50 protein-coding genes (1 of these 50 only partly in view) are annotated in these 56,532 nt (G+C 70.6%); 24 read left to right on the forward strand and 26 right to left on the reverse strand.

The features are described from left to right. Positions 1-6,828: hypothetical protein (locus tag FV226_RS04000; RefSeq protein WP_147761902.1), on the reverse strand; the 6,828-nt coding region annotated here is incomplete at its 3' end. A 363-nt stretch (positions 6,829-7,191) separates the two neighbouring features. Between FV226_RS04000 and FV226_RS04005 the strand changes: the two genes are divergently transcribed. Then, on the forward strand, positions 7,192-7,503 hold the full coding sequence (locus tag FV226_RS04005; protein WP_147761903.1) for an Hpt domain-containing protein: 312 nt from the start codon (positions 7,192-7,194) through the stop codon (positions 7,501-7,503). Between the two features lie 225 nt (positions 7,504-7,728). Then, a complete protein-coding gene (locus FV226_RS04010) occupies positions 7,729-8,049 on the forward strand; it encodes a 2Fe-2S iron-sulfur cluster-binding protein (RefSeq protein ID WP_147753564.1) in 321 nt (106 codons plus the stop codon). 116 nt (positions 8,050-8,165) lie between these two features. Here FV226_RS04010 and FV226_RS04015 read toward each other — a convergent pair whose 3' ends face one another. Beyond that, positions 8,166-9,341 (reverse strand): VWA domain-containing protein, encoded by a 1,176-nt coding sequence (locus FV226_RS04015; protein ID WP_147761904.1) that lies wholly within the window; start codon positions 9,339-9,341, stop codon positions 8,166-8,168. 234 nt (positions 9,342-9,575) lie between these two features. Here FV226_RS04015 and FV226_RS04020 point away from each other — a divergent pair, with 234 nt between their 5' ends. Further along, positions 9,576-9,992, forward strand: a complete 417-nt coding sequence (locus FV226_RS04020) for a hypothetical protein (RefSeq protein WP_147761905.1) — start codon at positions 9,576-9,578, stop codon at positions 9,990-9,992. A gap of 42 nt (positions 9,993-10,034) precedes the next feature. Here FV226_RS04020 and FV226_RS04025 read toward each other — a convergent pair whose 3' ends face one another. Then, positions 10,035-11,879, reverse strand: coding sequence for a cation:proton antiporter (locus tag FV226_RS04025; protein WP_147761906.1), 1,845 nt, complete (start codon positions 11,877-11,879; stop codon positions 10,035-10,037). Between the two features lie 284 nt (positions 11,880-12,163). On the opposite strand from FV226_RS04025, the gene FV226_RS04030 reads away from it, so the two are divergent. From FV226_RS04030 to FV226_RS04075, 10 genes are all read left to right on the forward strand, one after another. Next, positions 12,164-13,399, forward strand: a complete 1,236-nt coding sequence (locus FV226_RS04030) for an ATPase (RefSeq protein WP_147753560.1) — start codon at positions 12,164-12,166, stop codon at positions 13,397-13,399. Then, positions 13,396-14,046 (forward strand): hypothetical protein, encoded by a 651-nt coding sequence (locus FV226_RS04035; protein WP_147753559.1) that lies wholly within the window; start codon positions 13,396-13,398, stop codon positions 14,044-14,046. The genes FV226_RS04030 and FV226_RS04035 overlap by 4 nt, the downstream gene beginning before the upstream one ends. Before the next feature lie 120 nt (positions 14,047-14,166). Beyond that, on the forward strand, positions 14,167-16,908 hold the full coding sequence (locus FV226_RS04040) for a hybrid sensor histidine kinase/response regulator (RefSeq protein WP_147761907.1): 2,742 nt from the start codon (positions 14,167-14,169) through the stop codon (positions 16,906-16,908). An 89-nt stretch (positions 16,909-16,997) separates the two neighbouring features. After that, positions 16,998-17,480 carry a chemotaxis protein CheW gene (locus FV226_RS04045; protein WP_147754660.1) on the forward strand — a complete coding sequence of 161 codons (483 nt, stop codon included), beginning with the start codon at positions 16,998-17,000 and terminating at the stop codon, positions 17,478-17,480. Positions 17,481-17,517: 37 nt separating this feature from the next. Then, positions 17,518-17,919, forward strand: coding sequence for a response regulator (locus tag FV226_RS04050; RefSeq protein WP_147754661.1), 402 nt, complete (start codon positions 17,518-17,520; stop codon positions 17,917-17,919). A gap of 91 nt (positions 17,920-18,010) precedes the next feature. Next, positions 18,011-19,189: a chemotaxis response regulator protein-glutamate methylesterase gene (locus FV226_RS04055; RefSeq protein ID WP_147761908.1), complete on the forward strand. Its 1,179-nt coding sequence runs from the start codon at positions 18,011-18,013 to the stop codon at positions 19,187-19,189. Continuing rightward, positions 19,186-20,061 (forward strand): protein-glutamate O-methyltransferase CheR, encoded by an 876-nt coding sequence (locus FV226_RS04060; RefSeq protein ID WP_147761909.1) that lies wholly within the window; start codon positions 19,186-19,188, stop codon positions 20,059-20,061. The genes FV226_RS04055 and FV226_RS04060 overlap by 4 nt, the downstream gene beginning before the upstream one ends. Positions 20,062-20,222: 161 nt before the next feature. Next, complete coding sequence (locus tag FV226_RS04065) at positions 20,223-20,843, forward strand: hypothetical protein (RefSeq protein ID WP_147761910.1); 621 nt, start codon at positions 20,223-20,225, stop codon at positions 20,841-20,843. A gap of 146 nt (positions 20,844-20,989) precedes the next feature. Continuing rightward, positions 20,990-21,991, forward strand: coding sequence for an asparaginase (locus FV226_RS04070; RefSeq protein ID WP_147761911.1), 1,002 nt, complete (start codon positions 20,990-20,992; stop codon positions 21,989-21,991). Between the two features lie 100 nt (positions 21,992-22,091). Beyond that, entirely contained in the window at positions 22,092-22,985 is an 894-nt protein-coding gene (locus tag FV226_RS04075) for a 3'(2'),5'-bisphosphate nucleotidase CysQ (protein ID WP_238272713.1), read from the forward strand. Here the strand turns inward: FV226_RS04075 and FV226_RS04080 are convergent. Beyond that, the gene (locus FV226_RS04080) at positions 22,963-23,415 is read right to left on the reverse strand and encodes a YHS domain-containing (seleno)protein (protein ID WP_246685637.1); all 453 of its coding nucleotides are present in this window, start codon (positions 23,413-23,415) and stop codon (positions 22,963-22,965) included. The two genes, FV226_RS04075 and FV226_RS04080, sit on opposite strands and share 23 nt — an antisense overlap. Positions 23,416-23,612: 197 nt before the next feature. Between FV226_RS04080 and FV226_RS04085 the strand changes: the two genes are divergently transcribed. The 5 genes from FV226_RS04085 (at position 23,613) to lysA (ending at position 27,458) form a co-directional block, all read left to right on the forward strand. Then, positions 23,613-24,269 (forward strand): EipA family protein, encoded by a 657-nt coding sequence (locus tag FV226_RS04085; RefSeq protein ID WP_147752617.1) that lies wholly within the window; start codon positions 23,613-23,615, stop codon positions 24,267-24,269. Positions 24,270-24,470: 201 nt separating this feature from the next. Next, positions 24,471-25,166, forward strand: coding sequence for a hypothetical protein (locus FV226_RS04090; RefSeq protein ID WP_246691488.1), 696 nt, complete (start codon positions 24,471-24,473; stop codon positions 25,164-25,166). 130 nt (positions 25,167-25,296) lie between these two features. Next, positions 25,297-25,563 carry a 3',5'-cyclic-nucleotide phosphodiesterase gene (locus tag FV226_RS04095; protein WP_147752616.1) on the forward strand — a complete coding sequence of 89 codons (267 nt, stop codon included), beginning with the start codon at positions 25,297-25,299 and terminating at the stop codon, positions 25,561-25,563. Positions 25,564-25,698: 135 nt separating this feature from the next. Next, positions 25,699-26,058: a lipoprotein gene (locus FV226_RS04100; RefSeq protein WP_147761913.1), complete on the forward strand. Its 360-nt coding sequence runs from the start codon at positions 25,699-25,701 to the stop codon at positions 26,056-26,058. Positions 26,059-26,189: 131 nt separating this feature from the next. After that, positions 26,190-27,458, forward strand: a complete 1,269-nt coding sequence (gene lysA / locus FV226_RS04105) for a diaminopimelate decarboxylase (RefSeq protein ID WP_147761914.1) — start codon at positions 26,190-26,192, stop codon at positions 27,456-27,458. Positions 27,459-27,473: 15 nt separating this feature from the next. Here lysA and FV226_RS04110 read toward each other — a convergent pair whose 3' ends face one another. Together FV226_RS04110 and FV226_RS04115 are read right to left on the reverse strand one after the other, a co-directional pair. Further along, positions 27,474-28,946, reverse strand: a complete 1,473-nt coding sequence (locus FV226_RS04110) for a SulP family inorganic anion transporter (protein ID WP_147761915.1) — start codon at positions 28,944-28,946, stop codon at positions 27,474-27,476. A 222-nt stretch (positions 28,947-29,168) separates the two neighbouring features. Then, positions 29,169-30,212 carry a low specificity L-threonine aldolase gene (locus FV226_RS04115; protein WP_147761916.1) on the reverse strand — a complete coding sequence of 348 codons (1,044 nt, stop codon included), beginning with the start codon at positions 30,210-30,212 and terminating at the stop codon, positions 29,169-29,171. A 342-nt stretch (positions 30,213-30,554) separates the two neighbouring features. Here FV226_RS04115 and rpsU point away from each other — a divergent pair, with 342 nt between their 5' ends. Next, a complete protein-coding gene (gene rpsU / locus FV226_RS04120) occupies positions 30,555-30,875 on the forward strand; it encodes a 30S ribosomal protein S21 (protein WP_147752611.1) in 321 nt (106 codons plus the stop codon). A gap of 152 nt (positions 30,876-31,027) precedes the next feature. Here the strand turns inward: rpsU and FV226_RS04125 are convergent, their stop codons facing one another. Continuing rightward, positions 31,028-31,420, reverse strand: a complete 393-nt coding sequence (locus FV226_RS04125) for a response regulator (RefSeq protein WP_147761917.1) — start codon at positions 31,418-31,420, stop codon at positions 31,028-31,030. A gap of 335 nt (positions 31,421-31,755) precedes the next feature. On the opposite strand from FV226_RS04125, the gene FV226_RS04130 reads away from it, so the two are divergent. Both FV226_RS04130 and FV226_RS04135 read left to right on the forward strand, forming a co-directional pair. Continuing rightward, complete coding sequence (locus FV226_RS04130) at positions 31,756-32,547, forward strand: class II glutamine amidotransferase (RefSeq protein WP_147752609.1); 792 nt, start codon at positions 31,756-31,758, stop codon at positions 32,545-32,547. A gap of 115 nt (positions 32,548-32,662) precedes the next feature. Beyond that, positions 32,663-34,096 carry an NAD-dependent succinate-semialdehyde dehydrogenase gene (locus FV226_RS04135; protein WP_147761918.1) on the forward strand — a complete coding sequence of 478 codons (1,434 nt, stop codon included), beginning with the start codon at positions 32,663-32,665 and terminating at the stop codon, positions 34,094-34,096. Positions 34,097-34,165: 69 nt separating this feature from the next. On the opposite strand, the gene FV226_RS04140 is transcribed toward FV226_RS04135, so the two are convergent. From FV226_RS04140 to dapB, 12 genes are all read right to left on the reverse strand, one after another. After that, entirely contained in the window at positions 34,166-34,387 is a 222-nt protein-coding gene (locus FV226_RS04140; protein WP_147761919.1) for a SlyX family protein, read from the reverse strand. Then, positions 34,384-35,130 carry a rhodanese-like domain-containing protein gene (locus FV226_RS04145; protein ID WP_147761920.1) on the reverse strand — a complete coding sequence of 249 codons (747 nt, stop codon included), beginning with the start codon at positions 35,128-35,130 and terminating at the stop codon, positions 34,384-34,386. The genes FV226_RS04140 and FV226_RS04145 overlap by 4 nt, the downstream gene beginning before the upstream one ends. A gap of 928 nt (positions 35,131-36,058) precedes the next feature. Further along, positions 36,059-39,127, reverse strand: coding sequence for a DNA polymerase I (polA, locus tag FV226_RS04150; protein WP_147761921.1), 3,069 nt, complete (start codon positions 39,125-39,127; stop codon positions 36,059-36,061). Positions 39,128-39,164: 37 nt separating this feature from the next. Beyond that, positions 39,165-39,530, reverse strand: a complete 366-nt coding sequence (locus FV226_RS04155) for a HepT-like ribonuclease domain-containing protein (RefSeq protein WP_147761922.1) — start codon at positions 39,528-39,530, stop codon at positions 39,165-39,167. Beyond that, on the reverse strand, positions 39,511-39,807 hold the full coding sequence (locus FV226_RS04160) for a nucleotidyltransferase domain-containing protein (RefSeq protein ID WP_147761923.1): 297 nt from the start codon (positions 39,805-39,807) through the stop codon (positions 39,511-39,513). The genes FV226_RS04155 and FV226_RS04160 overlap by 20 nt, the downstream gene beginning before the upstream one ends. Before the next feature lie 41 nt (positions 39,808-39,848). After that, on the reverse strand, positions 39,849-41,003 hold the full coding sequence (locus FV226_RS04165; RefSeq protein WP_147761924.1) for a YihY/virulence factor BrkB family protein: 1,155 nt from the start codon (positions 41,001-41,003) through the stop codon (positions 39,849-39,851). A 109-nt stretch (positions 41,004-41,112) separates the two neighbouring features. Further along, the gene (locus FV226_RS04170) at positions 41,113-42,072 is read right to left on the reverse strand and encodes a hypothetical protein (protein WP_147761925.1); all 960 of its coding nucleotides are present in this window, start codon (positions 42,070-42,072) and stop codon (positions 41,113-41,115) included. 98 nt (positions 42,073-42,170) lie between these two features. Continuing rightward, on the reverse strand, positions 42,171-42,590 hold the full coding sequence (locus FV226_RS04175; RefSeq protein WP_147761926.1) for a DUF2809 domain-containing protein: 420 nt from the start codon (positions 42,588-42,590) through the stop codon (positions 42,171-42,173). After that, entirely contained in the window at positions 42,584-43,510 is a 927-nt protein-coding gene (locus FV226_RS04180; RefSeq protein ID WP_187278701.1) for a DUF817 domain-containing protein, read from the reverse strand. The genes FV226_RS04175 and FV226_RS04180 overlap by 7 nt, the downstream gene beginning before the upstream one ends. After that, entirely contained in the window at positions 43,507-44,157 is a 651-nt protein-coding gene (locus FV226_RS04185) for an alpha-ketoglutarate-dependent dioxygenase AlkB (RefSeq protein WP_147761928.1), read from the reverse strand. The genes FV226_RS04180 and FV226_RS04185 overlap by 4 nt, the downstream gene beginning before the upstream one ends. 10 nt (positions 44,158-44,167) lie before the next feature. After that, on the reverse strand, positions 44,168-44,803 hold the full coding sequence (locus tag FV226_RS04190; protein ID WP_147751674.1) for a 2,3-bisphosphoglycerate-dependent phosphoglycerate mutase: 636 nt from the start codon (positions 44,801-44,803) through the stop codon (positions 44,168-44,170). Between the two features lie 120 nt (positions 44,804-44,923). After that, a complete protein-coding gene (gene dapB / locus FV226_RS04195) occupies positions 44,924-45,721 on the reverse strand; it encodes a 4-hydroxy-tetrahydrodipicolinate reductase (protein WP_147761929.1) in 798 nt (265 codons plus the stop codon). A 182-nt stretch (positions 45,722-45,903) separates the two neighbouring features. On the opposite strand from dapB, the gene ybaL reads away from it, so the two are divergent. After that, the gene (gene ybaL, locus FV226_RS04200) at positions 45,904-47,754 is read left to right on the forward strand and encodes a YbaL family putative K(+) efflux transporter (protein WP_147761930.1); all 1,851 of its coding nucleotides are present in this window, start codon (positions 45,904-45,906) and stop codon (positions 47,752-47,754) included. A gap of 120 nt (positions 47,755-47,874) precedes the next feature. Here the strand turns inward: ybaL and FV226_RS04205 are convergent, their stop codons facing one another. Both FV226_RS04205 and FV226_RS04210 read right to left on the reverse strand, forming a co-directional pair. Then, entirely contained in the window at positions 47,875-48,324 is a 450-nt protein-coding gene (locus tag FV226_RS04205; protein ID WP_147761931.1) for a GNAT family N-acetyltransferase, read from the reverse strand. Next, complete coding sequence (locus tag FV226_RS04210; RefSeq protein WP_147761932.1) at positions 48,321-48,725, reverse strand: rhodanese-like domain-containing protein; 405 nt, start codon at positions 48,723-48,725, stop codon at positions 48,321-48,323. The genes FV226_RS04205 and FV226_RS04210 overlap by 4 nt, the downstream gene beginning before the upstream one ends. On the opposite strand from FV226_RS04210, the gene ftrA reads away from it, so the two are divergent. Continuing rightward, entirely contained in the window at positions 48,724-49,836 is a 1,113-nt protein-coding gene (gene ftrA / locus FV226_RS04215; RefSeq protein WP_147761933.1) for a transcriptional regulator FtrA, read from the forward strand. The genes FV226_RS04210 and ftrA overlap by 2 nt on opposite strands. A 57-nt stretch (positions 49,837-49,893) precedes the next feature. On the opposite strand, the gene FV226_RS04220 is transcribed toward ftrA, so the two are convergent. The 4 genes from FV226_RS04220 to FV226_RS04235 all read right to left on the reverse strand — a co-directional run bounded on the left by FV226_RS04220 (position 49,894) and on the right by FV226_RS04235 (position 53,811). Beyond that, entirely contained in the window at positions 49,894-51,366 is a 1,473-nt protein-coding gene (locus FV226_RS04220; protein WP_147761934.1) for a UdgX family uracil-DNA binding protein, read from the reverse strand. Then, on the reverse strand, positions 51,366-52,577 hold the full coding sequence (locus FV226_RS04225; RefSeq protein ID WP_147761935.1) for a putative DNA modification/repair radical SAM protein: 1,212 nt from the start codon (positions 52,575-52,577) through the stop codon (positions 51,366-51,368). The genes FV226_RS04220 and FV226_RS04225 overlap by 1 nt, the downstream gene beginning before the upstream one ends. A gap of 115 nt (positions 52,578-52,692) precedes the next feature. Continuing rightward, complete coding sequence (locus tag FV226_RS04230) at positions 52,693-53,124, reverse strand: OsmC family protein (RefSeq protein WP_147751666.1); 432 nt, start codon at positions 53,122-53,124, stop codon at positions 52,693-52,695. A 96-nt stretch (positions 53,125-53,220) separates the two neighbouring features. Continuing rightward, positions 53,221-53,811 (reverse strand): RecX family transcriptional regulator, encoded by a 591-nt coding sequence (locus FV226_RS04235; protein ID WP_246691489.1) that lies wholly within the window; start codon positions 53,809-53,811, stop codon positions 53,221-53,223. Between the two features lie 107 nt (positions 53,812-53,918). Here FV226_RS04235 and FV226_RS04240 point away from each other — a divergent pair, with 107 nt between their 5' ends. After that, on the forward strand, positions 53,919-55,325 hold the full coding sequence (locus FV226_RS04240) for a TAXI family TRAP transporter solute-binding subunit (RefSeq protein WP_187273603.1): 1,407 nt from the start codon (positions 53,919-53,921) through the stop codon (positions 55,323-55,325). Positions 55,326-55,338: 13 nt separating this feature from the next. On the opposite strand, the gene FV226_RS04245 is transcribed toward FV226_RS04240, so the two are convergent. Further along, a protein-coding gene (locus FV226_RS04245; protein ID WP_147761938.1) for a PAS domain-containing protein crosses the window boundary here: on the reverse strand, positions 55,339-56,532 show its 3' end. 1,587 nt of this gene lie beyond the right edge of the window; the window shows 1,194 of its 2,781 coding nt (coding positions 1,588-2,781); its start codon lies beyond the right edge, outside the window — the gene reads right to left on this strand; it ends in the stop codon at positions 55,339-55,341.

Consider the following 56,532-nt stretch of genomic DNA (forward strand, 5'->3'; position numbering starts at 1 on the left):
GCCGGATGCGGGCCGGACGGGGGTGGCGGGGCGGGTGGCTGCGGTCTCGGTCCGGGCCGGCGTCGCCGGCCGCGGGGCGGCGGTCGTCGGCGCGGGTTGTGCGGGGGCGGCCGTCACGGTCGCCTTGGTTGGCGCCGTCGCGGCGGGCGCGGGCTGCGCCGGGGCGGTGCGGGCGGCAGGCGCCGAACGCGCGCCCGCTTCCGCCGTCCGCCGCTGCTCGTTCGCCTGCGGCTGGACCACGTCGACCGCGCGGTTGGAGCGGGCGACGAGGGCCGAGAGCTCGTTCAGCGCCTTGATCTGGTCCGAGACCACCCGGCGCATCTCGCCGGCGGCGTCCTGGGTCTCCTGCGGCAATTCCAGCACGCCGCGGGCGAGGTCGGCGCGGGTGGCGTCGAGCTCGGTCCGGATCGCCCCGGCCATCTCGCGCATGCCGGCGACCGACTCGCCGAAGCGGGCCTGCGCCTCCGCGAAGACGGTGCGCATCTCGGCCGAGGCGGCGGCGATGGCGACGCGGACGGCCTCGGTGGTCTTCTCGCCCTCCGTGCCGGCATCGGTCCGCAGGCCTTCGAAGGCCCCGGCGACGCGGGTGCCGGCGGCCTCGGCCGACTGGGTCAGGCTCTCGCCGACGGCGCGCGCCCGCTCCTCGGCGGCGCGTAGTGCGCGCTCGATGCCCTCGGCGAAGGCCGCGGTCCGGCTCTCCAGCGCGACCGAGCGCTCCTGCAGGCCGGCCAGAGCCGTCTCGACCGCTTCCCCGCGGCCCGACAGGCTGGCGGCGAGCCGGTTCTCGACGCCTTCGAGCGAGCCGGCCGCGCGGCCGAGTTCGGAGACGTGGGTGCGCGACTGCTCGGCGAGCGCACGGCTGCGCCCGTCGAGGGCTTCGGCGAGGTTCGTGGCCTCGCGCACGGCACCCTCGGCGACGCCGCGCAGGGCCTCGACCTGAGCCGAGACGCCTTCGCTCGCCGTCCCGGTCTGCGTCGCCACGTCCTGCAGCGCCGACTGGATCTGGTGGACGCGCTCGGCGAGCTCGCCCTCGACCGCGCCGAGGTTGGCGTTGGCGCCGACCAGCAGATCCTTGAGCGCGGCGTTCGCCCCCTCGATCCGGGCGACCACGCCGCCGAGGTCGCGCCGCAGGCGCTCGTTGACCTCCGACAGGCCGGCGATGGAGCGGGCGGCCCCGTTCTCGACCGCGGCGCGCAACGCCTCGGCGGATTCCCGCGACTGGGCGGTGAGCGCCTCGGTGCGCTCGCGCAGCGCCTCGATCAGCGGCTGCCCGGTCTCGGCCAACGCCCGCTCGATCGCTGTGCCGCGCTCGGCCAGGGCGCCGGAGAGCTGCAGCACCGGCCCGTCGATGACCGCGCGCAGGCGCTCGATATGGCCCTTCATCGTGTCCGTGACCGAGCGGCCGGTGCCGTCGACGCGCTCGACCAGGGCTTCGCCGCCCTCCTCGATGCCGCGCACGATCGTCTCGGCGCTCTGCGCCAGGCGGCGCGCCAGGGCTTCGCCACGCGCGTCGACCAGGCTGCCGAGCGCGACGGCGCGGCGCTCGAAGCCTGCGGACAGGGCCTCGGTCCGCTCGTCGAGCAGGGCCGCCATCGCGGCGTTGCGTTCGTCGAGGGTGGTGCCCAGCATCGCGCTGTGGCCGTCGGTGAGCGCCGCGTGGTCGCGGGCGCGCTGGTCGAGGGCCGCCACCAGGGAAGCCATGCGCTCCTCGACGAGGCCGGCGAAGGCGTCGTGGCGGTCGTCGAACGCCGTGGCGATCGCATCGCCGCGCGAGGCCACCAGGGTGGCGAAGGTCTTCATCCGGCTGTCGATGCGCTGGGTGAAGGCCTCGCTGCGGCCGTCGACGCTCACGGTCAGGGCCGTGCCCTGCGCCTCGACGGTCTTGGCGAAGGCCTCGGTCCGGGTCTGCAGCAGGTCGGCGAGGTCGGCCATGCGGGCGTCGAACGCCGCGGTGATCGCCCGGGTGCGGGCCTCGACGTCGCCGCCGAGCGCCGTGGTGCGGTTCTCCAACAGGTGCTCGATCGTGCCGGTCGCCTCGTCGAGCAGGGCGCGCAGGCCCTCCATGCGAGCCGCGACCGTGCGGGAGAAATGCTCGGCGCGATCTTCGACGGCGTTGCCGAGGGCGTGGCCGCTCTCGTCGAACAGGGTGCGCAGGGTCTGCGTACGGGTATCCACGGTCTCGGCGAGCTGCCGGCCACGGCTCTCGACCATCCCGTCGAGGGCTTCGTGGGCCTCGGAGAAGGCGTCGCGCAGGGCGGCCGTGCGGTCGTCCAGCGTCTGGGTGAGCTGTTGCTGGCGCGCCTCGACGAGCTGCACCAAAGCGGCCGGCGCCTCGTCCAACACCGCGCGCAGGGCGACGACGCCGGCGTCGACGGTGGTGGCGAGCTGCCTGCCGCGGTTCTCGACCAGCCCGTCGAGGGCCGCGTGGGCCTCCGAGAAGACGTCGCGCAGGGCGGCCGTGCGGTCGTCCAGCGTCTGCGTGAGCTGTTGCTGGCGCGCCTCGACGAGCTGCACCAGCGCAGCCGGCGCTTCGTCGAACACCGCGCGCAGGGCTGCGACGCGGGCGTCGACGGCGGTGGCGAGGTCGTCGCCGCGGCCTTCGACCACGGCGTCGAGGGCGGTGTGCGCCTGCTCGAACAGGGCGCGCAGCATTTGTGCCCGCGCGTCCACCGTCTTGGCGAACTGCGTGCCCCGGCCGTCGACGAGGTTCGCCAGCGCATCCAGGCGCTCGTCGAACAGGCTGCCCATCGCCTGGGTGCGGTCGTCCAGCGTGGTGGTGGCGTGGCCGAGCGTCGCCGCGATGGTCTCGACCAGCTCGCGGCCGCGGTTGTCGAGGGCGTCGTGGAGCGGTCCCATGCGGCCGTCGAGGCTCGACGACAGGGTGGTGGCGTGCTCATCGAGCAGGACGCGGATCTGGTTGGTGCGGGCGTCGAGCAGGTCGTGGACGGTGCGCACGCCCTCGTCGAGCAGGCCGCTGATGTCCGAGGTGCGGGACGCCAGCGTGCGCCCGAGTCGGCCCTCGCCGTCGCCGAGCATGCGCTCCGCGTCCGCGATGGTCTGCTGGAGCTTCGCCAGCACGCTCTCGCCGCGCTGATCGATGACCTCGCCGAGCGAGGTGCCGCCGCGGTCGAACAGGCGGGCCAGCTCGGTGATGCGACCGCCGATGGCGCCGAACACCATGCGGCCCTTCTCGTCGAGCTCGCTCGACATCGCGGCGGTGCGCTCGTCGATGAGGTGGCCGAGCAGGTCCGAGCGCTCGGCGAAGGCGCGCCGCACCGCTTCGGTCTGGGTGGCCAGCGCCGCGTCGGCGCTGGTGGCGCGCTCCTCGATCAGCGCGACGAGTTCCTGGACACGCCCGGCGAGGGCGGCGTCGATGCCGCCGGTCCGCTCCTCGATGGCGCGGGTGAGGTCGGCGACGCGCGCGGCCATCGCGGCGTCGATCCCGCTGGTGCGGCTCTCGATGGTCGCGACGAGGTCGCGGGTGCGGCCGCCGAGTTCTTCGTCGATCGCGCGGGTGCGACTTTCGATCAGGCGGATCGCCTCGAAGGCCTGGGCACCGAAGCGCTCGTCGACCAGGCGGCTGCGCTCCTCCAGCGCCGCGCCGATCGCTTCCAGGCGGCCGAGCACGCCGGTGTCGAAGCGTCCGGCCCCCTCGTCGAGGCGGCGCGCCATCTCCTCGCTGCGCTCGGCGAGGGCGTCGCTGAGGGCGGCGGCACGGGACGCGATGTCCTGGCCCAGGCCCGCGGCACGGCCGTCCAGCGCCTCGACGAGGTCGCGGCTGCCCTCGGCCATGATCCGCGCCATTTCGCCGGTGCGGCCGATCAGGGCCTCGTTCAGCGCCGTCGCGCGGGTGCCGAGATGGCCGTCGATGTGGCTCACGAGGTTGGCGAAGGTCTCGCCGATCTCGGCCGAACGCTTGGCGGAGCGGTCTTCCAAGGCGCCGAGATGCGTCTCGACCGCGTCCCGCGCGTCGCGGGTGCGCTCGACGATGGTCTCGGCGAAGGCCTGGCCCCGGACGGAGATGAGCCGGTCCATCTCGGCGAGGCTGCCGCCCATGGTCTCGCCCAGCGTGGAGGTGTCGCGGGAGATCTTGTCGGCGAGGATGTCGCCGCGGGCGATGATTTCGTGGAGGGCGGCGAGGCGGTTGCCGATCGTCTCGTCGATCGCCTTCACCCGCACGTCGGCGGTCTCGCCGAAGCTGGCGCCGCTCTGGTGCAGGGCGTCGGCGACGCGCGCGCCCTGGGTCGCCACGGCGAGCACGATGTCGCGCCCGGTTCCGGCGATCCGCGCCTGGGTCTCCTCGGCATGGCTGGCGAGCAGGTCGGTGACGCCGCGGCCGTGTTCGCCGAAGGCCGCCTCGATCGTGCGCATCCGGGCCGACAGCTCCTCGGCGACCTGCTCAGCCGCGCGGGCGATGGCGCCGGTGGTCTCGTTCGAACGGGTCGAGAACTCGGCGTTGAGCGTGCCCATCGCAGTGCGCAGGGCTTCGATCGCCGCCTCGGCGCGTCCGCCGAGCAGGCCGCCGGCCTCCTCGGAGGCGGCGTCGATCCGGCCGAGCAGGCCGTTCATGTGGGTCTCGACGGCCCCCGTCACCTCGCCCGAGGTGGCGCGCAGGGCGTCCATCGCGGCGGAGACGCGGGCGGCCATCTCTGCGGTCTGGGCGGCGGTTGCCCCGTGCGCGGTCGAGGCGGCGAGAGTGATCGCCTCCGCGGCTTCGGCGCTGCGGGCAGCGAGGTCGGCGGCGGTGTCGGCGAGGCGCCGCTCGAAGATCTGCACGGCCTCGACGGTGCGGGCTTCCAACTCGCCGGTCGCGCCGGCGGCGGAGCGACGCATCGCCTGCGCCGCCTCGGCTCCGGTGGCGCCGATCGAGACCGTGGTCTCCTCGGCCGAGCGGCGGAAGCTGTCGACGGCCTCGGCGGTGCGCGCCACGATCTCGGCCGACAGGGTCGCGATGGTCTCGCGCAGGGAGCCCGTCGCACCCGAGGCGCCGTGGGCGAAGGTGTCGCCGAGGCTGGCGAAGGCGGCCTCCAGGCTTGAGGCCGCCTCCTGCGAGCGCAAAGCCACGAGGCTGCCGGCGCGCTCGCCGGCCGCATCGAGGCGGGTCTCGAGGGCGCCGCCGTGGAGGGTGATGGTCTCGTGCAGGCGCCCGGCGATCGCCTCGATGCGGTCGGCGACGACACCGCCGCCGGCGGTGACGGTCTCCGCGATGCGCTCGGCGGTGCCGACGAGGTCGTCGCGAACGGTCGTCGCGCGGGTGGTGAAGGTCTCGATCACTCCGGCGGCGGCGAGCGCGAGCCCGGCCTGGGCGTCGCGGCCGCGGGCCTCGATCGACGCGGCGACGCCGTCGCCGGCGGTCTCGATCTCGGTGCGGAGGGCTGCGCCGCGTCCGGCGATGTCGTCGGACAGGGCGGTGCCGGTCGCCGCGAAATGCGCGCGCAGGGCGTCGCCGGTCTCGGCGAAGCGGGCGGTGATCTCGCCGCCGGTCTGGGTGAAGCGCTCGGCCAACGCGTCGCCGCGGCTGAGGAAGGTGGTCTCCAGGCTTCCCGCCGAGCGCTCGAAGCTTTCGCGCACGGTGGCGCCCTGGCGGTCGAGGGCGTCGATCACGCCGGCGCCGGTCTCGGCGAGCGAACGCGCGACCTGGCTGGCGTTCTCGGCCAGCCGCTCGGTGAGCGCGCCGCCGGTGCTCTCGAACACGCGGGTCACGTCGGCCGCCCGGGTCTCGAACGAACGGGTCAGCGTCTCGCCGACCTCGGCGATCGAGCCGCGCACGCCCTCGCTGGTGGCGGCGAGCCGCGCGATCAGCTCGTCGCCGCGCCCCGACATCACGCCGACCACGCGGTCGCCCGCCTCGCCCAGCGACGCCGTGATCGCGTCGCCGCGCGCGTCCAGCGCCCCGGTGACGCGCTCGCCGGCTCCGGTCATCGCCGTGACGATGCGCTCGGCCGCGCCCTCCAGCTCCTGCGTCAGGCTCTGGTGCGAGCCGGTGATCGCGCCGCGCACGCGCTCGGCGTTGGCGACGATGCTTTCGCGCTGCGCGACCAGCTCGTCGACGAGCGAGCGGATCCGGATCTCGTTGTCGGAGTAGGCCCGCTCCAGGGTCGCGATCTCGCCGCGCACCAGGGTCTCGAGCTCGCCGGCCCGGGCGAGCGCCCGCTCGACGCCGTCGCCGACGGCGGCGACTTCGCGGCGCACGGTCTGCGACATCGTCAGCACGGCGTCGGTGGAGAAGCTTTCGGGCTCGGCCAGGCGGATCGCGACCTCGCCGACGGCGCGCGCCACGAGGCGCATCTCCTGCGCGCGCACGGCCAGCATGCCGGTGATCAGGAACAGCACCACCGGCCCGACGAGCGCGGCCGCGCCGACGGTCGCCTGCAGCGCGGTGAGGCCCGTGAGGAACCCGCGCAGGTCGCCGCCGGACTGGTTCCAGGCGAGCAGCGCGAGGCCGTTCACCCAGACGAAGGCCGCGAGCGCGGCGAGGATATAGGGGGTGCGGGCCGGGCGGACCCGGAGCGTCTGCTGCAGGATGCCGATGTTGCGGCGGTCGTCGTTGGCCACGAGGGAGCGGTCGGGCGGCAGCAGGCCGCCCTCGCGGTGGGCGCGCTCGCGGCCGGGCGGCGGCACGTCGGAGGCGAGCGGCGGATCGAGGTCGAGGCGGGGCGGGCTCAGGCGGCCGGCCTGCTCCTGCAGCGGGTCGCCGTCGCCGACGTCGGGCAGGCGCGGCTCCGCGCGGGCCTCGGCCTCGGGCGTCAGGACCTCGAGGTTCAGCGCCTGCTCGATCGCAGAGAGCGCCGCCTCGGCCGGGTCCTTCAGCTTCTTCTCGGTGGCCATGCAACGCCTCGTTACGCGATCCCGCGACCGCCGGCGAAAGCCGGAGGCGGAGACACAACTACCCGTTTACCAAGTCAATTTAGACCCCGTCGCCCCCTCGGGATACCCGACCGGCGCGTCGGCGCCGGAAATCCTTAACGGAATGGTTACCAAGGCGGGGCGGCCCATGCGGACGGGCCGCCAACCCATGATGCCGCAAGGACGATCCGGTGGCGACCGCTTTGCCGCCTGCCCTGTGGACAGCAGGGACGCGGGCAAACCAGACAGGCAAGCGCGAAAGGCAAGAGGGATCGGTAGAAGGGGAGGTACAGGTCGATGGGCAGGTAATAGGGCATGGGGATGGGCAGGTAGAAGGCGTCGAGCATGGAGACCATCGATCGCGCGCATCTCGCCGCGCAGACCTTCGGCGACGCCGACCTCGCGGCCGAGCTTCTCGGCCTGTTCGCCGACCAGTGCCGGCGCATCCTGCCGCGCTTGGCCGACCCCGCGCTGCCGGCCCAGGACCGCGCCGACCTCGCCCACACCCTCAAGGGCTCCGCGGCCTCCGTCGGCGCCAGCCACGTCCGCGACCTCAGCTCGGCTGCCGAGACGGCGTTGCGCGGGGGCGGCGACGGTGCCGCGGCGGTGGCCGACCTGGAACCGGTCGTCGCCGCATGCCTCGCCGAGATCGGTTGAGCGGCCGACCTCTGCGGCAAAAGCGGTCGCGCGCGTGCGGTGCGGGAACACCCTGCAGGTTTTCGCGTAGGCCGCAGCAACAAACCGCCCGCGTGGGCTTGCGCCGGCGTGCCCGGACGTCGCCGTGCTTGCAATCCGCGTCATGCCCCGTAAGCAGGCTCGGCGCTCGCCGGACACCTGCCCGCCCGACACTTGCCCGCCCGATCCACGAGCCCGGAGTCACGGATGCCCAAGATCACCTACGTCGATCATGCCGGAACGGCGAGGACCGTCGAGGGCAGCGTCGGCGCCACCGTCATGGAGACGGCGCTGCGCAACAACGTGCCGGGGATCGATGCGGAGTGCGGCGGCGCCTGCGCCTGCGCCACCTGCCACGTCTACGTGGCCGACGACTGGGCCGCGGCGGTGGGTCCGGCCGAGGACATGGAGCAGGACATGCTCGACTTCGCCTCGGACGTGAAGGCGACCTCGCGGCTCTCCTGCCAGATCCGCATCAAGCCTGAGTTCGACGGCCTCACGGTGACGACGCCGGCCCGCCAGGGATAGAGCGTTTTCCGTCATCCCTGGATCACGGAAAACGCTCCATCTCATTGCGGGGTCGCATTGTCTTCACGCGAGCCGGAAACCACCTCGCTTGAAAATGCTCTCGGCGGTCTGGGCGGTCATCGCAGCAGCGCCCGCATCGCGCCGTCGAGGCCTTCAAGGGTCAACGGGAACATGCGGTTGGAGAACAGCCGCCGCATCATCCCGATCGACTGCGTGTAGCCCCATTGCGGCGTCGGCACCGGATTGAGCCACACCGCCTTCGGGAAATGCGCGAGCACCCGCTCGACCCAGGCCGCGCCGGGCTCCTCGTTCCAGTGCTCCACCGAGCCGCCGGGCGCCGCGATCTCGTAGGGGCTCATCGAGGCGTCGCCGACGAACACCACGCGGTAGTCCGACGGATAGGTTCGGATCACGTCGAGGAGCGGCGTCGCCTCGTCGTGGCGGCGGCGGTTCTCGGTCCATACCGCCTCGTAGGGGCAGTTGTGGAAGTAGAAGTGCGCAAAATGCTTGAATTCCGAGCGCGCCGCCGAGAATAGCTCCTCGACCTGCTCCACGTGCCAATCCATCGAGCCTCCGACGTCGAGGAAGAGCAGAACCTTTACTGCATTACGCCGTTCCGGCCGCAGGCGCACGTCGATGTAGCCTTGGCGCGCGCTCTCGCGGATCGTGCCGTCGAGGTCGAGTTCCTCGGCCGCGCCTGTGCGCGCGAAGCGGCGGAGGCGCCGCAGCGCCAGCCGCATGGTGCGGGTGCCGAGCTCGACGGTGTCGTCGAGGTCCTTGAATTCGCGCTTGTCCCAGACCTTCACCGCGCGGAAGTTGCGGTTGCCGTCCTGGCCGATGCGGATGCCTTCCGGGTTGTAGCCGTAGGCGCCGAAGGGCGAGGTGCCGCCAGTGCCGATCCACTTCGAGCCGCCCTGGTGGCGCTCCTTCTGCTCGGCAAGGCGCTGCTTCAGGGTCTCGAACAGCTTGTCCCAGCCGAGCGCCTTCATTTCCGCCTTCTCGGCGTCGGTGAGGTACTTCTCGGCGAGCTTGCGCAGCCATTCCTCGGGGATGGCGGTCGGCGCCACCGCCTCGCCGACGGTTTCGAGCCCCTTGAACACCGAGCCGAACACCCGGTCGAACCGATCGAGGTGGGCCTCGTCCTTCACCAGGGCGGTACGGGCGAGGAAGTAGAACTCCTCCACCCGCTTGTCGGCGAGGTCGCGCTCGAGCGCGCCGAGGAGGATCAGGTACTCGCGCAGCGAGACGGGGACGCGCGCCTCGCGCAGAGCGGTGAAGAACTGAAGCAGCATGGGCCGATAACGCGCCGCAGGCGCAGTCGGGTCAAGCGCCGGCGGAGGATGCCGGTCGGCACGATTTGGACCGAGAGGCCCGGATTCCTGGGCACAAGTCCGCATTCCTGTTGATATCTGGTCGAGTCAGACTCGCACGGTCACTGAAACAGTCATGGGAATCGACCATCTCGGATGCATCGAGTCCAGCCGGGCGTGACAAGAGTCCACATGTCCGGAATCGGGAGGTCTGCGATGGCAGTCATCCTACGCAACATGTCCGAATTCAAGCGGTTTCTCGGGAAGCCGGGCGCGATGATTCAAGTCGTGCGCAACACCTTCATGGATCGCCAACCGGAGGCGGCCCGCGCCGCCTATCGCGACAAGGGCATGTACTTGCCGCGCACCGTCCAGGCGATCTCGCGCAAGGCGGCGGTGTTCGCCCTGAAGGGTCATCCGGGAACGGTCTGGCTGTACTGGGACAAGGGCGCCCGCGGCTGGCGCTTCAACGGCGACACGGTGACGGTTCCCCTCGCGATGGGGTTGGGACCGCCCGACGAGATCGTCTACCGCTGCAGCTTCGCGGACGGGTTCGAGCCGGCTCGCGCGGTGAAGACGCGGAAGGCCGAGGCCCGCGACTGGCACGGCGAGGCGATGCCGAACCTGATCTGATCTCCGGCCCTGATCTGATCCCTTGCCGCGATCCCGGAGGGCTCAGGCCCGCCGCACGACGGTCGCGGGCTCGTCCTTCGGCGAGGCCTCCCGCGGCCCTTCCTGCGCCTTGCCGACGGTGCGCCGCGCCCGGAACACCGGCCGCGTGTCGGTCTCCTTGCGCTTGAGCATGGCGCGGTACTCGTCGCGGCGCTCGTGGATCGACGCGATGACGAGACCCATCGGCACGCCGACGTCGACCAGCACCGCCTCCGAGAGCTGCAGTGAGGCCTCGATCGTCTCCGGCACCGCGTCGTCGACGCCGAGCTCGTAGAGCGCGGTGGCGTGCGTCGCGTCGCGGGCTCGGGCGACGATGGTCAGGTCCGCCCGCTCGGCGCGGGCGGCCACCACCACAGCCTCGACGGCGTGCGGGTTGTCGAGGGTCACCACCAGCGCCCGCGCGGTGGCGATGTCGCACCGGCGGAGCAATTCGGTGTTGGAGGAATCGCCGAAGTAGACCGGCTTGCCGAGCCGGCGTTGCTCGGCGACGCGGGCCGCGTCCGCATCGAGGGCGAGGTAGGGGATCTTGTGGCGGGCGAGCATCTCGCCGACCTGCCGCCCGACCCGGCCGTAGCCGGCGACGATGACCCGGTCCTGCTGCTTGTCCGGCGGCGGGTCGGCCCGCACCCGGCCATGCTGATGCTTCGAGGCCCGCTTGCCGATCCGCCGGCCCAGGGTGGCGAGCCCCGGGATCATGATCATGGTCACCGTGGTGACGATCAACGCCGCCCCGCCCACCGGCTCCGGCACGAGGCCGGTGGCCATCGCCCCGCCGATCAGCACGAAGGCGAACTCGCCGCCCGGCCCGAGCAGCATCGCGGTCTCGAACGCGACCGCGCGGGAGAGTTTGAGGGCGGGTGCCGCCATCACCACGACGGCGGCCTTGATGAACAGCAGCGCGAAGGCGAGCCCGAGGATCGCGCCGGGGGCCGCCAGCAGCTGCGCCGGATCGAGGTTCATCCCCACCGAGACGAAGAACACCCCGAGCAGGAGCCCTTTGAACGGATCGATGGTGGCCTCGATCGCCCGGCGGTACTCGGTCTCGGCCAGCAGAAGCCCGGCCACGAAGGCGCCGAGCGTCATCGACAGGCCGGACGCCGCCGCCGTCAGCGCCGTGGCGACGATGACGAGGAGGCAGGCCGCCATGAATAGCTCGGCCGACTTGGTGCGCGCCACCAGGTGGAACAGCGGCCGGAGGGCGAGCCGCCCGGCCACCACGATCACCACCAGGGCGATGGCGGCCTGCGCAAGCGCCAGGGCGAGCGCGCCGCCCATGTCCGCGCCGTCGCTGCGGCCCGAGACCGCGATCGCGAACAGGACCGGCGCGACGGCTAGGTCCTGGAACAGCAGGACGGCGAAGCTCGCGCGCCCAGCCGGCGTGTTGAGCCGCCGCTGCTCGGCCAGCACCGGCAGCACCACGGCGGTGGAGGAGAGCGCCAGCGCGATGCCGACGATCACCGCGCCGGCCAGCGGCACCTTCAGCCCGAACAGGATCGAGCCGATGATCAAGGCCGAGCAGATCACCTGGATCGAGCCGAGGCCGAAGACCAGGCGCCGCAGGGTGCGCAGCCGCTCCCAGGACAGCTCGACCCCGATCATGAACATCAGGAAGATGACGCCGAACTCGGCCAGGTGCGCGATCTCGGTGCGGTTGCCGATCGTGAACAGCGAGACCCAGTGGAACTGGTCCGAGAACCGGCCGAGCCCGAACGGCCCGAGCAGCGCGCCCGCGCCGATGAAGCCGAGCACCGGGCTGATGCGCAGGCGATGGAACAGCGGCACCACCACGCCCGCGGTGACGAGGAACAGGATCGCTTCCTTGTAGGAGCCGGCATGGACGTCGGGCATCGGCGGTCGGTTCGAACCTCTTGACGACGTGACTGGGCGGGGCTGGCGCGATCATGCGAGGTGGGCGCTCCCCGAGCAACCGGGAATCGCCGTCGCGGCGCGATTGGGCGGGCGTGCGCCGGGCGCCGGCCTCGGAAAGTGAGGCATTTGCGCCACCTCCCGAACGGTAGCGGTGGACGGCCGCCATGCGGCCCAAATTCGGCACAATGCCCGCTTAGCGAAAGCAGTTAACGAACGGTTACGCTCAACCGCGCGTCGCGTACGATCCGACCTTAGAGAGCCCCATGCGAAAGATGCCCCCGAGCCGGGAGGTCCAGCGCGAGCGCCGCGCCTGGGCCGTCGAGTCCGACAGGTGGACGCACGAGCGTCACATCGAGAAGGGCTACCGCATCAAGTGGGGCTACGTCGCGATCGCCTACCTCGTCGAGTTCATGGTGATCGGCGCCTCGCTCTGGGGTGCGTGGTTGTTCGCCTCCGTCTACAGCGACGGCGACGACCACGCCTTCTACTTCATGCTGCTGGCGCCGCTGGTCTACGCAGCGGTGGAGCTGTGCCGCGTGCCGCTCGGCATCCTGGCGCGCACCCAGCGCTCGTACTTCATCCGCGCGCTCGCCATCGTCGGCATCATCTTCGCCGCAGGCGTGACCACGAAGTCGGTTTCCCAACTCGGCGAGATGATGTTCCATCCCCGCCTGATGGAGGCCTCGAAGACCAAGACCGCGCTGAAGGACGCGCAGGCCGACCGCAGCACCATCGACAACCGCATCTCTGCCGCCGACGCCCGCGTCGCGCAGTACACGACCGAGCTCGACCAGATCGAGAAGCGCGCCGCCGACAACGCGGCCCAGCTCTCGGCCCTGCCGGCCCAGCGTTGCGAGAAGGTGTTCGGCACCAACAGCCGCGGCGTGCGCTACCAGAACCTGAAATGCGTCACCGACCCGCGCACCGCGACGCTTTCGGCCGGCGTCGCCAAGGCCTCGGCCGACCGCGGCGTGCTGACCAAGGACCTCGAGGAGGCGCGCAAGGCGCGCGCCCAGCTCGACCGCGGCGCCGCCGAGCGCAAGGTCGCCGACGCCGAGCAGGCCTACCGCAACGCCGTGAACCGCTCGCAGCTCCACTCCTTCACGGCGATGGTCTACGGCGTCGACCCGATCGACGTGTCGGAGCAGCAGGTGCACGCCTTCCTGCGCATCTTCGTGTTCCTGCCGGCGCTCTGCGCCGCCTTCGCCTCGACGATCCTGGCGCTGTGCGCGGTCTCGGTGCGCAAGACCTTCATGGACGAGGACGACCTCGGCGCCGCCGTGAACCTGGAGGCGACGCCCTACATGCTGGAATCGATCACAGAGGCGCTGAAGCAGAACCTCGAGCCGGTCCTGCCACGGCCGAACCGCGAGGCGGCGACGGGGGCGGTGATTCCGATCAACCGTCCGGCCGCGGGCGCCGCGCCTGGGTTAAACGCCGCCAACCAGCCGGGTAGCCAGCCGATCCTGCCGGCCGCCAGCGCGGGAGCGGGCGCATGAGCTACGTCGCGCAAGGCTCGCCCGAGAACATCGCCCTCGCGCAGCAGGTCAACGGCCGGCTGCGCGCGGAGTCCCGCATCGTCTTCGCTCGCGCCTTCCTGTTCCGGGCGGCGGGCGCCGGGGTCTTCGTCGCGCTCGCCGGCATCGGTGTCGGCGCGGCGGCCTACGGCTGGGCCACGATGAACCAGTTCGACACCGCCGCCGAGAAGATCGCCGCCGCGATGCAGGCGGCGCTCTCCGACGTCACCCTGAAGACCAAGGGCGAGGTGACGCTGACGGACAACGTGCTCAAGCTCGAAGGCGCCCTGCCGAAGGCCGCCGCCGCGCCGACCCCGACGAAGGCGCAGCTCGGCGCCGACGCGGCGCCGGCTTCGAAGGCGATCGTCAACACCACCTTCACGGTCTTCAAGCAGGTGCCCTATCTCGACGGGCAGATCGTGACCGGCTGGAACTTCAAGGACAGCGCCGACCAGCCCTATCAGCAGTACTGCTACTTCTCCCGCCGTTCCAACGAATCGAAGGGCCAGGTCGAAATCAAGATCGACCTGGCCATGGACGGTAAAACCCTGCCTCAGCCGCAAAAATCAGACGTGAATCTTGCGATTCTCGCCTCGAACTGCGTGTGGCACGACGGAAAGTCCCTCTAACCGGCAAAGACGCGGCTTGCGCGCACGGAAAATCGGTTCAGCGGAAACGGTTCCCTAACCGCTCTCGGGCGAGGATGCGTCTGCACGAGCGTGCGTGCAGACGTAATCCGAGTACCGCCGATGGACGACCTTCTGCGCGAGTTCCTGACCGAGAGCGGCGAGCATCTCGACACGGTCGACACCGAACTCGTTCGCTTCGAGCAGGATCCGAACAACGAAACGATCCTGCGGAACATCTTCCGTCTCGTCCACACCATCAAGGGTACCTGCGGCTTCCTCGGCCTGCCGCGGCTCGAAGCGCTGGCGCATGCCGCCGAGACCCTGATGGGCCGGTTCCGCGACGGCCTCGCGGTGACGAGCCCGGCCGTCAGCCTGATCCTGGCGACCCTCGACCGCCTCAAGCTGATCCTCGCCGACCTCGAAGCCACCGGGACGGAACCCGTGGGCGCCGACACCGACCTGATCGAGGCGCTGGAGCGGATGTCGCTCGGCACGCCCGAGGTCGAAGCCGTCCCCGAGGTCAAGGCGCCCGAGCCGAAGCTGCCCGAGATCGTGGTGCGGGAATGCAAGCCCGGCGAGGTCTCCCTCGACGACCTCGAAGCCGCCTTCCTCGCGGCGCCCGGCCCCGACGACGCGCCCGCGGCCTGGATGCCCGAGCCCGAGCCCGCTCCGGTGGCGGCCCCCGTCGCGGCGGCGCCCGTGGTCCTGGCCCCCGTGGCGCCGGCTCCGGTCGCCCAGGCGCAGGAAGCTCCGGCACCGGCTGTGAAGGCCCCGGCGTCGAGCGATGCGCCGGCGGAAGCCCCCGAGGGGGGCATGGCCAAGATGCAGACCATCCGGGTCAACGTCGACACCCTCGAACACCTGATGACGATGGTGTCCGAACTGGTGCTGACCCGCAACCAGCTCCTCGAGATCGCCCGCAAGCACGAGGATTCGAGCTACAAGGTCCCGCTGCAGCGGCTTTCCCACGTCACGGCCGAGCTGCAGGAGGGCGTCATGAAGACGCGCATGCAGCCGATCGGCAACGCCTGGCAGAAGCTGCCGCGGGTGGTGCGCGACCTGTCGAGCGAACTCGGCAAGCAGATCGACCTCGTGATGCTCGGCGCCGAGACCGAGCTCGACCGGCAGGTGCTGGAGGTCATCAAGGACCCGCTCACCCACATGGTCCGGAATTCGGCCGACCACGGTCTCGAATCCACCATGCAGCGGATCGCGGCCGGCAAGCCGGCCCGCGGCTCGATCCGCCTCTCGGCCTATCACGAGGGCGGCACGATCACGATCGAGATCGCCGACGACGGCAAAGGCCTCGACCTCGTGGCCATCCGCAAGAAGGCGGTGGAGCGCGGGATCGCGACCCAGGTCGACGTCGAGCGGATGACCGACGCCCAGGTCGCCAAGTTCATCTTCGACGCCGGGTTCTCCACCGCGGCGGCCGTCACCTCGGTCTCCGGCCGCGGCGTCGGCATGGACGTGGTCAAGACCAACATCGAGACCATCGGCGGCGTCATCGACATCGCCACGCAGAAGGGGGTCGGCACCACCTTCACCATCAAGATCCCGCTGACGCTCGCCATCGTCGCCGCCCTGATCGTCCGGGCTGGCGAGAGCCGGTTCGCGGTGCCGCAGCTCGCGGTGCTCGAGCTGGTGCGGGTCGACGCCACCGCGCCGCAGCGGATCGAGCGCATCAACGACGCGCCGGTGCTGCGCCTGCGCGAGCGTCTGCTACCGATCGTGACCCTGAAGGGCCTGCTCGGCCAGGACGACACCGGCACCGAGACCGGATTCGTCGTGGTGGCCCAAGTCGGACGCCAGCGCTTCGGCATCCTTGTCGACGAGGTCTTCCACACGGAGGAGATCGTCGTGAAGCCGATGTCGACGAAGCTTCGCCACATCCCGCTCTTTGCCGGCAACACCATCCTCGGCGACGGCGCCGTCGTGCTGATCGTCGACCCGAACGGCATCGCGCGCCAGGTCAGCCAGGGCGCGCAGGGCGGCGGCCCGATCGAGGCCGAGTCGGAGTCGGGCGAGCTCGGCGACCCGAAGACGACGCTCCTCGTGTTCAAGGGCGGCGCCGGCAGCTTCAAGGCGGTCCCGCTCTCGCTCGTCACACGCCTAGAGGAGATCGACGCCGCCAAGGTCGAGTGGCTCGGCGGGCGTCCGCTGATCCAGTACCGTGGCCGGCTGATGCCGCTTGTGCCGGCCGACGAGGCCATCGCGATCCGCACCGAGGGCACGCAGGCGCTGGTGGTGTTCTCCGACGGTGACCGCGCGATGGGCCTCGTCGTCGACGAGATCGTCGACATCGTCGAAGAGCGCCTCGACATCGAGATCGCCGCCGAGCGCTCCGACCTGATTGGGTCGGCGGTGCTGCGGGGCCGCGCCACCGACATCATCAACATCGCCCACTTCCTGCCGCTGGCCTACGACGACTGGGCGCGCGGCACGAAGGCGGCGTCGGTGAAGACGACGACGCTGCTGCTCGTGGATGACTCGGCCTTCTTCCGCGACATGCTCAGCCCCGTGCTGAAGGCCGCCGGCTACCGCGTCGTCACGGCGCCGGGTGCCGAGGAGGCTCTGGCGATGCTCCAGGCCGATCCCCGGATCGGCGTGGTGGTGACCGACCTGGAGATGCCCGGCCGCAACGGCTTCGACCTCGTCGGCGCGATGCGCGGCGGCGACGCGCGGACCGCCGGCCTTCCGGTGATCGGCCTCACCGGGACGATCGGCGCGGAGGCGGTCGAGCGGGCGCGCACGCTGGCGATCAGCGACCTCGTGGCGAAGTTCGATCGCAGCGGCCTTGTCGCGGCGCTCGCCGAGCTCGATGCCCCCCCGGCCGTCGCGGCCCACGCCCGCGCCGCCTGAAGTCCCGACATCCCTCCGGTGCCGCGCCGACCTCGGCGCGAACCGACCCACCTGGTTTGACCGCGCCGCTGCGCCGGGGAGACACCACCATGCAGGCTGCCAACAGCAACGCCACGGAGGCCGGGGCGACCCAGGACTTCGTCACCGTCTTCGTCGGCGACACGATGTTCGGGCTCGCCATCGACCGGGTGCACGACGTGTTCATCCCGGCCGGCGTCACCCCCGTGCCCCTGAGCCCGCCCGAGATCGTCGGGCTGCTGAACCTGCGCGGGCGCGTCGTCACCGCGATCTGCCTGCGTCGGCGGCTCGGGCTTCCGGCGGCCGAGGGCTCGGCGCGGATGGCGATCGGCCTGGAGCAGGGCGGCGAGACCTTCGCCCTCGTGGTCGACGGCGTCGGCGAGGTGCTGAAGCTCGGCACCGAGACCCACGAGCCGGTGCCGATCAACCTGGACGCCCGCTGGCGCGACCTCGCGCTCGGCGTGCATCGCCTCGACGGGCGGTTGCTCGTCATCCTCGACGTGAACGCCCTGCTGGTCTTCGCATCCGACCGGGCCGGCGCGACCGCCGCGTGACGTCGCCGACTGCAACCCACCAAGAGGGTAAGACGCCGTGACCAACGACCCCGCCGAAACCCGCACCTGCCTCGTCGTCGACGATTCCGCCGTGATCCGGAAGGTGGCGCGGCGGATCATCGAGACGCTCGGCTTCGCCGTCACCGAAGCCGAGGACGGCAGCGACGCCCTGCTGCGCTGCGCCGAGGCGATGCCCGACGTGATCCTGCTCGACTGGAACATGCCCAACGTGGACGGCTACGCCTTCCTCCAGGCGCTGCGCCAGCGGCCGGGCGGCACCGGCCCGAAGATCCTGTTCTGCACCACCGAGAACGACGTCGGCGCCATCGCCCGGGCCCTGCGGGCGGGCGCCGACGAGTACATCATGAAGCCGTTCGACCGCGACATCCTCACGGCCAAGCTCGAACAGGTCGGCGTGGTCCAAGCCGACGCCGCCTGACGCCGTCTTCCAAGGCGCGCACGCCGGCTCGTCCGAGGCGGCGGTACCGCGATCGTTTCCAACCCATCATTGTCATTGGGATGTCGAACCCATGTTGGCCGTCAACCCAAGCCTCGCGCCCAAGCCGCGGCCGACCCTGCCGGTGCCGATCAAGGTGCTGATCGCCGACGATTCGGCGGTGGTGCGCGGCCTCGTCGCGCGCTGGATCGGCGAGGCCGGCTTCACCGTCGTCGGCACCGCCTCGAACGGGCGCATCGCCGTCGAGATGATGACGCGGCACGACCCCGACGTGGTGCTGCTCGACATCGACATGCCGGAGCTCGACGGCACCGAGGCGCTGCCGCGCATGCTCGCGGCGAGCCCGACCGTGCAGGTCGTGATGATGTCGACCCTCACGACGCGCAACGCCGACATCTCGCTCAAGTGCCTCGCCCTCGGCGCGGTCGACTACCTCGCCAAGCCCGAGAGCAACCGCGGGGTCACCACCTCCGACGCGTTCCGCGCCGAGCTGGTGGAGCGCGTGCGCCTGTTCGGCGCCGCCCGCGCCCGCCGCCGTGGGCCCGCACCGGCCCCGATCGCGCCCGGCACGCCGACATCGCCGTCTCTCTCGTCGGCGCCCCCGGCGACCGCACCGCGGCCGTCCGCCCCGATCGTGCTGCGTCCGAAGGCCCGCGCGGTGACCCCCAGGGTCTTCCTCGTCGGCGCCTCGACCGGCGGCCCGCGGGCGGTGGGCGAGATGCTGGAGAAGATCGGCGCGGCGACGCTTCGCCGGGTGCCGATCCTGATCGTCCAGCACATGCCGCCGATCTTCACCGCCGTGTTCGCCGAGCATCTCGCCACCCGCACCGGCCTCACCGCCGCCGAAGGCAAGTCCGACGAGCGCCTGGAGCCCGGCCGGATCTACGTCGCCCCGGGCGGGCGCCACATGGGGTTGACCGGAGGGCCGGGCCGAGAGCCGGTGATCCGCCTCGACGACGGGCCGCTGGTGAACTTCTGCCGCCCGGCCGTGGACGTCCTGTTCAAGGACGCCGCCACGCTGTTCGGGCCCGCGACCCTGTCCGTCGTGCTCACCGGCATGGGTTCGGACGGCACCCACGGCGCCCGCGCGCTGGTCGAGGCCGGCGGCGCCGTGCTCGCCCAGGACGAGGCGACGAGCACCGTCTGGGGCATGCCCGGGAGCGTCGCCAAGGCGGGACTCGCCCAGGCCGTGCTTCCGCTTCCCGAGATCGGCCTCGCGCTTCGCGCCTTGCTCACGGGACAGGGCGCATGACCGAGCTCGAATTCGACTACCTGCGCGCCTACCTCAAGCAGCGCTCCGGCCTCGCGCTCACCCCGGAGAAGCGCTACCTCGTCGAGAGCCGGCTTACGCCCGTCTGCCGGCGCTTCGGCCTCGCGACGCTGCGCGACCTCGTCGGCACCCTGAAGGTCGCCCGCGACAAGGCGATCGAAAAGGCGGTCGTCGAGGCGATGACCACCAACGAGACCTTCTTCTTCCGCGACCGCACGCCGTTCGACCTCTTCCGCGACGTGCTGCTGCCGCAGGCCATGGCGCGCCGCGCCGGACAGCGCCGGCTGCGCATCTGGTGCGCGGCGGCCTCGACCGGGCAGGAGCCGTACTCGCTGGCGATCCTGCTGCAGGAGGCCGGCGTCAAGCTCGCCGGCTGGCAGGTCGAGATCGTCGCCACCGACCTCTCGACCGAGGTGATCGAGAAGGGCAAGCTCGGCCTCTACAGCCACTTCGAGGTGCAGCGCGGCCTGCCGGTGCAGTGGCTGCTGAAGTACTTCACACAGATCGGCGAGCAGTGGCAGATCGCGCCGAGCCTGAGGTCGATGGTCGACTACCGGCCGCTCAACCTGCTCAACGGCTTCGAGGCGCTTGGCACCTTCGACGTGATCTACTGCCGCAACGTGCTGATCTACTTCGACACGCCGACGAAGGCCGACATCCTCGGACGCCTGGCCGACCGGCTCGGGCCCGAAGGCGCGCTCCTCCTCGGCGCCGCCGAGACGGTGATCGGGCTGACCGACCGCTTGAGCCCGAACTCGCAGCACCGCGGGCTCTACGGCGTCGCGGCCCCGGTCGTGCGCGCGGCGAGCCCGGTCGCCCCGCCGGCCCCGCAACTGCGGGTCGCCGCCCGCTGACGGGCTCGTCCGCCGGCATTTGAGCCGGCGGCGACCGCGACGATCGGAGACGCCGGAAACATTTCGAAATCTTAAGGGCAACAACTCCTTAACCGCGGCGTGGGCACTTTGCACACGGACCCGCGGCCGGGCGTTTCCGGCGCCTTCACGGGATTGCCCCCATGAGTTCGATCTCCAGCACCACCGCGTCGCAGCTTCAGCCGGCGCAGCGGCCCGTGCACGCCCACAAGAACCGGGTCGCCTCCGAGATCGACAGCCAGGCCTCGGCCGGCACGATCTCCTCGACCGACGCGACCGCGCTGACCAGCGCCCTCGACTCGATCGACGCGAGCCTCAAGTCCGGTAGCAGTGCAAAAGACGGCGCGTCGGCGGCGTCGGGCGGCACCGCGACCGCCCGCCTCGATCCCTCCGCGATGAAGGACAAGATCGACGGCCTGATCGCCGACCAGGTCACCAGCGGGACGCTGACGAACGACCAGGCCACGACCCTGAAGTCGCTCTTCGCCGAGGGCGACAAGAACGCCGGCGGCGCGGTTGGCGGGGCCGGCGGCCGACCCTCCGGGCCGCTCCCCGGCGCTCCGCCGAGCGGCGATGCGTCGTCGGGCCTGAACCTCGATTTCGCGGCCTCCGACACCACGGGCACCGCGTCGACGAGCGACCTCCTGGCGAGCTTCATCAAGCAGCTTCAGGCGACGCAGACGACCGGCTCCGGCTACGCGTCGAGCGGTTCGGCCAGCGCCCGCAGCAGCGCCTCCGCCCTCGTGGTCGACTTCCGAAGCTGAGCGCACGGCCGCCGTGTTGCGGGATGGGAGGGCGGGACGCCGCCGTTCCCGCCGCGCCTTCGACGGTCGCGCGTGTGCCGGCGCGAGACAGGAACGCCGTCTGCGGGTAGGACGCCGTCTCGGCGCCTAGCGGCAGGAGACATTCGATGACGGCAAGGCCGAAGGTCGCGTTCATTGGCACCGGCGGGACGATCTCGTCGCTGGGCCGCGATTCCCTGGACATCCTCGACTACACCGCGACCGGCAACCGGCTGGAGGCGCAGGCGATCCTCGACGCGGTGCCGGAGGTACGCGCGGTTGCCGAGGTCGTGCCCGTCGCCTTCCGCGCCGTGCCGAGCCCGGCGATCGGCTTCGCCGAATGGCGCGACCTGGTGAAGACCTGCGAGCGGCTGGCGGCCGAGCATCCCGACCTCGCCGGCATCGTCATCGGGCACGGCACCGCCACCCTGGAGGAAACCGCCTACGCGCTGAGCCTGACGCTGACCGTGGACGTGCCGGTGGTGCTCGTCGGCTCGCAGCGGCCGATGAGCGCCCTGTCGAGCGACGCCGGGCTCAACCTCGTCGCGGCGATCCGCACGGCGGCGTCGCCGCACTCCCGCGGGCGCGGCGTGCTCGTCGTCCTCAACGACGAGATCCAGGCGGCCCGCGAGGTGACCAAGACGTCGGTCGCCCGGCTGCAGACCTTCCGCACGCCGGATTTCGGCGTGCTCGGCCATGTCGACGGGGCGTCGGTGCAGTACTACCGGCGCTCCGAACGCAGCCACGCTCCGGGCACGCCCTTCGACGTCGGCGCGCTCGACGCCCTGCCGCGGGTCGACGTGTCCTACGGCTACGCCGACGCCGACGGCACGGCGGTGCGCGCCTTCCGCGCCGCCGGCGCGCAGGGGATCGTCTCGGCGGGCCTGGCACCCGGCATGACGCCGCCGCGGGAGGCCGACGCCCTCGAAGAGGCGGCGGCGGCCGGAATCGTCGTGGTGCAGTCGACGCGCGCGGGCAGCGGCGTCGTCCCGCTCACCACCCGCCTGCGGGAGCGCGGCATCCTCAGCGCCGACAACCTGACGCCGCAGAAGGCCCGCATCCTGCTCGCCCTGGCGTTGACGGTGACGCGCGAGCCTTCGGAGATCGCGCGGATCTTCGCGACCTACTGATCCGCCGTGGGAGCACGATGCCGGTTCGCTCGGCCGGTGCGCTCGGCAGGGGTCCGCCATCGACAAGGATCGATGGGAGGCGCAAGACGGTGCCATGGCAATGGCGGCATCATCCATCGTCTCCCTCTCGGGACCGGAACGTGAGCGCATCGCCGCGGATCTGGCCGAGATCGCCTGCGCCGCCGGCGAGATCCTGCTCGGGCACCACGGCCACGACTGCCCGCACGTGCTGAAGGTGGACGGCTCGCCATCGAGCCATGCCGACCTCGAGGCCGAGCAGCTGATCCTGGCCAACCTCCTGGAGCGGTTCCCGGCGATCCCGGTCGTGGCCGAGGAGACCTGCCACGACGTGCCGCCCGCCGACCGGTTCTTCCTCGTCGACCCCCTCGACGGCACCCGCGACTTCCTCGCCGGCAGCCCGGAATTCGCGGTGTGCATCGCCCTGATCGAGGGCAACCGGCCGGTCGCCGCCGCGCTCGCCGCGCCGGGCGTCGGCCGCGTCTGGCAGGCGGGCGTCGTCGCGCACGAAGCGCCGATCGAGGCGGGTCGGCCCGGCTCCATCCGCGCCGTCCACACCCGCCCGGAGCCGAAGGACGGGCTCACGGCCCTGGGCAGCCGCCGCCACGGCGACATCGAGACCGAAGCCTGCCTCGACGCCCTCGGCGTCACGGAACGGCGGCCGGCCGGCTCGGCCCTCAAGTTCGCGCTGATCGCCTCGGGCGAGGCCGACCTCTACGTCCGCTGCGGCCCGACCATGGAATGGGACACGGCGGCCGGCGACCACATCCTCACCGCGGCCGGCGGCCGGGTCGTGACCCCGACCGGGCGGCCGATCATCTACGGCCGGCACGCGATGGCCTACCGCAACGGCCCCTTCGCGGCGCTCGGCGACCCCGCGCTCGCCGCCCGCGTCGCGCTGCCCGACCGGGGGCCGATCCTGCGGCCGCGAGAGAGCGCAGGCGTGCCCGAGCTCACTCCCGTGCTCCGTCCGTGAGCCCCTGCAGGGTGGGCCAGGACGCCTCGGCCTTCGCCGCGAGGCCGGGGTCCGCCACCACCCGGTCGCGGTGTTCGGCGTTTCGGAACAGGTAGAGGCGCTCGTCCACCAGAGCGAAGACGAGCGGGTCCGCGTCGACCAGCCGCCCGTCGAGGATGCCGACGAGGTCGTAGCCGCCGAGCCGCGGCGTGTAGACCGTCGGGTCGCGCAGGAACACGGCCCGGTTGGCGGCGCTGGCGAAGCGCCAGCTCCAACCCGCGCCCGAGACCTCGAACGTCGCCAGGCCCGGCTGCGGCCCCTCCGGCAGAAAGTAGCTCACCGGGTCGAACCCCGCGAGCCCGAGATAGCCGGACGCCGGCGTCTGGCCGCGTGCGGGCCCGGCGAGACCCGCCAGGACGAGGCCGGCGCAGTCACGTCGCGTTAACCACATCGTGTCCACTTGGTCCCCAGTTCTTGAGCCCGACGTTTTCTTGAGCCCGACGTTCGCAACCGGTTTCGCGGCCTCATCGATCGTCGTGCGGAGCGGCGCAAGGCCTGCCGCTTGTCCGGGGGGCGAACGCAGGGCTTCGTCCAGGCGCGCGACCGCGTCCCGTGAAGGCGCCGCCCCGAGCGGATCGAGGAGGAACCATGACCGCACCCGATTCTCCCCGCACAAACCATCTCTGCCAAGCCGACGCGAAACGCCATCCGACACCGACCCGCCGCCATGCTCTGGCCGGCCTCGGTTCGGCCGGCCTCGCCGTGCTCGGCTTGCTTCCAGGCGCCGCCCTTGCTCGCGGTGTCGACGACCCTGGCGCGCCCGAGAATTTCCGCCCGGGCGAGATCGTCGATTCGGGGCACAAGTTCTTCGGCAACGTCTCGCGCGGGCTGGCGCTGACCGTTCAGGAGGCGACCAAGCGCTGGGGCGAGCCCAACGGCTACATCCTCGGGCAGGAGGCCTCCGGCGCCATCGTCGGCGGCGTCCGCTACGGCGAGGGTACGCTCTACACCCGCAACGCCGGCCAGCGCCGGATCTACTGGCAGGGCCCGACCCTCGGGTTCGACATCGGCGGCGACGGCGACCGCACCATGATGCTGGTCTACAACCTGCCGGCGGTGAAGGGCATCTACCGCCGCTTCGGCGGCGTCGACGGCTCGGCCTACTTCGTCGGCGGCTTCGGCATGACGGCGGTGACCAACGACGGCATCGTCGTGGTCCCGATCCGCACCGGCGTCGGCGCGCGGCTCGGCATCAACGTCGGCTATCTGAAGTTCACCGGCACGCCGACCTGGAACCCGTTCTGAGGCGTCGCGAATCGCGATTTCGCGCCCGCGTCCAAAACCGGTTAGACTGAGCGCCAACGTTGGTCGGGCATGCCCGGCTCGCGGGCGCGGTGCACGGGTTCAGCTCGGGTTCCGGTGCCCGTTTCGGCGTGTGGTCGCGTCGTCGCACGAGCGGGCAGGGGTCCGCCGCGCGGCGTCGCTCAAGGGAACGAGTTCGCCCGCGTGATCGAAACCGTGATGGTCTTCGCCCTCGGCTTCCTGGTGGCGACCCTGTGCGCGCTGCTGGCGCTGCCGGCCGTGAACGCGCGCGCCGCCCGGCTCGCGCGGCGGCGGACCGAGGCGCAGCTGCCGCTCTCCGTCGAGGAGATCGCGGCGGAGAAGGATTTCCTGCGGGCCGAGTTCGCGGTGGGGCAGCGCCGGATGGAGCGCGCCGTCGAAGCCGCACGCGCCAAGCGCCACGCCGACATGGCGGCCCTCGGCGGCCGAACGCTGGAGGTGGCGGCGCTCGCCCGCGACGTCGCCGCGCGGGACGCCGAGATTGCGGAAGCGCTCGCGCTCCGGAAGCGCCTGGAAGGCGAACTCGAGACCGCGCAGGCCGACGGCTCGGCGGGCCTCGCGACCCTGCTCGCGCTCGAGGAGGCCCACGCCGACCTGCTCGACAGCCTGCTCGCCGCACGGCTCGATCCAGCCACGCCCGAAGCGACGCTCGCCGACCCGGCCGAGAGCGAGCGCAGCGTCCGCGAAAAGCTCGCGGCCGCCGAGGCGGCGCTCGCACGGTCCGAGTCCGATCGCGGCGAGACGGTCGAGCGCGAGAACGCCGACCTGCGCCGGCGCATCACCGAAGTCGCCGACGCGCTGGCGCAGCGCGAGCGCCTGCCGCCGGTAGCGGCCTACGCGATGCACGCATCGTCGCACTGATCGACCGCCGACGCAGCGGATTTCGAGGGGTGCGCTTGCGAAACCCCTCCGTGATGCCTTGTTTCCACCACGCGATGGCATCATCGCACCGCCATCCCGCATTTCGACCCGACAGATGGAACGACGCCCCATGGCCTTGAAGCTCATGCCCCTCGCCCTCGCGCTCGGCTTGGCCGTGTCGTTCTCCGCGCCGGCCTCCGCCGCGCCCGAGACCAAGCGCGGCAACGAGACCCTGAAGAAGTACTGCACCGGCGATTACCTGAACTATTGCGGTAACCTCGCCCCCGAGGATCCGAAGCTCGACGCGTGCTTCGAGAAGAACTGGAAGTCGCTGTCGGAGAACTGCCGCCGCGCCATCGACGCCTACCAGGCGACCACGGGCGGAAAGAAGGGCTGAGCCCGCGCAAGTCGACCGGCGCGCTTCGGATTCGCGCTGTGGCGCGTGGGCGCTCGCCTCGGGGTGCCGCAACGGCTAAGGTGTGATCCTCCCTCGGGAGGACCACACCCAGAAGTGCCCGCCGGACCCTCCGCGATGCCGCCCTCCCGCGTCCTGACGTCAATCCTAGCCGCAGCCCTCGTCGCGCTCGCGCTGGCGGGCTGCGGCCGCCGCGGCGCCCTGGAGCCGCCGGGCGCCTCGGCCACGGTGCCGGCACGGAACACGGCCCAGGGCACGCCCACGACGACGGCCGGACCTCGGACGCTTCCCGTCAGCGCCGGCCTCGGCGGCGGCGCGCCGGAGCCCGATCCGCTCGCGGTCCGCGCCGGCGACGAGCTGCCGCCATCCGCGCTCGCCCCCGCTTCCGGCACCGAGGCGCCGGTGGAGACGAGCCGCGGCGCCAAGCGCGGCTACCGCATCCCGAAGGATCCCTTCATCCTCGATCCGCTGCTCTAGGCCGCCGCCCGCGCGGCGGACCGCACGCACCGTCACCAAACCTTGCTCTCTCGCCTCGGGGCGAGGTTCCCCCGCGGGCGGGATCACGAGCCGAACGGCGGATCTCGACGCTTCCCGGACACGGCCGAACGATGCACCATTTCCAGGATCGCGGCGGACGCCTGCACGCCGAGGACGTCGACCTGACGGCCTTGGCCGAGCGCGTCGGCACGCCGTTCTACTGCTACAGCACCGCCACCCTGGAGCGGCACTACCGCGTGTTCGCCGATGCCTTCGCCGGCGACGACGCGCTGGTGTGCTTCGCGATGAAGGCGAACTCCAACCAGGCCGTGCTGGCGACGCTCGCCCGCCAGGGCGCCGGCATGGACATCGTCTCCGAGGGCGAGCTGCTCCGCGCGCTCCGCGCCGGAGTCGAGGCCCGCAAGATCGTGTTTTCGGGCGTCGGCAAGACGCAGGACGAGATGGCGGCGGCGCTGAAGGCCGGCATCTTCTGCTTCAACGTCGAGAGCGAGCCGGAGCTGCTCGCGCTGTCCGCGGTGGCGACCAGCCTCGGGATCGACGCCCCCGTCTCGATCCGCGTCAACCCGGACATCGACGCCGGCGGCCACGCCAAGATCTCGACGGGCAAGTACGAGAACAAGTTCGGCATCCCGATCACGCGCGCGCCCGCCGTCTACGCCCTGGCCGCGACGCTGCCAGGCCTCGCGATCCACGGCGTCGACATGCATATCGGCAGCCAGATCACCGACTTGGCGCCGTTCGAGAACGCCGCCCGCCTGCTCGCCGGCCTCGCCGGACGGCTGATCGCCGAGGGCCATCCGATCCGCCACATCGATTTCGGCGGCGGCCTCGGCATCCCCTATCGCGACGACAACGCCCCCCCGCCGGACCCGGCGGCCCTGGCCGCGACGATCCGGCCGCATTTCGCGCCCCTCGGTTTGCGCCCGGTCTTCGAGATCGGCCGGATGATCGCGGGCAACGCCGGCATCCTCGTCACCCGCGTGCTGTACGTGAAGGAGAGCGAGGGCCGCACCTTCGTCATCGTCGACGCCGCGATGAACGACCTGATCCGGCCGACGCTGTACGAGGCCTACCACGCGCTCCGGCCGGTCGAGGTGCCGGCCGCCGACGCGCCGCGGGTGACTGCGGATGTGGTCGGCCCGGTCTGCGAGACCGGCGACTACCTCGCCCTGCAGCGCGAGATGCCGCAGGTCGCGCCCGGCGCGCTGATCGCGGTGATGACCGCGGGCGCCTACGGCGCGGTCCAGGCCGGCACCTACAACACCCGCCGCCTCGTGCCCGAGGTGCTGGTCAGCGGCGCGCAGGCCGCGATCGTTCGCCCGCGCCAGACCTACGACGAACTGATCGGCCTCGACCGGATGCCCGACTGGCTCGCTTGAGGGTTCGCCGCCGCCTCAATGCCCCGGCGTCGCCACCGCGCCAGGCTTGTCGTGGGTGCCGAGGCGTTCGACCAGGGTCGCGCTCGCGCGGTTGAGGCCGACGATCTCGACCGCGCGGCCGTGGTGGCGGAACTTCAGCACCACCCGGTCGAGGGCGTTGATCGCGCTGATGTCCCAGAAATGCGCGGCCGTGAGGTCGAGCACGATCCGCTCGGCGTCGTCGCGGAAGTCGAACGCGCCGTGGAAGGCCTCGGCGGTCGCGAAGAACAGCTGACCGGTGACGACGTAGGTTCGGACCGCGCCCTCGCGCCGGCTCGCGACGTCGAACACCCGGGCGACCTTGCGCGCGAAGAACACCCCCGACAGCAGCACCCCGACGAGCACGCCGCGGGCGAGGTCGTGGGTCGCCACCACCACCGCGACGGTGGCGAGCATCACCACGCTCGACGAGCCGGGATGGCGGGTGAGGTCGCGGATCGAGCGCCAGGAGAAGGTCTGGAGCGAGACGAAGATCATCACCGCGACCAGCGCCGCCATCGGGATCTGCCGGACGTAGGCGCCGAGGACGAGGATCAGGAACAGCAGGAAGCAGCCGGCCCACAGGCAGGACAGCCGGCCGCGGGCGCCCGAGGTGACGTTGATCACCGTCTGGCCGATCATCGCGCAGCCGGCCATGCCGCCGAAGAAGCCGGAGACGATGTTGGCGGCGCCCTGGCCGAGGCATTCCCGGCTCTTGTCGCTGCCGGTGTCGGTCATCTCGTCGACGATCGCCGCGGTCATCAGGGATTCGAGCAGGCCGACCATCGCTACCGTGGCGGCGTAGGGCAGGATGATCCGAAGCGTCTCGAGGCTCAGCGGCACCTGCGGCAGCAGGAAGGACGGCAGGCTTGCGGGGAGCGCGCCCATGTCGCCCACCGTCCGCACCGGGAGCGCCAGCGCGATCGCGGCGATGGTCAGCAGGACGATGCAGACGAGGGGGGAGGGCACCACCTTGGTGAGCCGCGGCAGGCCGTAGATGATCGCCAACCCGATCGCCACCATCGCGTAGACGGTCGGCCCGCGCCCGATCAGCTCGGGCATCTGCGCGAGGAAGATCAGGATCGCCAGCGCGTTGACGAACCCGGTGATCACCGAGCGCGAGACGAAGCGCATCAGGTCGCCGAGGCGCAGCAGGCCGGCGCCGATCTGGATCAGGCCGGCGAGGATCGAGGCGGCGAGCAGGTATTGCAGGCCGTGCTCGCGCACGAGGCCGGCCATCACCAGGGCGGTGGCGCCGGTGGCCGCCGAGATCATCGCCGGGCGCCCGCCGACGATGGCGGTGGTGACCGCGATGCAGAACGAGGCGTAGAGCCCGACCTGGGGGTCGACGCCGGCGATCAACGAGAACGCGATCGCCTCGGGGATGAGGGCGAGCGCGACGACGGTGCCGGCGAGCAATTCGCGCGGCACGTGCGGGGCCCATTCGGCCCGCAAGGTCTGGAAGGTCATGCAATATGTCCGGCCCGCGCCAAGCTGGAGGCGGCGTGCGAGCCCAAAAAGAGGAGCGATCTCGAAGGGTGACGGTTCGACGGACCGCGTGCGCCGTCCCGCGGAGGCGGACGGCGTGGCGGCGGGGCGCGCTACGGCGGCGTCGTCGAGGACGGGCGGGCGTCTGTCGGAACCATGCGCCCTGTTAGACAGCCGCGCGCCGCGCGGCAACCCGTCGGCCGCTCAGGCCGACGCCGCGGCCACCGCGCGCAGGTCCGCGACCAGTTCCGCGACGCGTTCGCGCTTCGCGTCCCAGGCGAACATGAACCGGGCTCCGCCGCCGATGAAGGTGTAGAAGCGCCAGCCCCTGGTGCGCAGGCGCTCCATCATCTCCGTCGGCATCGCCAGGAAGACGGCGTTGGCCTCGACCGGAAACATCGGCGCGATCCCGGGCATGTCCGCCACCGCCGCGGCGAAGTCCTGGGCGCAGGCGTTGCCGTGCGCGGCGTTGCGGAGCCAGGCCCCGCTTTCCAGCATCCCGACCCAGGGCGCCGACAGGAAGCGCATCTTGGAGGCGAGCTGCCCCGCCTGCTTGCAGCGGTAGCCGAAATCCTCCGCCAGCGCGGGCTCGAAGAACACCACCGCCTCGCCGGCATGCATGCCGTTCTTGGTGCCGCCGAAGCAGAGCACGTCGACGCCCGCGCGCCACGTCATGTCCGCCGGGCTGCATCCGAGATGCGCGCAGGCGTTGGCGAAGCGCGCCCCGTCCATGTGCAGCGACAGGCCGAGGTCGCGGCAGGTGGCCGAGATCGCCTGCAATTCGGCCAGGGTGTAGACCTGTCCCGTCTCGGTCGGCTGGGTCACCGTCACCACCCGGACCTTCGGGAAGTGGATGTCCTTGCGGTTGGTGGCGAGCGCCCGGATCGCGTCCGGGGTCAGCTTGCCGCTTTCGGTGCGGACCGTGAGCAGCTTCGAGCCGTTGGAGAAGAATTCCGGCGCGCCGCACTCGTCGGTCTCCACGTGGGCGGCGTCGGCGCAGATTACGCTGTGGTAGGAGCGGCAGAGCGAGGCCAGGGCCAGCGCGTTGGCGGCGGTACCGTTGAAGGCGAAGAACACCTCGCACCGGGTCTCGAACAAGGTGCGGAAGGCGTCCGCGGCGCGTGCGGTCCAGGCGTCCTCGCCGTAGGCCGGCGCATGCCCGGCGTTGGCCTCCGCCATCGCCCCCCAGGCCTCCGGGCAGATGCCGGAATAGTTGTCGCTGGCGAATTGCTGCGCGTCGTCGTTCATCGGTCACCCCTGCCGTAGGACGATCGCCGTGTGGCCGCCGCCGTCCGGCAATCCTTGTGTGGTGTCGGCGCGAACACCCTACCAGAGCCGCGACTGAGGCTGCCCGGTCACAGTTCGCGCGGATCGCGTTCGCGTCGCCTATCCGGTTGGAACTCGCCGCCGCTTGGTGTAAGAGCCTGCCCAAGGTGCAGATCTGGTGCCGAATCGAGACGGTCCGAACCGCGTCCCGCCCGGGCGATCCCCGGGTCCGGGGCGCTGTCGGTTTCCCGCTCCGTCGCGGGCGTCTCGCCGCCGACACCAACCGAATGCCACGTTCAAACTGGTTCTAGAGGATCCACTCCGTTGCAGGTACTCGTTCGCGACAACAACGTCGATCAGGCGCTCCGCGTCCTCAAAAAGAAGATGCAGCGCGAAGGCATCTTCCGCGAGATGAAGCAGCGCAAGGCCTATGAGAAGCCTTCGGTGCGCAAGGCGCGCGAGAAGGCCGAGGCCGTCCGTCGCGCCCGCAAGCAGGCCCGCAAGACCGCGATCCGCGAGGGCCTGATCGCCGCCCCGAAGCCGAAGCCCCGTTTCGGCGCCGGCGGCCCCCGTCGTCCCGGCTTCCCGTCGATGACCCCGTCGGCTCCGGCCGGTGGCGCTCCGGCGGCCCCCGCCGCCGAGTAAGTCGGTCCGGGCCGCGAGGCCCGTCGATCGCGATCCTCGAAAAAGCCCGGCCGCGCATGCGGACCGGGCTTTTTTCGTGCGCCGAAGGATGTTCGATCCCGTGAGATCGCGGACGACGCGTTCGGCGCCGTCCGGGTCGATCGAGCGAACGCTCAGGCGGCGCGGGCGGCTTCCGTCGCGTGCTCGGCCTGGACCAGCACGTCGAGGGCGCGCCACGGCTTCTGCATGAACACCGCTTGCGCCGGCATCCGCGCGTCGCCGACGGCATCGTAGCCCGAGGTCACCACCACCCGCACGTCCGGCCAGCGGCGCTCGACGGTGCTGGCGAGCGCGAGCCCGTCCATCGCGCCGGGCAGACGGATGTCGGCGAAGAGCAGCGCGACGGTGACGTCGTCGCGCTCCAGGATCGAGATCGCGGCCTCCGCGCTGTCGCAGGCGATCACCCCGAGGTCCGTCTCCTCCAGCACGGCGGCGGCGAGGTTGCGGACCGCGGCATCGTCCTCGACGACCAGGGCGACGGGACAGGGGGAGGGGGCGCGGTCCATGGGACCTCCTTCGCGAGATGTGAGGATGCGGTGATGCCTGACGGGTGGTGCGGCCTCGTGGCGAGCCGCTGATTCCCGATCCAAGCATGCTGCGCCGTCCGAAGCCGGGTAACAAGAGTCGGATTTCGTCTCATGCGCATGCCTGCCTTGCGACTGGTTTGGCGAGGATCCGTTCGGGACCGCACAAACTCTGTGTATGGTGCGGTGCGTTAGCGAACTGTTCACCATCGACATCTAAATGTTACGGTTCGGCGACGGCGCGGGACCGGGTTTGCCCGACAGGCAGATCCGGTGCGTTTCGCGGCCGTGCGATCAGCGAGAGGTTGGTCCCAAGCATGTGCCGCTTCCTGGCCTATAGCGGCGAGCCGGTTTTTCTCTCGGATCTCGTCTGCGCGCCCACCCACTCGCTCGTGCACCAGTCGCTGCACGCCGAGCAGGGGAAGACCGAGACCAACGGCGACGGCTTCGGCCTCGGCTGGTACGGCGAGCGACCGGAGCCGGGCGTCTATCGCGACATCTTGCCGGCCTGGTCGGACGAGAACCTCGTCAACCTGTGCGGGCAGGTCCGCGCGCGGACCTTCTTCGCCCACGTGCGCGCCTCGACCGGCACGGCGACCGCGCGGACAAACTGCCACCCCTTCGTCAACGGCCGCCACCTGTTCATGCACAACGGGCAGATCGGCGGATACCTGCGGATCAAGCGCCGCCTCGAGGCGCTGATCCCGGACGCCCTCTACGACGGGCGTCGCGGCAGCACCGACTCCGAGGCCCTGTTCCTGCTGGCCCTTGCCAACGGCCTTGCCGAGGACCCGGTCGGCGCCATGGCCAAGACGCTGGCGACCGTGCGCGATCTGATGCGGGGCGCCGGCATCACCGAGCCGCTGCGCTTCACTGCGCTCCTCACCGACGGCGAGGAGATCTTCGCCTATCGCTGGGCCTGCGATGCGCGGCCGCCGAGCCTGTACTACCGCCAGACCGAGACCGGGCTGGTGGTGGTTTCCGAGCCGATCGACGGCGCCAAGGAAGGCTGGCAGGTGGTGCCGAAGGGCGGCACGCTGCGCGCGCGCCGGGGGGGGGCGGTGACGGTGAAGGGTCCCGAGCCGGTCAAGCGCAGCATCACCGCCTGACGCGGACATCCGCTCGCGTTCGTTCCCCGCTCCGCCTTGCCCCCCGGGGCGCCGAGGCCGACATTGCCCCCGTCGCCGGCCCTCGCGGCTGGCCGGGCAGGGAATGCAAGCCGACATGTATCCGGACGTGAAGCTTCACATCGCCGGCGCCTGGGGCGCCGGCTCGGGCGGCGAGACGCTGCCGGTGCTCAACCCCGCCACCGGCGAGACCATCGGGCAGTGCGCGGTCGCCACCCAGGACGACCTCGACCGGGCGCTCGAGGCCGCCGCCCGCGGCTTCGCGCGGTGGCGCCGAGTCTCGGCCTTCGATCGCGCCAAGGTGCTGCGCAAGGCGGCGGACCTGCTGCGCGAGCGCGCCGACGACATCGCCCGCATCATGACGCTCGAGCAGGGCAAGCCGCTCGCCGAGGCCCGCGTCGAGACGATGGCCGCGGCCGACGTCACCGACTGGTTCGCGGAAGAAGGCAAGCGCGCCTACGGCCGGGTGATTCCGCCTCGCGGCGACGGCGTGCTGCAGTTCGTGGTGCGTGAGCCGGTCGGGCCGGTGGCGTGCTTCACGCCCTGGAACTTCCCGATCAACCAAGCGGTGCGCAAGATCGCCGCCGCGCTCTGCACCGGCAACCCGGTGATCCTGAAGGGTCCCGAGGACACGCCGGCGAGCTGCGCCGAGCTGGTGCGCGCGTACCTCGATGCCGGCGTTCCGGGCGATTGCCTCGCGCTGGTCTACGGCGACCCGGCGACGATCTCGTCGTACCTGATCCCGCATCCGGTGATCCGGAAGATCTCGTTCACCGGCTCGACCGTCGTCGGCAAGCAGCTCGCGGCCTTGGCCGGCCAGCACATGAAGCGGGCGACGATGGAGCTCGGCGGCCATGCGCCGGCGATCGTATTCGGCGACGCCGACGTCGAGAAGGCGGTGGCGGTACTCGGCGCCAACAAGTTCCGCAACGCCGGCCAGGTCTGCGTCGCGCCGACCCGGTTCCTCGTCCACGACTCGGTGTTCGACCGCTTCGTCGCGGGCTTCACGGACCTCGCCGCCAACCTCAAGGTCGGCGACGGGCTCGACCCCGACACGAAGATGGGGCCGCTGATCCACGGGCGCCGTCTTGAGGCGATGGAGTCGCTCGTGGCCGACGCCAGCGCCCAGGGCGCGACGCTTCGCACCGGCGGCAAGCGCATCGGCAACCGGGGCAACTTCTTCGAGCCGACGGTGCTCACCGACCTGCCGCTCACCGCCCGGATCATGAACGAGGAGCCGTTCGGCCCGGTCGCCGCGATCCAGCGCTTCAGCGACGACGAGGACGCCTACGTGGAGGCGAACCGCCTGCCCTACGGCCTCGCGGCCTACGCCTACACCCGCTCGTCGGAGCGGGCGACGCGGGTGTCGAACCGGGTGGAGAGCGGCATGGTCTCGATCAACCACCACGGCATCGCGCTCCCCGAGACGCCCTTCGGCGGGGTGAAGGAATCCGGCTACGGCAGCGAGGGCGGCACGGAAGCGCTGGACGGCTACCTCGCGACGAAGTTCGTCACCCAGGCGAACTTCTAAGCCTCGAAGGCAGGTCCACCGCGTCTTCCCTCCCCACCTCTGCGGGGGAGGGAAGACGCGGTGATGCCCTTAATAATGCGGCGGCGGGGGCTCCGCGCCCCCCGTCGCCGCGCGGGCGCCGGCTTCCTCGACGCGCTCGGTCAAGGAGTCCACCTGCCGCCGCAGCCGGTCGATCAGCCGCCACTGCTCGGTGACGGTGCGGTTGAGGTCGTCGATCGTCGCGTCCTGCTCGGTCAGGCGCATCTCAAGATGGTCGATGCGCGCGGACTCGCTCGTCGCCGAATCGGTCATCGCAGCGCCTCCGGCGGATGGTCGGGCCGTTCCGCCAGCGCCGGCCCCAGCGCGATGCGGCCGTCGAAAACAAAGCAGTCGCCGGTCCAGCGGCTCTCGGCCTCCGGAACGGTCTCGAGGTACTTCAGGATGCCGCCCTTGAGCAGGTGGACGCGGGCGAACCCGCGGGCCGCGAGGTAGGCGCCGGCCTTCTCGCAGCGGATGCCGCCGGTGCAGAACAGGGCGAGTTCGGCCGCCGGATCGAGGGTCTCCGCGAAATCGCGAAAGTCGCCGAAGCGCGTCAGCCCGGGATCGACCGCGCCCGCGAACGTGCCGAGCGCCACCTCGAACCGGTTGCGGGTGTCGATCGCCACCACGCCGGGCCGGTCGAGCAGGGCGTTCCACGCCTCCGGCGCGACATAGGTCCCGGCCCACGCGGAGGGATCAGTGGCGCCGCCGTCGAAGGTCACGATCTCGGGCTTGAGCTTCGCCTTCATCCGCGCGAAGGGCGGCGCCTCCGCCGTCGAGAGCTTGCATTCGAGTCGGTCGAGGCGGCCGTCGAACAGGTCGGGTCCGTTCAACGCAGCGAGGAACGCGTCGATCGCCTCGGCCGACCCCGCGACGGTGCCGTTGATGCCTTCGCGAGCCAGCAGCAGCGTTCCGGTGAGGCCGAGGCGCTGGCAGACGCGTTCCAGGGCCGGGGCCAAGGTGGCGGCATCCGGGAGGGCGACGAACTGATACAGGGCGGCGACGGTGTGGGGCATGGCGCGGGTTTAGCAGGCTTCAACTGCGCAGGAAGCTTCCTTTTGAAACCGTCTCCTGCGACGGGTCCGGAATTCAACAGGGTTTCGAGTCAGGCCAACAATCCCGTTAGTAGGAAAGTTTACTTGCAAAATGAACTGTCATATACGATGGTGAGAGATGGCCAAGGAGTATTGATGTGACCAGAAATTGATCTTTAGATCAATATATCGAAAATATTCGTTTAAAAATCGTATTATTACAATTTAAATTTTCGCTATTAAGACATCATATTCAAATAAAAGAACATGATCCTAATCAGCCCCGAACTCCAGCGGGGGACTCAAATGGTGGAAGGTGGGTTGGACGTGATGACAGTCGATCTATCACGGTCGATCAGAAGCCGATCTTTAATAGTCGATATGCTTCGCCGGCAAAAAACCCTGAGAAGTACTGCGATGAGCAATATAAACGAGAAGTTTTCAATGTAAAATGGTAGGGCTAGGAGGTTGTTACGCACAGGCGATGGTGAGGCTAGTGGCTTGCGAGCAAGGAAAACAATTCCGCCCCTAAACTATTGAGGCTATGATGTTGATAGCAACCAGACTGATTACGCTTATTCAGAATTCGAACAAAATTCAAGTCGAGGTCCGTTTATTTGCACCTATAAAAGAAGAGGCTGATTGGATTTGTTGGTACGAAATCGACTGGCCCTCTGCTCGAAGATCTAGTTTTGCTGCAGGATTAGATTCAATGCAAGCTATTTATCTAGCGCAGCAGAAAATTGGAATCGATATATATATGAGTAATCATCACGCTAAAGGTAGTATTTATTGGCAAACACCTAACTCCGGGTATGGTTTTCCCGTTCCAAAAAATGGCCGCGTTTTTCTTGTCGGAGAAGATAAAATATTCGATGGATAAAGTACAAACTTTTGCGGGGGCGCCCGCTCAATGCGCCTCCTCCCAGTTCCCCGCCGCCCGCGCCTCCACCACCAGCGGCACGTGCAGCGTCAACGCAGGCGCGGGCGCCTCTTCCATGATCCGCTTGATCACAGGGATCGCGCGGTCCACCTCGGCTTCGTTGGTCTCGAACACCAGTTCGTCGTGCACCTGCAGCAGCATACGCACGTTCAGGCGTTCGGCGACGAGCGCCGCCTCCATCCGGGTCATCGCCCGGCGGATGATGTCGGCGGCGGTGCCCTGGATCGGGGCGTTGATCGCCTGGCGCTCGACGCTGGCGCGCTCGGACGGGTTGTTGGAGCGGATCTGCGGGTAGTGGCAGACGCGGCCGAACAGCGTCGTCACGTAGCCCTTGTCGCGGCAGATCTTCTTCGTGGTGTCGATGTAGTCGCGGATGCCGGGGAAGCGCTCGAAATACTGCTTGATGAACAGGCTCGCCTCCTCGCGCCCGATGCCGAGGCGGTCGGCCAGCCCGAAGGCCGAGATGCCGTAGATGATGCCGAAGTTGATGGTCTTGGCCCGGCGCCGCAGGTCCGGCGTCATGTCCGAGAGCGGCACGCCGAACATCGCGCTGGCGGTCGCCGCGTGGATGTCGATGCCGTCGGCGAAGGCTTGGCGCAGCTGCGGGATGTCGGCCATGTGGGCGAGCAGGCGCAGCTCGATCTGGCTGTAGTCGGCCGAGATCAGGCGGTTGCCCGGGTCGGCGACGAAGGCGCGGCGGATGCGGCGGCCCTCCTCGGTGCGGATCGGGATGTTCTGCAGGTTCGGGTCCGACGAGGACAGCCGGCCGGTGGTGGTGGCGGCCAGCGAGAACGAGGTGTGCACCCGGTTGGTGTCGCGGTCGGCGTGCTCCTGCAGCGAGTCGGTGTAGGTCGACTTCAGCTTGGCGAGCTGACGGAAATTGAGGATCTTCTTCGGAAGGTCGTGCCCCGCTTGGGCCAACTCCTCCAGCAGCGTCGCCGGCGTCGCCCACTGGCCCGACGGCGTCTTCTTGGCGCCGGGCAGGCCCATCTTGCCGAACAGGATGTCGCCGATCTGCTTCGGCGACGAGACCTGGAAGCGCTCGCCGGCATCCTCCTGGATCTCCTCCTCCAGCCGCGCCAGGATCTGCGAGAAGTCGCCTGACAGCCGCGAGAGCATGTTGCGGTCGACGCGGATGCCGTGCTGCTCCATCCGGGCGATCACCGCGATCAGCGGCCGCTCCAGGGTCTCGTAGACGGAGAGCCGCCGCTCGGCGACGAGGCGCGGCTTCATCATCCGCCACAGGCGCAGCGTCACGTCGGCGTCCTCGGCCGCGTAGGCGGTGGCGCGGTCGAGCGGCACACGGTCGAAGGTGACCTTGGCCTTGCCGGTGCCCGCCACGTCCGAGAAGGTGATCGGCTGGTGGCCGAGATGGCGCTTGGCGAGCTCGTCCATGCCGTGCCCGCCCTTGCCGGCATCCAGCACGTAGGAGATCAGCATGGTGTCGTCGCACGGGGCCACGGTGATGCCGTAGCGCTGGAACACGAGCCAATCGTATTTCAGGTTCTGCGCCACCTTGAGGACGCTCGCGGCCTCGAGCAGCGGCTTCAGCCGGTCGAGCGCGGCCCCGCGGTCGACCTGCGACGGCAGCGGCTCGACGAGGTCGGAGGCCTTCGCCCCGCCGCCGAACAGGTCGTCTGCGTTCGGCGCGGCTTCGACGGCGCGGACGTGGGCGAGCGGGATGTAGGCGGCCCGCCCCGGCGCGACGCAGAGCGAGACGCCGACGAGGTTGGCGTGGTGCGCATCGAGCGAGTCGGTCTCGGTGTCGACCGCGATCACCCCGGCCTCGTGCGCTTCCGCGATCCAGGCATCGAGGTGTTCGAGCGTGAGGATCGTCTCGTAGGCGCTGGTGTCGAACGGCTTGCTCGCCTCCGCCGCGCGCGCCGCGACGAGGGTCGAGGGCGACGGATCGGACGGGCCGCGGGCCTTCGGCGCCGCATCCGGGAGGCCGAATTCCGCGAAGGGATCGACCTCGGCGCCACCCTCTGCGCCCGTCGCGGCGTCGGCGAAGGGTGCGTCGTCGGCCTGGACATGGCCCGGGAGCAGGCGCGGGTCGGGCTTCACTGCCTCCGGGTCGACGTGCAGCATCGCGGCGATGCGCCGGGTCAGCGTGTTGAACTCCATCGCCTTGAGGAAGCCGACGAGCTTTTCCGGGTCGGGCTTGGGCAGGCGCAGGTCGTCGAGCGCCACCGGCACGTCCACGTCCTCGACCAGCGCCACGAGCCGGCGCGAGAGCCGTGCCTGCTCGATGCCGGCCAGCAGCGTCTCCCGGCGCTTGGGCTGCTTGATCTCGCCCGCCCGCTCCAGCAGCTGCTCCAGGCTGCCGTATTCCTTGATCAGGGCGGCTGCGGTCTTCAGGCCGATGCCGGGGACGCCCGGCACGTTGTCGGAGGTGTCGCCGATCAGCGCCAGCGCGTCGCCGATCTGGTTCGGCTGCAGGCCTTCCCACTTGGCGACGATCGCCGCCTCGTCGAGGTTGCGCTCCGGGCGGTGGCCGGGCTTGCCCTTCGAGCCGGATTCGAAGTCGTAGAACCGCACCAGCGGCCCGACGAGCTGCATCAGGTCCTTGTCGGACGAGACGATGATGACGCCCGCGCCCCGCGCCTCGGCCTGCCGGGCGTAGGTGGCGATCAGGTCGTCGGCCTCGTAGCGCTCCATCTCGATCGCGTGCAGGCCGAAGGCGCGCACCGCGTCGCGCATCAGCGGCATCTGCCGCTTCAGGTCGTCCGGCGCGTCGGGGCGGTGGCCCTTGTATTCGGGGAAGAGCTCCTTGCGGAACGAGCCCTCCGACTTGTCGAAGACGATGCCGAGATGCGTCGGGCAGATGCCGGCGGCGCCCTCCTGCACGAACTGCGCGATCTTGGTGCAGAACAGCCGCACGGCGCCGGTCGGCAGCCCGTCGGACGGCCGGAAGTTGAATTTTTCCGGCTGGTTGATCGCCTGGAAGTAGGCCCGGAAGATGAACGACGACCCGTCCACCAGGATCACCTGATCGCCGGGGCCGACAGGTGATGATGTTGGACTGTCGGCGGTCATGGCGCGCGGGTGTCTCGAAGAATGGGAGGGAGATGAATCAGGCCGGCGAAGACCGATCGGCCTTGAGTTCGGCGCGGCAGACCACGGCAATCTCCGTCAGCGGCTGGTGGACGGTCTTCCACACGATGTCCAGCGCGACGCGGTGATAGGCGTGGCGGTAAAAGTTGCCCGTATCTGCGATGTCCTGCCAGGGAATGTGCGGATGCAGGGCCTTGAATGCGGCGCCTCGGCGCCGGCTCGCCTCGGAGACGATCTGGATGCAACGGATCACTGCGTAGCTCGTCCGCAGGTCGGCGGCGAAGGCTTCGAAGGACATGCCGTCGATGAAGTTGCGGGCGGCCTGAGCGTCGTCGAGGATGTCGACGCAGGCGTCGGATTCGCGCTCAGAAAGCACGGATGGCATCGCGTTCGGCTCGCGAGAGGATGTGAGGCTTCAACGTTTCGCGATTGGCGACATCGACGGGGACCGAAAACAAGCTCCCGATTGCCCGGCAAATTCCGACATAGTTGAAGACGTCGCGCACCGCCTCAGCTTCGATCTCGATCAGCACGTCGAGATCGCTGTCCGCATGACCTTCACCTCGGGCGATGGAGCCGAACAGGGCGGCATGGCGGACGCCGAGGCGCTGTAGGGCGTTCTCGTTCGCCCGAAGGATACCGATGGCGGTGTCGCGATCCATGGGACGTATCTATCCCTGAATCGCGGCGAATTAAACAACCCTCAGGTCGCAACCCCGACCGTATCCGCCATCTTCGCCCGCCGCGTGCCGAGCGGCTGCGGTGCGCCGACCGTGGTGTCGTGCACGGTCTGGTGCTCCATCTCGGCGTTCACCTCCGCGCCGAGCAGGACGATCACGGTCGAGATCCAGATCCAGGTCATGAAACCGATCACGGCGCCGAGCGAACCGTAGGTGTCGTTGTACTTGCCGAAGTTCGCCACGTACCAAGAGAAGCCGAGCGAGCCGGCGAGCCACGCGAAGGCGGCGAGCGCGCTGCCCCAGGTCACCCAGCGCCAGCGCGGCGCATCCCGACATGGCCCGTAGCGGTAGAGCAGCGCGAGGCCCCCGAGCACGGCGACGAACAACGCCGGCCAGCGTAGGAGGGCGAGGTACCACGCATCGCCCGAGAGCCCGACGGTGTTGAACACCACCGGCAGCACCACGATCGCGCCGAGGGCGAGGATGATGAACAGCAGCGCGCCTCCGGTGAAGGCGAGCGAGCGCAGGTTGAGCCAGACGAAGTTCCGCGTCTCGCGCTCCTCGTAGACGATGTTGAGCGCGTCGAAGATCGCCTTCATGCCGCCGTTGGCGCTCCAGACCGAGAGCAGGATGCCGGTGAAGAAGGTGATCCCGAGGGTGGTGTCGCCTTTGGCCGCGATCCGCTTCACCTGCTCGCCGACGATGTCGATGGCGCCGGACGGCATCACCCCCTGGAGGCTGGCGAGGTGGTCGTTGATCGTGGCGACGTCGGCGAACAGGCCGTAGCAGGACACTAAAGCCGCCACCGCCGGGAAGATCGCCAGCAGCACGTAGAAGGTGACGCCGGCCGCGACCGAGACCAGGCGGTTCTCCTTGAGGTCGCGGAACACCCGCAGCCCGACATCCTTCCAGCCGCTGCCCGGGATCTCGGACGGGCTGCGCGCCTGGCGGCCGCGATCCGCCTCGGTCCGCGCCACCGCCTTGGCCTCGCCGCCGGCATGCGACGGGGCCTCTGCACGCGGCCCGTCCGAACCGGTCTCGGATCTGGCCTCGGCCCGGTCACCGCCGCGCCGCCGGGGCAGGACCGCGATGCCGACGAGGGTCGCGGCCAGCGCCAGCGTCCAAACCGCGGACTGGCGGTCGTCCTGCGTCCCCGCGCCGAAGTCTCGATCCGTCATCCAACATCCCGTAGCGATGGCCGTCCAGGGGACGGCGCGTCGCGACGACAACCGGTGGTCGTGAGGAGTGTTTCCCCCGGGGACGGACGAATTCTCAAGGGCGCGGGTTTTATTTCACCTGAACACTGTCCACGACCTCACGAAATTTGGCGAGCGTGCCCTCGCGCTGGTCCTGGCGCACCACGCCGAGCGCGCGCAGGTATCCGTCCGGCGCGAAACGGATCGTCTGGGAGACGACGACCGGCGTGTTGGTCGGCAGGTCGGTCGCCCGCGCCACGATCTCGTGCCAGTCGACGCCGTTCGAGCGGTAGCTCTGCGAGCGCTCGATCACGAAATCCTTCATGGTCTGGTTCGAATACAGGGCCGCCTTGGCGAAGCCGTCGCGCTGCTCGGCCGTCGGCGGCTGCTGCACCGCCTGGGCGAGCACCAGGATCGGCTGCTCCAGGTTGGTCATCTGGTCCTTCGGCCCTTGAGTCATCAGCACCGAGTTGCCGGCCAGCACGCGCAAGGGGCGGAAGCCCGCCGGGTCGCCGACGCGGAAGGGCAGGGCGTCGACCTGCTGCTCCAGCGTCAGGGCCGGGCGGATCGTCACGCCGGTGACGAGGCTGCGCATGGTCTTCTCGGTCTCGGCGTCGGGAACCGCTTGGCCGATGATCAGGCCGGTGACGGTCGCATCGCCCACCAAAAGCAGCCACTTGCGGATCGTCGGCGTGCTGCCGCCCGGCTCGCCCGGCTGCGAGCCGGTGAACAGCATGCCCTCGGCCTCGCCGATCTTCACCGGCTCACGCGTCTCGACGGAGAAGCCCTGACTCTTCAGGTTCGCGTCGGTGAAGGTCTGCACGAGGTCGGCGAAGGCGGTGGCCGGCAGCTCGACCACCGAGAGCGTCGCCCCGCCTTCCTTGCGCTCGAAGCCGGCGAAGCGGCGCGAGGGCGACATGTCCGAGGGCGGCTCGAAGCCGAAGCGCGAGCCCGCCGGGTAGACCGGCTCGGCGGCCGAGGCCGGCCCCGCTTGGAAACCGAGCACCAGGGCGAGCAGCGCGAGGGTGGACAGACGGTGGCGCAGACGCATCGAACCAGGATCTCCACGATCCGGGACGGTGCCGGACCGGCTGCGATGGGTCGGCCCGCGGCCGGGCTCTGTCAAGCGGGCGCGTTTACACGTCTCGTCTAGCCGTCTTGCCGAGCAACGGAGCGCCGGCCCCGATGCGCGGTCCAGGTCATGCGCCGCGTCGCCACGGCGGCGGCGAGGATGCCGGCGGCATAGGTCAGCATGTTCCAGGGCGAGAAGAGGCGCCCGAGGAGGAGCTGCCCGGCCAGCGTCGCCCGGAACGCGTCGAGCGCCGGATCTCGGTGGAGGCGCAGCAGTTCGATGCCGCATCCGACAACGATCGCGACGGCGACGGCGGCCGTGCGGCTCCAGCCCGGTGGGCGTCCGGCCGCGACGAGACCGTAGAGCATCGCGCCCCAAAGCAGGCCGCCGCCGACGTGATGCGCCGTCAGCGGCAGACCCCACGGCACCAGCCTGAGAACGAGGCCCGCCAGGATCGCGCATGCGGCGAGCCCGAGGAAGCGCAGGCGGATCAGCATGCGTGCGACGGGACGATCGCGCCGTCGTCGATCGGCTCGCCGTCCGGCCCGGCGATCCCGTTCACCCAGGCGACGAGGGTGTAGGACAAAATCATCAGCAGCGCCCAGGAGGCCAGCTTGGACAGCGGCACCATGCTCCAGGCAATCCTCTGCCCCGGGTAGAGCCACGTGCCGGTGGCGGTGCCGATGTTCTCCGCGAACCAGATGAACAGCGACACCAGCACGAGCCCGAGGGGCAGCGGCATCGCGCGATGCACGCGCCAGACCTTGAAGCGGATGGTGGTGCGCCCGAACAGGAGCGCGGCGGCGGCGATCAGCCCGATGCGGACGTCCGGGAAGCGGTCGTTGAGCAGGAAGTTGGCGTAGATCGCGACCGAGAGCAGGCTCAGGGCGACGAGGCTCGGATGCCGGGTGAAGCGGAAGTCGAACAGGCGCCAGACGCGAGCGAGATAGCTGCCGACGGCGGCGTACATGAAGCCGGTGAAGAGCGGCACGCCGCCGATCCGGAACAGCGAGGGCTCCGGGTAGATCCAGCTGCCGATCGCGGTCTTGTGGATCTCCATCACCGTCCCGACAACGTGGAAGGCGAGGATCACGACGGCCTCGTCCCGCGTCTCGAGCCCGCCCGCCAGCATGGCCGCCTGGATTGCCACCGCGGCGAGGAAGAGGAAATCATAGCGCGCCAGCGGCGCGTGCGCCGGGTAGGCGAAGTGGGTCGCGATCAGCAGGCCGAGCATCAGCGCGCCGAACAGGCAGGCCCAGCCCTGCTTCACGCCGAAGCGCAGGAACTCGTAGAGGCCGGCCGCGAGCGGGCCTCGGGCGGCGGCGCGCGCGCCGAGCGCCGCCTCGGCGCGGACGAAGCGGGCGATCGGCGGCCACCGCGCGGCGGCGCTCGCGCGCGTGTCCTCGCGATCGCTCACGGGGCCGAGCCCGTCACGCGCCGCAGGGTCAGATTGCAGCGGCCGCCCGGCGGAAGGAAGTCAGGGAGCGGGTCCTCCGCCTCCGACAGCAGGTCGCCGCCCGCGATGATCCGGTCGACGCCGTGGTGGATCAGGCGGGAGGCGCCGCCGATCACCAGGGCGTCGCCCGCTATCAGCCGGATCGAGCGGGTCGGGTCGGACCGCCGCAGGCCGCCGTAGCGGAACACCGCCGCGGCGCCGAGCGACAGCGAGACCACGGGCGCCGACAGGTCGGCCTCGTCGCGATCCTGGTGCAGGCCCATGCGGGTGCCGGGCGCGTAGAGGTTGATCAGGCAGGCTTCCGGTGCCGGAAAGCCCGCCGCGAGCGCATCCCAGGCCGCGCGCACTGTCGCGGGCATCGCCGGCCAGGGCGCGCCGGTCTCCGGGTGGTCCGGCTGGTAGCGGTAGCCGGCGATGTCCGAGACCCAGCCGAGCGGGCCGGCGTTCGACATCCGCACCGAGAACGGCTTTCCCGTCTTCGGCATCCGCGGCGTGAACGGCGGCGCCAAGGCCAGCACGGCCGCGATCTCGTCGGCGAGCCGCCGCCGGCCGGCCCGATCGAGCCAGCCGGGATGGTGGATCAGGCCCGGGGCGAGTTCGACCGCCATGGCGCGCGCGTCACGCGTCGTCGATGTCGCGCTCCAGCACCGCCTTCGAGGCGACGGTGGTGTCGGCCTTGAGGCGGTAGACCAGCGGCACGCCGGTGGCGATCTCCAGGCCGGCGATCGTCGTGGTGTTCAGGCGGTCGAGCACCATCACGAGGGCGCGCAGCGAGTTGCCGTGGGCGGCGACGAGCACCCGGTCGCCGGCCATCACGCGGGGCAGGATCGTCTCGATGTAGTAGGGCAGCACCCGGGCCGCGGTGTCCTTCAGGCTTTCGCCGCCGGGCGGCGGGATGTCGTAGGAGCGGCGCCACTGGTGAACCTGTTCGGCCCCCCAGCGCGCCTTGGCGTCCTCCTTGTTGAGGCCGGAGAGGTCGCCGTAATCGCGCTCGTTCAGGGCCTCCGAGCGGATCGTCTCGATGTCGGAAAGCCCCATCTCGCCGAGCATCAGCTTGCAGGTGCGCTGCGCCCGCCCGAGGTTCGAGGTGAACGCCACGTCGAAGCCGTAGCCCTCGCTCTTCAGCCAGCGCCCGGCCTTGTGCGCCTCGTCGACGCCGCGCTCGGTCAGGTCCGGGTTGCGCCAGCCGGTGAAGAGGTTCTTGAGGTTCCACTCGCTCTGGCCGTGGCGAGCGAGGACGAGCAGGCGGTCCATCGGTGTCCGGTCTTTCTGGAAGCGCCCGGTCGGGCTTGTCGGTGCGGCTCCTACCAGAGGCGGGCCGAGGCCCCAAGCGCAGGCCGGAGACCCGCCCCCAACTGTCCGCCAGCCTGAGGCTTACAGGCCGAGCACGTCTGTCATGCTGTACAGGGCCGGCGGCTTCGGATGCGCCCAAAGCGCCGCCTTCACCGCGCCGGCGGCGAACAGGCTGCGGTCCTCGGCGTGGTGCGAGAGGGTGATGCGTTCGCCGGCGCCGGCGAAGATCACCGAATGGTCGCCGACGACGCTGCCGCCGCGGAGCGTCGCGAAGCCGATGTCGCCGGGTTTCCGCGCGCCGGTATGGCCGTCGCGGGTCGAGACGCGCACGTCGGCGAGGTCGACGCCACGCCCGGCCGCGGCGGCCTCCCCGAGCAGCAGCGCGGTGCCCGAGGGCGCGTCCACCTTCATGCGGTGGTGCATCTCGGCGATCTCGATGTCGAACTCGGGCCCCAGCGCCGCGGCGACCCGCTTCACCAGCGCGGCGAGCAGGTTGACCCCGAGGGACATGTTGCCGGAGCGCACGATGCGGGCGTGGTAGGCGGCGGCGCGTAGCTTGGCGAGGTCGTCCTCCGACAGGCCGGTCGTGCCGACGACGTGGACGATGCGGGCCTGCGCCGCGAGCTCGGAGAACATTACGGTCGCCGCCGGCACGGTGAAGTCGAGCACGCCGTCGCTGGCGGCGAAGGCGGTCAGCGGGTCGTCGGTGACGGGCACGCCGAGCGGGTGGAGGCCGGCCAGCGTCCCGGCATCGTGGCCGATCGCGTCCGACTCTTCGCGCTCGATCGCGGCCGAGAGCGTGCAGCCCTCCGCTTCCGCCACCGCGCGGATCAGCATCTTGCCCATGCGCCCGTCGGCGCCCACCACCACCAGCCGCATCGTCTTCGCCGTCCTTCGATCCGTCGAGCACGGGGGTATAGGGTCGACGTCGGCCTGCCAACCCGGCCGCGCCTGTGCGCTGGAACACCATTCGGCTGCAGCGCTTACGGAATTCGTCGCACGATTCCGCTAGGCCGATGCGACACCCGCGTCCGACGCCGAATCCAGGAGACGACCGCCCCGTGCCGCATGCGACCGAGTTGATCGCCATCATCGCCCTGGGCCTCGTGATCGCCTTCGTCTTCGGCATGCTGGCGCAGAGGCTGCGGCTGCCGCCGCTGGTCGGCTACCTCGTGGCCGGCATCGCCATCGGCCCGTTCACGCCGGGCTTCGTCGGAGACCAGAAGCTCGCGGGCCAACTCGCCGAGATCGGCGTGATCCTGCTGATGTTCGGCGTCGGCCTGCACTTCTCGATCAAGGACCTGATGGCGGTGCGCACCATCGCGCTGCCGGGCGCCGTGGTGCAGATCGTGGTCGCCACCGCCATGGGCGGCGGCCTGGCGCTCGCCTGGGGCTGGGGCCTCGGGGCCGGGCTCGTGTTTGGCCTCGCCCTGTCGGTGGCGAGCACGGTGGTGCTGCTGCGGGCGCTGGAGGAGCGCAACCTCCTCGACAGCGACAAGGGCCGCATCGCGGTGGGCTGGCTCATCGTCGAGGACCTCGCGATGGTCCTCGCGCTGGTGCTGCTGCCGGCGCTGGCGCCCTCGCTCGGCGGCAGCGCCGCCGGCGGCGACCACGCCACCGGCAACTCGCTGGCGCATTGGCTCTCCGGCCATCTCGGCGACAGCATCTGGCTCACCCTCGGGTTGACGCTGGCCAAGGTCGGCCTGTTCACCACCCTGATGCTGGTGGCCGGCCGCCGCGCGGTGCCGTGGCTCCTCGACCAGGCGGCGCGCACCGGCTCGCGCGAGCTGTTCACCCTCGCGGTGCTCGCGCTGGCGCTCGGCATCGCCTTCGGCTCGGCGGAGCTGTTCGGGGTGTCCTTCGCGCTGGGCGCCTTCTTCGCCGGCATGGTGCTCGCCGAATCCGACCTCAGCCATCAGGCGGCGGCCGATTCCCTGCCGCTGCAGGACGCCTTCGCGGTGCTGTTCTTCGTCTCGGTCGGCATGCTGTTCGACCCCGGCATCCTCGTGCGCGAGCCGCTCTCGGTGCTGGCGGTGCTCGGGGTGATCCTGCTCGGCAAGTCGATCGCCGCGGTGGCGATCGTGTTGGCGTTCAAGCATCCGGTCGGCACGGCGCTCACCATCGCCGCGAGCCTGGCGCAGATCGGCGAGTTCTCCTTCATCCTCGTCGGCCTCGGCCTCTCGCTGAAGCTACTGCCGGAGGAGGGGCGCGACCTCATCCTCGGCGGCGCGCTGCTCTCGATCACCCTGAACCCGCTGTTCTTCGCGGCTGCAGCCCGGGTCGAGCGCTACCTCGCCGACCGGCCCGCCCTTGCCCGCCGCTTCGAGCGGCGCGGCGCCGACGCCATCGCGGTCTCGGAGCCGGCCAAGGCCCATCGCGGCCACGCGATCGTCGTCGGCTACGGCCGGGTCGGCAGCGGGATCGGCAAGGCGCTCGACGCCTGGGACCTGCCCTTCGTGGTGGTGGACCGCGACCGCCGCCGGGTGCTCGACCTGCGCGCGTCGGGCCTCGAAGTGGTGTTCGGCGACGCGCTCGCGCCGGGCATCCTGGCCGCGGCCGACATCGCCCAGGCGCGCCTCCTCGTGATCGCGACGCCGGATTCGCACAACGCCCGGCGCCTGGTCGAGATCGCCCGCGAGGCAAACCCGCGCATCGACACCCTGATCCGCACCCACAGCGACGCCGAGCGCCGCCGGATGGAGGAGGAGAAGGTCGGGCTGGTGCTGATGGCCGAGCGCGAGCTCGCCTTCGGCATGACCTTTTACGCGCTCCGCAGCCTCGGCCTCACGGAAGGCGAGGCCCGCCTCTACGTCGACGCCAGCCGCGCCGACAGCCGCGCGGAGGCCCCGACTGAGGCCGAGATCGAGCAGGCACCGGAACTGAGGCCGCACAAGGAGGAGCCGGCGGGGTGAGGCGGTGCCCGTCCGATCACTCGGTCGGATGGGAGGCGGGTATTCCGTTCCCGGGCCGACCGTCAGCGCTGGATGGGTTTGCGGCTGTTGGTTCCGAGCACCTTCCCGATGGTACACTCGTCAACACCGCAGCGGGATCGCGAACCGTTCCTTCTTTGCGCTGAGCGCCCCGGTTCGGAGGTAGAAACGGATGGCTTCCCTGTTCCAGACCGGCGTCTGCCATTCGAGACGATCGACGCCCTCGACCTGCGCGAGCTTCGCCACCGCGTCGAAAAGTTGCCTGCCGATGCCCCGCCCGCGCGCACTCGCCGCGACGAACAAGCAGTCGAGATGGCCGTAGGTGCGCCCTCGCCAGAGCGAAAAATCGAACGTGACCGCCGCGTAACCGACCAGCGCGTTGCCCATATCCGCTACGAGCAGGTGGGTCGGCAGGCTGTCCGTCGACAGGATCGCTTTCAGGTCGTCGAGCGACAGGGATGCCGTCCCGCGCTCGAATGCGGCATGCGCCCGAACCATTTCGAGGATGGATGTCGCGTCGGACGCAGCCGCTTTCCGAAAGTGAGCGCTCACGCCGTGGCCTCAGACCGCGCCAAGTCGAAGCCCTCGTCGAGCCAGCCGGTGATGCCGCCCGCCATGATCTTGACCGGGCGCCCGAGTTCCGCGAGCCGCAACGCTCCCCTGGCGGCGCCGTTACAGTGCGGACCGGCGCAGTAAGTCACGAACACCGTGCCCTCGGGCCAACGTTCGAGCTTGGAGCGCACGATTTTGCCGTGCGGGAGGTTGATCGCGCCGGGAACGTGACCGGCAGCGAACAGGGCGGGACTGCGCACGTCGAGCAGCACGAAATCCGCCCCGCGCGCCAGGGCGTCATGCACGTCCCAACAGTCGGTCTCAAACGCGAACTCGGCGGCGAAGCGCTCGCGGGCGAGGTGGCTCGGGGCAGGTGAAACGGCGGTGACTGCGGTGGGCATGGTGATCCTTCTTGATGGACGGCACCATGTCGGGCTCGCAAAGCTCGGTTTGCAATTGGCCGAAACGACAGGCATCGTGAAGATCGTGCCAAACACTACCGGACCCCTCGCCGTCGCGCTTCTCTACGATGGCCTGTGTACCTTCGAGTTCGGGATCGTGGCCGAGGTGTTCGGCCTGCCCCGGCCGGAGATGGGCGAGGCTTGGTATCGATTTGCCAGTTGCGCAGTGGAGGGTGGGCCGTTGCGGGCGCACGGGGGCTTCACCCTGACGCCGGACCACGGCATCGAGCTGATCGACTGCGCGGACATCATCGTAGTCCCCGGCTGGAAGGAGAGCGACGAAGCGGTCCCCGAGGATCTCTGCCACCGCCTTCGTGAAGCACATGAGCGCGGAGCGCGGTTGGTTTCCATCTGCTCGGGTGCGTTCGTGCTCGCAGCGACCGGGCTTCTCGACGGCGGGACGGCGACGACGCACTGGCGCTACGCCAAGGCGCTGCGCGATGCCCACCCCAAGGTCGCGGTTGACCGCTCCTCCCTGTATCGATCCTACGGGCGGGTCTTCACTTCGGCCGGGAGTGCGGCAGGGCTCGACCTCCTGATCGAGATCGTGCGTCAGGATTACGGGCCAGAAGCTGCGAACTCCGTCGCACGGCGCCTCGTGATGCCCGCCCACCGTACCGGCGGTCAGGCGCAGTTCCTGGAGCGGCCAGTGCCGGTGCGCCGGCAGAACGAGGTGGCGCCCCTGATCGACCGAATGAGGGCCGAACTCGGTGCGCCGTGGCCGCTGACCCGCATGGCCGAGGCGTGCCGCATGAGCCTGCGCACGTTCATGAGGCGCTTCACCGAGGCGACGGGGGCACCGCCGGGCGAGTGGCTCGCGGCCGAACGGATCGAGGAGGCCAAGCGCCTGCTCGCCGCAGGCCGTCTGAGCGTCGACGAGATCGCGGTCTTCGTCGGCCTGGGCGGGGCCGACACGCTACGGCACCATTTCCGCAAACGCATCGGCATCAGCCCCGGCGAGTTCCGGACACGTTTCAGCCGTCCGGAGTCGGCACGAGGTGACGTGTCTGTCCCTTCGGCCTGCGAACATCCTGCGTCGTGTTCACAGTGATCGACTTCGGTGGGAAGCCGACCCGGCGGAGGCGGACGAAATCTTGACCGTCGGCGTTCACCCTGCCAGCTCGCGCCCCAGCTCGGCCACCCGCCGAAGGTCGCCGACGAACGTCGCGTAGGCTTCTTCCTTCGCCTCGTCGGGCAGGCGCAGCAGGTAGGAGGGGTGGACGGTGATGAAGCCCTGGAAGCGGTCCTCCAGGCGCTCGAAGCGGAACGGCCCGCGCGCGCGGGTGATCGGGATTGACTTGCCGGTGAGCGCCAGCACCGCGGTCGCGCCGAGCGCCACCACGAGCTTCGGGGCGACGAAGTCGAGCTCGCGGTCGAGCCACCAGCGGTAGTGGCTGACCTCGCCCGCCGTCGGCTTCTGGTGGATGCGGCGCTTGCCGCGCTCTTCGAACTTGAAGTGCTTGACCGCGTTCGTGAGGTAGCTCGCTTCGCGGTCGATCCCGGCCTCGGCCATCGCCCGCGACAGCAACTGGCCCGCCGGCCCGACGAAGGGGCGGCCCTGCCGGTCCTCCTGGTCGCCCGGCTGCTCGCCGACGAAGGCGATGGTCGAGCCGACCCGGCCCTCGCCGAGCACCGCCTGCGTCGCGCCCGGCACCAGGGGCTCGGAGCGCTTGATGATGGCGTTCAGCGCGTCGAGGGTTTTGGGCGCCTGGTCGGACATCGCCGCCACGGCCTTGGCCGGATCGCGCTTGATCGTCATCTGCGGGGCCCTTTCGATCATCTGGGTGGTCCGGGACGCGGCCGCGCGGACGAGGCCGGGGATGGCGGCGGTCTCGGGCATGTTGTGCCAGTACTTCTTCGGCATCTCCGCCCGCATCGCCTTCAGGTTGGTGCGGGCCGGATTGAACGTGCTCTCGTAGTAGTCGCGCCATCCGGCCTCGAAGCCGTCGCCCTCGGGCAGCTGGGCCTTGTCGCCGGGCGGACCGAAGGCGAGCGTCGCGCGGTCCCAATGCGCCGAGCCGTCCGGCGTCAGGATGGTCCAGTCCATCGATCGGAAGCGGTCGACGAAGAACGGCGCCGCCGCCTTCAGGATGTGGTTGTCGGGCTCGAACCAGGCGACGAACCGTTCGCCCGCCGCGGTCTCGATCCGGCGGAAGCGGAGGAACGCGTGCATCTTGTGCAGGTCGCGGGCGATCGCCTTGCGCATGCCGCCGAGGCGGTGGACCAGCGGATCGCTCGCCACCTCCGGCAGGTGGCGCTCGCCGTGGCGGACGCGCCAGACGAGGGCGTGGAGCAGGGCGTAGCGCTCGCGGTCGCGGTGGGGCACCACCATGGGGATCAGCCCGGCCACCGGCTTCGGCAGCGCCACCGGCGGCGCGTCGGGCTCCGCGCCCGGCGACGACCCGAACAGGCCGGGCGCGTCGCCGGCCGACCACGTCACGCGATCGGGCGGCACGTCGTCGGCGACGAGCCGGCGCAGGGCCGCGCGGAAGCCGTCGAGATCCGCGCCGGGGCGCAAGTGGATCGTGCGAGACCCACCCTCCACCGCTTCAGGGGGAGGGAACAGGTCCGGCGCGTCCATCAGAACAGGCTCAGCTGCTGGGCCGGCTCCACCAGCCGGCTGCGCAGGTCCAGGCGATCGGTGAGCCCGCCCGGCGTGTAGTCGGCGGCGATCAGGAACGGGCGGGCGCGCTTCAGGGCGGAGGACAGGCGCGCCACGTCGTCGAGGCGCAGGCGCGTGTGCCGGCGGGCCTTGATGATCTTGTCGACCGCCCGCGCGCCGAGTCCCGGCACGCGCAGCAGCATCTCCCGGTCGCCGGTGTTCACGTCCACCGGGAAGCGGTGGCGGTTCTTCAGCGCCCAGGCGAGCTTCGGGTCGATGTCGAGGGAGAACATGCCGTCGTCGGCGGCGTCCGCCACGTCGTCTGCGGAGAAGTCGTAGTACCGGATCAGCCAGTCGGCCTGGTACAGGCGGTGCTCGCGCTGGAGCGGAGGCGCCTTCAGCGGCAGGATGCCCGAGCCCTCCGGGATCGGGCTGAAGGCCGAGTAGTAGACGCGCTTGAGCCCGACGCTGCCGTAGAGGTGCGCGCTCTTGCGGATCAACGCCTCGTCGGTGGTCGCGTCCGCACCGACGATCACCTGCGTCGACTGTCCGGCCGGCGAGAACCGCCGCCGCTCGGCCTTGGCCTCGACGATGCGCTCGGCGACCTGCGCCATCGCATTGAGGATCGTGGCGCCGTCCTTCTCCGGGGCGAGCGTCTGAAGGCTCGCCTCCGTCGGCAGCTCGACGTTGATCGAGAGGCGGTCGGCGTAGAGCCCGGCCTCCTCGATCAGCCAAGGGCTCGCCTCGGGGATGGACTTGAGGTGGATGTAGCCGCGAAACCCGTGGTCGCACCGCAGCGACTTCGCCACCCGCGTCAGCAGCTCCATCGTGTAGTCGGGCGACTTGATGATGCCCGACGAGAGGAACAGCCCCTCGATGTAGTTGCGCTTGTAGAACTCCACCGTCAGCGTCACGACCTCCTGCACCGAGAAGCGCGCCCGCTGCACGTTCGAGGAACGGCGATTGATGCAGTAGGCGCAGTCGAACAGGCAGTAGTTCGTCAGCAGGATCTTCAGGAGCGAGATGCAGCGCCCGTCCGGGGTGTAGGCGTGGCAGATCCCGGAGCCGGTGGTCGAGCCGAGCTCGTCCTTGCCCGCCTTGCGCTTCGGCGCACCCGACGACGAGCACGAGGCGTCGTACTTGGCGGCATCGGCGAGGATGCGCAGTTTCTTGGCGAGAGCTTCATCCATCGAACAAATTAGGAACCCGGGGGTCGCAAGGACAAGGTGCCGGAGGGCGTTGCGCCCCTGTGGCGATGCCGCACCCCGCGGCGTCGTCGCGGGGCGCGGCGTCCGGAAACGTCGGTCAGCCCTGCTTGAGGGTGGCCTTCAAGGTGATCTCGCAGTCGAGGACCTTCGAGATCGGGCAGCCTATTTCGGCGGCGTGCGCCAGCTCGTCGAACTTCGCCTGGTCGATGCCGGGGATCGAAGCGGTCAGCGTGAGGGCCGACTTCGTCACCTTGAAGCCGGCGCCGTCCTTCTCGAGCGTCACCACCGCCTCGGTGCTCATCTCGGTGGCCGCCAGGCCGGCTTCTTGCAGCTGGAACGCGAGCGCCATCGTGAAGCAGCCGGAATGGGCCGCCGCGATCAGCTCTTCCGGGTTGGTGCCGGGCTTGTCCTCGAAGCGCGTGTTGAAGCCGTAGGGCTGGTCGGAAAGCACGCCGGACTGGGTCGTGATCGTGCCCTTGCCTTCCTTGCCGTTGCCCTTCCAGACAGCGTGCGCCTTGCGGTTGATCATCGAAGCTCTCCAGAATTCGCGGCTGCGCGCACGGACGGCGCGCGACGGCACCGTCGACCCTCGGCCAAGTGGCGCAGTTTCCGGCGAGTTCCAGGCTCAAGGCCCGTCGGGCACCTCCTCGGCGTCGACGGTGCGGCGCGCGAGATCGTAGCCGAAGCCGGCGCGCGCCAGCGCTCCGAGGTCGCGGTCGCGGTGGAGCGCGCGGATGTCGGGACGACGGAACGGCCCGAGCCGCCGGCGCTTGGCGTAGGCGAAGGCGGCCTTCTCCTCGATCGCGGCGGCGTCCGCCTCCGGCACGGCTTTACGTTCGGCCTCCATCGCGTTCTCCACTGCGTCGCGCGACAGGCCCTTGGCCGAGAGCTTGGCCGAGGCGCCGCGGGACGAGGTGCCGCGACGGCGCAACGTCGCCAGCCGCGCCGTGGCGAAGCGGGCGTCGTCGACGAGGCCGGCCGAGACCGCGCGTGCCACCGTCGCCTCGATCATTTCGAAGAACGCGCTCGCATCCTCGCCGCGGGCGCGGGCGCGCTTCTCGACCCGGCGCCGGAGCGTCCGGCGCAGCATCTCCACCGAGGCGCTGTAGCGCTCCAGGTAATGCAGCGCCGCCCGCTCGACATAGGTCGCGGTGACGGGGGGCGTCGGCCGCGCCGCGCGGTTCGCCCCGGGTTCTGCAACGGTTGCGCGTTTCACGTGTTCTTCACGATCCGGACAGGTTTGCGTTCCATGGATCAGCCATGGAACGCAGGCAACGCGGCAGGATCGGTCATGGTCTCCTCCCCGCAGCATCGGCCATCCTGTTGAGACGCGAGTGGCTCCTCGTGCTGCTCGCCCTCGGGCTCGCCGCCACGGCGGCGGCCGTGGTCTACCTGTCTCGGCCGACCACGCTCACCGTCGCCGTCGGGCCGCAGGACGGCCCCGAGGCCGCGCTGATCGAGGCCTACGCGAACGCCCTGTCGCGCGCCCGCGAGGACGTACGCCTGAAGGTGGTGCGCTACGCCGACGTGCGGGACAGCGCGGCCGCGCTCCAGGCCAACAAGGCGGACCTCGCCGTGGTGCGGCCGGACGTGCTGCTGCCCGAGAACGGCCTGACGCTGGCGATCCTCCACGACGAGGCCCTTGTCGTCGCGGCGTCGGAGTCGGGCGAGATCGACGAATTCCCGGCGCTGGCGCGCAAACGCCTCGGCATCGTCGTGCGGCACAGCGCCGACATCCCGTTCATCACCAACATGCTGACCTTCTACGACTTCGTCCCCGCAGCCGCCGACTTACCGGACGGCGAGGAAGTCCCTCTGGGGCAGGTCGCGCTGGTGACCCTGAAGCCGTCCGAGGTCACCGCCGCCATCGCCGACAAGCGGGTGGACGCGGTGGCGATCATCGCGAGCCCGACCTCGAAGGCCGCTGGCGCCATGGTACACGCCGTCGAGGTCGGCCTGCCCGACAAGAAGGTCGGCCTCGTCTCGGTGCCCGACGGGGATGCGATCCTGCAGCGCTACCCCGAGCTGCAATCCGTCACGATTCCGGCCGGCACCTTCGGCGGCCGCCCGAAGCGGCCGGCCGAGGAGGTCAAGACCGTCGGCGCCTCCTATCGCCTGATGGCGCGGGGCACCGTCAGCCGCGTCGCCGTCGCGTCGGCGACGCAACACCTGTTCGAATGGCGCTCGCGGCTCGCCGCGACCGCGCCGATCGCCAAGCTGATGAAGGCGCCCGACTTCGACACCACCGTCGCCGCCACCTCGGCGCGGCTGCCGAACCATCCAGGCGCGGTGGATTATTTCGAGCGCGAGCAGCAGACGTTCCTCGACCGCTACGAGGACTACATCTACCTGCTGGCTTTCTTCGGCGGCACGATCGGCTCCGCCGTCGCGTGGCTCGGCCAGCGCCTCGCGCGCAAGCGCCGCGAGCGGGTCGACATCGTACTCGACCGCCTGCTCGACGTGATGCGCGAGGTTCGCGCCGCGCCGACGATGGCCGAGCTCGACGCCCTGGCGATCGAGGTCGACGACCTCGTCGCCGACGTGGTGCGCTACGCCCGCGAGCGCTCGATCGACGCGCGCACGGTCAGCGCCCTGATCCTGGCGGTGGACGGCGTCCACGCCGCGATCAACGACGGCCGCCGCGCGCTCTCCGCCGCGGGCGAGCCGCGCCCCGGCGGCCGTACCCGCGCCGCCCGCTCGCTCGCCCTCAACCTGTCCGCCGCGGAATAGGTCGCGTCCGGCCCTACCCCTCGATGATCTCGCGGATGCGGCTCGCCAAAACCTCGACCGGGAACGGCTTGGTGATCATCTGCATGCCCGGATCGAGGCCGCCGTTGCCGAAGATCGCGTTCTCGGCGTAGCCGGTGATGAACAGCACCTTCAGGCCCGGCCGCACCAGCCGGGCGCGGTCGGCGAGCTGGCGTCCGTTGAGGCCGGGCAGGCCGACGTCGCTGACCATCAGGTCGATCCGCGCCCGCGATTCCACCATGCGCAGGCCCGTCGGACCGTCGGACGCCTCGAGCGCGGCGTAGCCGAGCTCGGCCAGCACCTCGACGATGAGGTCGCGCACCACCGGGTCGTCCTCGACCACGAGCACCGTCTCGCCGCGCTCGGCGCGCAAGGCCGCGGCGATCCCGGGGCCGGTCCCCTCGGCCGCCGCCTCGCCGCGGTAGCGCGGCAGGTAGATCTTGATCGTCGTGCCGGACCCCACCTCCGAGTAGATCTTGGCGTGCCCCTCCGACTGCTTGGCGAAGCCGTAGATCATCGACAGGCCGAGGCCGGTGCCCTGGCCCAGGGGCTTCGTGGTGAAGAACGGGTCGAAGGCCTTGGCGACCACGTCCGGGGGCATGCCGGTGCCGGTGTCGGTGACGCAGACGCAGATGTACTGGCCCGGCTCCACCTCCGGGTGCACGCGCGCGTAGGCGCGGTCGAGGTGCGTGTTGCAGGTCTCGACCACGAGGTGGCCGCCGTCCGGCATCGCGTCGCGGGCGTTGATGGCGAGGTTGAGCAGCGCGTTCTCGAGCTGGTGCGGGTCGCAGAGCGTGAGCCAGAGGCCGCCGGCGGTGACGATCTCCAGGTTGACCTGCTCCGTCAGCGTCCGGCGCAGCATGTCCTCCATGCCGGCGATCAGGCCGTTGGCGTCGGTGGGCTTCGGCTCGAGCGGCTGGCGGCGTGCGAAGGCCAGCAGGCGGTGCGTCAGCGCGGCGGCGCGGTTCGCGGAGGACAGGGCGGCGGTGGCGTACTTGCCGATCTGCTCGGTGCGGCCCTGCTTGATCCGCGTCTGCATCAGGTCGAGGGAGCCGACGATGCCGGTGAGCAGGTTGTTGAAGTCGTGCGCGATGCCGCCGGTGAGCTGGCCCACCGCCTCCATCTTCTGCGCCTGGCGCAGCAGCTCCTCGACCGCGCGCTGCTCGGTGATGTCGCGGCCGACGATGTA

Origin of the sequence: Methylobacterium sp. WL12, from assembly GCF_008039475.1 — a bacterium.
Lineage (GTDB): Bacteria > Pseudomonadota > Alphaproteobacteria > Rhizobiales > Beijerinckiaceae > Methylobacterium > Methylobacterium cerastii.

Excerpts from the sequence above, each read along its gene's own strand:
- FV226_RS04005 (WP_147761903.1), top strand. The coding sequence starts at position 7,192 with ATGGAGACCATCGATCGCGCGCATCTCGCCGCGCAGACCTTCGGCGAC.
- FV226_RS04010 (WP_147753564.1), top strand. The coding sequence starts at position 7,729 with ATGCCCAAGATCACCTACGTCGATCATGCCGGAACGGCGAGGACCGTC.
- FV226_RS04015 (WP_147761904.1), bottom strand. The coding sequence starts at position 9,341 with ATGCTGCTTCAGTTCTTCACCGCTCTGCGCGAGGCGCGCGTCCCCGTC.
- FV226_RS04020 (WP_147761905.1), top strand. The coding sequence starts at position 9,576 with ATGGCAGTCATCCTACGCAACATGTCCGAATTCAAGCGGTTTCTCGGG.
- FV226_RS04025 (WP_147761906.1), bottom strand. The coding sequence starts at position 11,879 with ATGCCCGACGTCCATGCCGGCTCCTACAAGGAAGCGATCCTGTTCCTC.
- FV226_RS04030 (WP_147753560.1), top strand. The coding sequence starts at position 12,164 with ATGCGAAAGATGCCCCCGAGCCGGGAGGTCCAGCGCGAGCGCCGCGCC.
- FV226_RS04035 (WP_147753559.1), top strand. The coding sequence starts at position 13,396 with ATGAGCTACGTCGCGCAAGGCTCGCCCGAGAACATCGCCCTCGCGCAG.
- FV226_RS04040 (WP_147761907.1), top strand. The coding sequence starts at position 14,167 with ATGGACGACCTTCTGCGCGAGTTCCTGACCGAGAGCGGCGAGCATCTC.
- FV226_RS04045 (WP_147754660.1), top strand. The coding sequence starts at position 16,998 with ATGCAGGCTGCCAACAGCAACGCCACGGAGGCCGGGGCGACCCAGGAC.
- FV226_RS04055 (WP_147761908.1), top strand. The coding sequence starts at position 18,011 with ATGTTGGCCGTCAACCCAAGCCTCGCGCCCAAGCCGCGGCCGACCCTG.
- FV226_RS04060 (WP_147761909.1), top strand. The coding sequence starts at position 19,186 with ATGACCGAGCTCGAATTCGACTACCTGCGCGCCTACCTCAAGCAGCGC.
- FV226_RS04065 (WP_147761910.1), top strand. The coding sequence starts at position 20,223 with ATGAGTTCGATCTCCAGCACCACCGCGTCGCAGCTTCAGCCGGCGCAG.
- FV226_RS04070 (WP_147761911.1), top strand. The coding sequence starts at position 20,990 with ATGACGGCAAGGCCGAAGGTCGCGTTCATTGGCACCGGCGGGACGATC.
- FV226_RS04075 (WP_238272713.1), top strand. The coding sequence starts at position 22,092 with ATGGCGGCATCATCCATCGTCTCCCTCTCGGGACCGGAACGTGAGCGC.
- FV226_RS04080 (WP_246685637.1), bottom strand. The coding sequence starts at position 23,415 with ATGTGGTTAACGCGACGTGACTGCGCCGGCCTCGTCCTGGCGGGTCTC.
- FV226_RS04085 (WP_147752617.1), top strand. The coding sequence starts at position 23,613 with ATGACCGCACCCGATTCTCCCCGCACAAACCATCTCTGCCAAGCCGAC.
- FV226_RS04095 (WP_147752616.1), top strand. The coding sequence starts at position 25,297 with ATGGCCTTGAAGCTCATGCCCCTCGCCCTCGCGCTCGGCTTGGCCGTG.
- FV226_RS04100 (WP_147761913.1), top strand. The coding sequence starts at position 25,699 with ATGCCGCCCTCCCGCGTCCTGACGTCAATCCTAGCCGCAGCCCTCGTC.
- lysA (WP_147761914.1), top strand. The coding sequence starts at position 26,190 with ATGCACCATTTCCAGGATCGCGGCGGACGCCTGCACGCCGAGGACGTC.
- FV226_RS04110 (WP_147761915.1), bottom strand. The coding sequence starts at position 28,946 with ATGACCTTCCAGACCTTGCGGGCCGAATGGGCCCCGCACGTGCCGCGC.
- FV226_RS04115 (WP_147761916.1), bottom strand. The coding sequence starts at position 30,212 with ATGAACGACGACGCGCAGCAATTCGCCAGCGACAACTATTCCGGCATC.
- FV226_RS04125 (WP_147761917.1), bottom strand. The coding sequence starts at position 31,420 with ATGGACCGCGCCCCCTCCCCCTGTCCCGTCGCCCTGGTCGTCGAGGAC.
- FV226_RS04130 (WP_147752609.1), top strand. The coding sequence starts at position 31,756 with ATGTGCCGCTTCCTGGCCTATAGCGGCGAGCCGGTTTTTCTCTCGGAT.
- FV226_RS04135 (WP_147761918.1), top strand. The coding sequence starts at position 32,663 with ATGTATCCGGACGTGAAGCTTCACATCGCCGGCGCCTGGGGCGCCGGC.
- FV226_RS04140 (WP_147761919.1), bottom strand. The coding sequence starts at position 34,387 with ATGACCGATTCGGCGACGAGCGAGTCCGCGCGCATCGACCATCTTGAG.
- FV226_RS04145 (WP_147761920.1), bottom strand. The coding sequence starts at position 35,130 with ATGCCCCACACCGTCGCCGCCCTGTATCAGTTCGTCGCCCTCCCGGAT.
- polA (WP_147761921.1), bottom strand. The coding sequence starts at position 39,127 with ATGACCGCCGACAGTCCAACATCATCACCTGTCGGCCCCGGCGATCAG.
- FV226_RS04155 (WP_147761922.1), bottom strand. The coding sequence starts at position 39,530 with ATGCCATCCGTGCTTTCTGAGCGCGAATCCGACGCCTGCGTCGACATC.
- FV226_RS04160 (WP_147761923.1), bottom strand. The coding sequence starts at position 39,807 with ATGGATCGCGACACCGCCATCGGTATCCTTCGGGCGAACGAGAACGCC.
- FV226_RS04165 (WP_147761924.1), bottom strand. The coding sequence starts at position 41,003 with ATGACGGATCGAGACTTCGGCGCGGGGACGCAGGACGACCGCCAGTCC.
- FV226_RS04170 (WP_147761925.1), bottom strand. The coding sequence starts at position 42,072 with ATGCGTCTGCGCCACCGTCTGTCCACCCTCGCGCTGCTCGCCCTGGTG.
- FV226_RS04175 (WP_147761926.1), bottom strand. The coding sequence starts at position 42,590 with ATGCTGATCCGCCTGCGCTTCCTCGGGCTCGCCGCATGCGCGATCCTG.
- FV226_RS04185 (WP_147761928.1), bottom strand. The coding sequence starts at position 44,157 with ATGGCGGTCGAACTCGCCCCGGGCCTGATCCACCATCCCGGCTGGCTC.
- FV226_RS04190 (WP_147751674.1), bottom strand. The coding sequence starts at position 44,803 with ATGGACCGCCTGCTCGTCCTCGCTCGCCACGGCCAGAGCGAGTGGAAC.
- dapB (WP_147761929.1), bottom strand. The coding sequence starts at position 45,721 with ATGCGGCTGGTGGTGGTGGGCGCCGACGGGCGCATGGGCAAGATGCTG.
- ftrA (WP_147761933.1), top strand. The coding sequence starts at position 48,724 with ATGGTGATCCTTCTTGATGGACGGCACCATGTCGGGCTCGCAAAGCTC.
- FV226_RS04210 (WP_147761932.1), bottom strand. The coding sequence starts at position 48,725 with ATGCCCACCGCAGTCACCGCCGTTTCACCTGCCCCGAGCCACCTCGCC.
- FV226_RS04220 (WP_147761934.1), bottom strand. The coding sequence starts at position 51,366 with ATGGACGCGCCGGACCTGTTCCCTCCCCCTGAAGCGGTGGAGGGTGGG.
- FV226_RS04225 (WP_147761935.1), bottom strand. The coding sequence starts at position 52,577 with ATGGATGAAGCTCTCGCCAAGAAACTGCGCATCCTCGCCGATGCCGCC.
- FV226_RS04230 (WP_147751666.1), bottom strand. The coding sequence starts at position 53,124 with ATGATCAACCGCAAGGCGCACGCTGTCTGGAAGGGCAACGGCAAGGAA.